Source organism: Streptomyces sp. CNT372 (assembly GCF_000377145.1).
Genome location: NZ_KB897790.1, coordinates 1 through 57671, shown reverse-complemented (window position 1 = coordinate 57671; position 57671 = coordinate 1). Strand labels below are relative to the sequence as shown.

Here is a 57671-nt window from a genome sequence, read left to right as displayed (position 1 = left end):
CCGCCGCTCGGGGGAGGACCGGTCCGTCCGGGAGGCCCCGTCCGTCCCGCCGTCCGGCGGGTCCGGGACGGGCCGGCGCGCGACGCTACGCGGGCGAGCCGGAGGAGAAGCGCCGCAGCAGCGGCGACAGCACCAGCACCGACTTGGTGCGCTCCACGAACGGCTCCCCCGCGATCCGCTCCAGCACCCGCTCGAAGTGCCGCATATCGGCGGCGAAGACCTGGACCACGGCGTCCGCGTCGCCCGTGACGGTCGACGCGGACACCACCTCCGGGTACCGCTCCAGCCCTCGCCGGATGTCGTCCGGCGAGGTGTTGTGGCGGCAGAAGATCTCGACGATGCCCTCGGTCTCCCAGCCGAGCGCGGCCGGGTCGACGCGGACGGTGAAGCCGGTGATGGCCCCCTCCGCACGCAGCCGGTCCACCCGCCGCTTGACCGCGGGCGCCGACAGGCCGACCGCCTGGCCGATGTCGGCGTAACTGCGGCGGGCGTCCTCGGCGAGGGCGTGGACGATGCGTTCGTCGAGATCGTTCAGTCGCACTGCGGGTGGATCACTTCTCTGCGGTGGCGAGTCGGGAACGGCGGAGGCCGTAACTGAAGTAGAACACGAGTCCCGCCGCCATCCAGCCGGCGAAGACCAGCCAGGTCACCCCCGGGAGGCTGAGCATCATCCAGGCGCAGAAGCCGAAGCCGAGCACCGGGGTGAGCGGAAAGAGCATCACCTTGAAGGTGCGGTTCATGTCCGGGCGGGTGTAGCGCAGGATGACGACGGCCACGTTGACCAGCGCGAACGCGAAGAGGGTGCCGATGCTGGTGGCGTTGGCCAGCTCGCCGAGCGGGATGGTGGCGGCGAGCAGTCCGCAGAACAGCGAGACGATGACCGTGTTGGCGCGCGGCGCGCCGGTCCGCCGGTCCACCCGGGCGAACACCTTGGGCACCAGGCCGTCCCGGGACATCGCGAAGAGGATGCGGGTCTGTCCGTACAGCACGGCGAAGACGACGCTGGCGATGGCGACGACCGCACCCGCGGCGAGCACCACGCTCCAGAAGCTGTGGCCGGTGACGTCCTTCATGATCTGGGCGAGCGCCGCCTCGGTGCCCTCGAAGTCCTGCCAGGGCATGGCGCCGACGGCGACGAGGGCGACCAGGCAGTAGAGCACGGTGACGATCAGCAGCGAGAGCATGATCGCCCGGGGCAGGTCGCGCTTGGGGTTCTTCGCCTCCTCACCGGCCGTGGACGCGGCGTCGAAGCCGATGTACGAGAAGAAGAGGGTCGCGGCGGCGGCGCTGATGCCGGTGATGCCGAGCGGGGCGAGGGGGGTGTAGTTGCCCGCCTTGATGCCGAGGAAGCCGATGGCGCAGAAGAGCAGCAGGGTGGCGATCTTCACCACGACCATGATCGTGTTGATGCGGGCGCTCTCCTTCGCGCCGCCCATCAGGAAGACCATGGCGAGCAGGACGACCACCAGCGCGGGCAGGTTGACGTACCCGCCCTCGCCGAGCGGCGCCGAGACCGCCTCCGGGATGGTGATGCCCACGGTGCCGTGCAGCAGTTCGTTGAGGTACTCGCCCCAGCCGACGGCGACGGCCGCGACCGAGACGCCGTACTCCAGGATCAGACACCAGCCGCAGATCCAGGCGACCAGCTCGCCCATGGTCGCGTAGGAGTACGAGTAGGAGGAGCCGGAGACCGGGATGGTCCCGGCCAGTTCCGCGTACGACAGGGCCGAGAACAGGGCGGTCAGACCGGCCAGGACGAAGGCGAGGGCCACGGCGGGGCCGGCGAGTGGGGTGGCCTCGCCGAGGACGACGAAGATGCCGGTGCCCAGGGTGGCGCCGATGCTGATCATCGTGAGCTGCCACATGGACAGCGACCGGCGCAGCGCGCCGCCCTCGCCCTGACCGCTCTCGGCGACGAGCTGTTCGACCGGCTTGCGCCGGGTCAGCCGTCCGCCGATTCCCGTCGCGGTCGGCCCCGGTGCGGGGGCCGCCGGGGAGGACGGCCGCTCGGTCGCGGTGGGCGGTGCGCCGTGCTCGGGCACGTCGGGACTCCTTCGTCGCTGCGGGTCGGAGAGGGGGACCCACGGCGGCCGCGCGGAGGCATGGGGACATGCCCGCGCTGGGAAGGGACCGCCGAGCTGACGGTCACCGCCACTCCTGGTACGGGGCCTGAGCCTACGAGGACGCAGCTCATGGCCGTAATGCACCATTATTGCTCATCCGCGAAGGATCATTGCGCACTCCGTCGGGATGCGGGGAAACATTGCGCAGGTCCGGCAGGGCGTTGCACACGCCTTTGACCAGGCACGATTCGCCCTGTGTCCGGGGCCCGGCCCCGGACACAGGTACGGCGCCCCGGATGCCGGGGCGCCGTACCTGCCGTGGGGGGGACGTGGTTCACGACCGGGCGCGGGGCGCCCGGGGCCGCGGGTCACTCCACGGCGAGCAGTCCCGCGCGCAGCCGCCCGGTGATCCGGGCGAGCAGCCGGGAGACGTGCATCTGCGAGACGCCCAGGGCCTCGCCGATCTCGGCCTGGGTCATCTCCTCCCCGAAGCGCATCCGCAGGATCCGGCGGTCGCGGTCGTCCAGCTCCTCGATCAGGGGCTTGAGGGCCTGGACGTTCTCCGCAGTCTCCAGGTCGGCGTCGAGGGCGCCGAGCCGGTCGGCGAGGGGGACGGCGGTGTGGTCGGAGGAGTCGTCCATCGGCATGTCGATGGAGCCGGCGGTGTAACCGTTGCTGGCGACGACGCCCTCGATGACCTCCTCCTCGTCGATGCCCAGGTGCTCCGCGAGTTCGGCGGTGGTCGGGGCGTGGTCGAGCTTCTGGGAGAGCTCGTCGACGGCCTTGGCCAGGTCGATGCGCAGCTCCTGGAGGCGGCGCGGCACGTGCACGGCCCAGCTGGTGTCGCGGAAGAAGCGCTTGATCTCGCCGACGATGTAGGGGACGGCGAAGGTGGCGAACTCCACCTCGCGGGTGAGCTCGAAGCGGTCGATCGCCTTGATCAGGCCGATGGTGCCGACCTGGACGATGTCCTCCATCTGTTCGGCACGGTTGCGGAAGCGTCCCGCGGCGTACTTGACCAGCGCCAGGTTGAGTTCGATGAGGGTGTTGCGGACGTACTGGTGCTCGCGGGTGCCCTCCTCCAGCTCCGCGAGGCGGGCGAAGAAGATGCGTGAGATCTCACGTGCGTCCTTCGGTGCGACCTCGCCCGGGTTCCGCACGAGCGGGAGGTCCGGCGCCGCCGCGACGGGCGCGCGCTGCTCCTCGGTCTGCGTGCCTGCGGTCGGGACCGTGCTCGCCGTGGACACTACGTCCTCCCCTGCTCCGATGCCAGTGCGAGAGCGCGCCTACCCCCGGATCGCGACCTCATGCCCGCGGGTCCCGAAGTTTTTCCGGCAGTTCCGGCGTCCGCCCGGCGACCTGCCCCAACTCCTGCCGCCCGGACGCGAACCGGCCCCCGCGCGTGCGCGCGGGGGCCGGTTCCGCGGCTGTGAGGGGGCGTCAGCTCCAGCTGGCGTGGAGCGGCTTGCCCTCCGCGTACCCGGCGGCGCTCTGCACGCCGACGATCGCGTTCTCGGCGAACTCCTCCAGGGAGCCCGCGCCCGCGTAGGTGCAGGAGGAACGGACACCGGCGATGATCGAGTCGATCAGATCCTCCACGCCCGGGCGGGCGGGGTCGAGGAACATCCGGGAATGCGAGATGCCCTCCTCGAACAGGGCCTTGCGGGCCCGGTCGTAGGCGGACTCCTCGCTGGTGCGGTTGCGCACGGCGCGGGCGGAGGCCATACCGAAGGACTCCTTGTAGAGCCGGCCGTCGGCGGCCTGCTGGAGGTCGCCCGGGGACTCGTACGTGCCGGCGAACCACGAGCCGACCATCACGTTGGAGGCGCCGGCGGCGAGCGCCATGGCGACGTCGCGCGGGTGGCGCACCCCGCCGTCCGCCCAGACGTGCTTGCCGTACTTCTTCGCCTCGGCCGCGCACTCAAGGACGGCGGAGAACTGCGGGCGGCCGACGCCGGTCATCATGCGCGTGGTGCACATGGCGCCCGGGCCGACGCCGACCTTGACGACGTCCGCGCCGGCCTCGATCAGGTCGCGCACGCCCTCGGCGGCGACGATGTTGCCCGCCACGATCGGGACCCGCGGGTCCAGCGCCCGGACCGCGCGGACCGCGCTGATCATGGACTCCTGGTGGCCGTGCGCGGTGTCCACCACGAGGGTGTCCACCCCCGCGTCCAGAAGCTGCTTGGCCTTGCCGGCCACATCGCCGTTGATGCCGACGGCGGCGGCGACGCGCAGCTTGCCGGCGGCGTCGACGGCCGGGGTGTAGAGGGTCGCGCGCAGGGCGCCCTTGCGGGTCAGCACACCCGCCAGGCGGCCTCCGGCGTCCACGGCGGGCGCGTAGCGGCGGTTGGCCGTGTCGAGCCGGTTGAACGCCTCGCGCGGGTCGATGTCCGCGTCGAGCAGGAGGAGGTCCCTGGACATGACCTCGGAGAGCTGGGTGAAGCGGTCGACCCCCGCGAGGTCGTGGTCGGTGACGATGCCGACGGGGCGCTGCTCCTCGTCGACGACGACACCGGCGCCGTGCGCCCGCTTGGGCAGCAGGGAGAGCGCGTCCGCCACCGTCTGGTGGGGGGCGAGGACGATCGGGGTGTCCAGGACGAGGTGGCGCGTCTTGACCCAGGAGATGACGTCGGTGACGACCTCGATCGGGATGTCCTGGGGGATCACGACGAGACCGCCGCGGCGGGCGACGGTCTCGGCCATCCGGCGGCCGGCGATGGCCGTCATATTGGCGACGACCAGCGGCACGGTGGTGCCGGTGCCGTCGGGCGAGGAGAGGTCGACGCCCTGGCGGGAACCCACGGCCGAACGGCTCGGCACCATGAACACATCGTCGTACGTCAGGTCGTACGGCGGCTTCTGGTCATTGAGGAAACGCACGTGCAGAACATCCCAGTCGATCGGAGTTGACCCCCCGGCGGGCACGGCCGGAGGAAAACGCACGTACTTCATTCTCCCATGCGGCGGCGGTCGTCATACCCGGGCGGAACCTCCAGTCACGGGGGCGCCGTCCATGGTGATCCTCCAAACGGGTGCGGCCCCCGGCCCGCGCGGGGCGGGGGCCGGGGGCCGTTCGTCCACCGGGGCCGGGGGCCGTTCACCGACCCGGGCCGGGGCCGTCAGTCGTCCGGGTCGGCGCGCTCCAGCGCCGGGCGGGGTCCGGGCTCGGCGGTCAGGAGCTGGTCCGCCGCGGCGGTGTCCGTGACCAGGCTGGTGACCAGCCCGGAGCGGAGCACCGCGCCGATGGCCTCCGCCTTGCGCTGCCCGCCCGCGATGGCGACCACCTCGGGGATCCGGCGCAGCCGGTCGGCCTCCACCGTGATGCAGCGCTCCCCCAGGTCCCGGCCGACCCGGCGGCCCTCCGTGTCGAAGAGGTGCGCGGACATCTCGGCGGCGACGCCGAGGGAGGCGTAGTGCGCGCGCTCCTCGTCGGAGAGCATGTCGTGCACGGTGGAGATGCCCGGCTCCCAGGAGCCGATGGACACACAGGCGACCGTGACCTTGTCGAAGTACTCGAAGGCGCGCGCGATGCCCGTCTGGTGCCGCAGGGCGGCGGCCGTCGCCGGGTCGGGCAGCAGCATCGGCGCGTAGATCGGGTGCGCCTCGCCGCCGGAGACCTGGGCCGCCCGCCGGACCGCCTCGACGGAGCCGCGCTCGGCGGTGCCGGCGTCGTAGACGCCGGTGAGCTGGACGACCGTGCAGGGCGGCAGCCGGTCCAGGGCCGCGGCCATGTGGATCGTGGAGCGCCCCCAGGCCAGGCCCAGCACATCGCCCTCGTTCACCAGCTCGCCGAGCAGGTCGGCGGCCACCTCGCCGAGGTTCTCCGGGTCGGGCGACTCGTCGGCCTCGGCGGGGGACTCGACGACGACCGCGTGGCGCAGCCCGAACCGGGCGCGCAGGGCGTCGGAGCGTTCCGCGTCGAGCTCGGCGGGGACCCGGATCTCGATGCGCACGAGGTCGCGTTCGAGGGCCGTCTCCAGCACCCGCGCGACCTTGAAGCGGCTGACGCCGAACTCCTCCGCGATCTGGATCTTGGACTTGCCCTCCAGGTAGAAACGGCGCGCCATGGCCGCCGCCTGGACGAGCTCGGCGGGTCCCATCCGCAGGGCGGACCGTCCCGCCGGCCTAGCAGTCACCGCGATCTCCTCACTGCCGTACACACGTACACACTCCCCGGACCCGCCATCCTGTCAGATCCACCGGTCCTTGATCGGTCCTGCCGGGCCAACATCCAGTGAACGGACCCGCCCGCGCCGGGCGGGCGCGCCGTCAGTGCGCGCACGCCCAGGGTGCCCGGGCGATCACCGACCCGGCCTGCTCGCGGAGCATCGCCACCGCCGCCGCCGGGTCGTCCGCGTTGTAGACGGCGGAGCCGGCGACGAAGACGTCCGCGCCGGCCTCCGCGCACTGCTCGATCGTGGCCGCGGACACCCCGCCGTCGACCTGGAGCCACAGTTCCAGGCCGTGCTTGGAGATCAGCTCCCGGGTGCGGCGGATCTTCGGCAGCATGATGTCGAGGAAGGCCTGCCCGCCGAAGCCGGGCTCAACCGTCATGACGAGGAGCATGTCCAGCTCGGGCAGCAGGTCCTCGTAGGGCTCGATCGGGGTCGCGGGCTTGAGCGCCATCGAGGCGCGGGCGCCCTTGGCGCGGATCTCCCGCGCGAGGCGCACCGGGGCGGCGGCGGCCTCCACGTGGAAGGTGACCGACCCGGCCCCGGCCTCGACGTACTGCGGTGCCCAGCGGTCCGGTTCCTCGATCATGAGGTGGCAGTCCAGCGGGGTGTCCGTCGCCTTCGCCAGCGACTCCACGACCGGCACGCCCAGCGTCAGGTTGGGCACGAAGTGGTTGTCCATCACGTCGACATGCAGCCAGTCGGCGTTGTCGACGGCCTTCGCCTCCTCGGCCAGGCGCGAGAAGTCGGCGGAGAGGATGCTCGGGTTGATCTGTGCGGCCATGTGCCAAGCCTGCCACGTTATCGGCCGCTTCCCCTCCCCGGGACGGGATCCGGTCCGGACCAAGACGCCGGGATCCGACGACAGTTCACCACAAGGCGGACCTATCGCCCCGGGTGCCGGCCCCGCCCGGCGCCGCCGGGCCGGGCGGAGCGGCACCCGGGGGTCAGGCGGTACGGCGCAGCAGCGCCAGGTACATCGCGTCGGTGCCGTGCAGATGCGGCCAGAGCTGGACGTCCGGGCCGTCGCCCAGGGCCGGGACCGAGGGCATCAGCGGGCGGGCGTCGATCCACTCGGCGGAGAGGGCCGGTCCGCCGCGGCCGCGCAGTACGTCCTCCACCACGACCCGGGTCTCGGCGAGGTGCGGGGAGCAGGTGGCGTACCCGACGACCCCGCCGACGCGCACCGCGCCCAGCGCCTGCCGGAGCAGGCCTCGCTGGAGCGGGGCGAAGCCGTCGAAGTCCTCGGGGCGGCGGCGCCAGCGGGCCTCGGGGCGGCGGCGCAGCGCGCCGAGGCCCGAGCAGGGGACGTCGACCAGGACCCGGTCGAAGGTGCCCTCGCGCCACGGCGGGCGGGTCCCGTCGGCGGCGATCACCGTGTACGGGCCGGGGTTGCCGGCCAGCGCCCGGCCGACGAGCCGGGCACGGTGCGGCTGCTTCTCCGAGGCCAGCAGGAAGGCGCCCCGCTCGGCGGCGAGCGCGCCCAGCAGGGCCGCCTTCCCGCCGGGTCCGGCGCAGCCGTCGAGCCAGCGCCGGTCGGGGCCGTCCAGCGGGGCGGCGGCCAGCGCGAGGGCGACCAGCTGGCTGCCCTCGTCCTGGACCCCGGCCCGGCCGTCGCGGACCGCCTCGATCGCGCCCGGCTCGCCGCCCTCCGCGAGCCGTACCGCGTGGGGGGACCAGCGCCCGGGGAGCGCCTGGTCCTGCCCCACCGCGTCCAGCAGTTCGGCCGCGCTGACCCGGCCCGGCCGGGCGACCAGGGTGACCTCGGGCCGCTCGTTGTCCGCCTCCAGCAGGTCCTCGATGCCCGCGCGCCCGCCGCCGAGGGCGTCCCACAGGGCCGAGACCACCCAGCGCGGGTGCGAGTGGACGACGGCGAGGTGGTCCTCCGCGTCCTCCTCGAAGGGCGGGGCGACCCGCTCCAGCCAGGTGTCCAGGTCCTCCTGGGAGATCTTGCGCAGCACCGCGTTGACGAACTTGGCCCGGCCGTCACCGAGGACCACCCGGGCCAGTTCGACGGTGGCCGAGACGGCCGCGTGGGTCGGGATCCGGGTGCCGAGGAGCTGGTGGGCGCCGAGCGCGAGGACGTCGAGGACCGGGGGGTCCACCTCGCGCAGCGGACGGTCCACGCAGGCGGCGATGATCGCGTCGTAGGTGCCCTGGCGGCGCAGGGTGCCGTAGACCAGCTCGGTCGCCAGCGCCGCGTCCCGCCCGTCGAAGTCGCCGCCCGCGCGGGCCTTCTTCAGCAGCGGCGGCAGGACGAGGTTCGCGTACGCACCCCGTTCGTCGACCGCACGCAACGCCTCGAAGGCGAGGATCCGGACCGGATCCTTCTTGGGGCGGCGGTGCGGCTTGGGGGGACGGCGACGGGCCTGCTCGCTCAAAAGGTGCTCCGCGTTCGGGGTGGGGTGGATCCCCCTCAGCCTACGTCCGCCGTGGCCAGGCGCTCACCGGGGGCGATCCGCGTCCCGCGGGCCCAGTCGGCCGCGCGCATCGGCTTCTTGCCCTGCGGCTGGACCCACAGCAGCTCCACCGCGTGCGAACCGGTGCCCGCGTAGACGTTGTTCTTGCCGGCCGCCAGCTCCCCGGGGGCGAGGGCGGCGAGGTCCGCGCGGTCGGGCAGCAGGGCGAGCTGGATCAGCTTCAGCCGCTCGCCCCGGAAAACGGTCCAGGCGCCGGGCGCCGGGGTGCAGGCGCGCACCACCCGGTCGACGCGCAGGGCCGGGGCCCGGAAGTCGACGTGCGCGTCCTCGACGGTGATCTTCGGGGCGAGGGTGACGCCGTCGGCGGGCTGCGGGACCGCGTGCAGGGTGCCGTCCTCGATGCCGTCCATGGTCGCGGCGAGCAGCCCGGCACCGGCGAAGGCGAGACGGGTGAGCAGGTCGCCGCTGGTGTCGGTGGGCCGCACGGGCTCGGTGACCACGCCGTACACCGGGCCGGAGTCGAGTCCCTCCTCGATCTGGAAGGTGGCCGCGCCGGTCATCTCGTCCCCGGCCATCACGGCGTGCTGCACGGGGGCCGCGCCGCGCCAGGCGGGCAGCAGCGAGAAGTGCAGGTTGACCCAGCCGCGGGCCGGGATCGCGAGGGCGCTCTTGGGCAGCAGGGCGCCGTAGGCGACGACGGGGCAGCAGTCCGGGGCGATCTCGCGCAGCCGCGCCAGGAAGTCCTCGTCGCGCGGCTTCACCGGCTTGAGGACCTCGATGCCGGCCTCCTCCGCGCGCTGGGCGACCGGGCTCGCGACCAGGTGCCGGCCCCGGCCCGCCGGGGCGTCGGGGCGGGTGACGACGGCGGCGATCTCGTGCCGCCCGGAGGCGATCAGGGCGTCCAGGGCGGGGACGGCGACCTCGGGGGTACCTGCGAAGACGAGCTTCATCGGTGGCTGACTGCCTCTCGGGGGCGGGAACGGGCGGAACGGGCTCGCGCGGGCGGGAACCGCCGGCGACGGCGACGGGCAGCTCACCAGTCTATGACCCGGGGCCGCGGGGGGCGTACGGGAGCACGCGCGCCCCGCGCATGTGCGCATACGCCCCGAAGCGTGACCACATCGGCGCCTGGCGCGTTGGTCAAGAGAGATTGACCGAAGCGGGCCGCCGGTACGCGGCCCGGTCCTTTCAACGCCGGTTCGAGAGGCTTGTCGATGGCCGACCACGCAACCCACGATGCCCAAGCCCGGGCCAGCCTGCACCTGTTGGTGCGGGACATCGAGCGGGTCCGGCGGCAGGTGGACGCATTGCGCACCCTCACCGCCCAGTTGGGCAATGTCTACCGCCCGCGCCGCTCCGGCCCGTCCACGGGCTTCGTCGTCTACGGCAGGGCCCCCGCCCCGACCGTGCGCCTCGCGCAGGAACTGCGGGACAGTGTCGAGACCCTGGTGACCGCGGCCGTGGACTTCGACCGCTCCCTCGGCTTCTCGTGGGACGCCGTCGGGTCGGCGCTCGGCGTCACCAAGCAGGCCGTGCACCGCCGTTACGGTTCCCGCCGGGCCGCCGCCCCGCCGCAGCCCGGGCCCGTGGACCCGGTCGAGCACGGCGCGGACACCCCGGCGGCCCGCACCCTGCCGGGCCCGCTCCCCTCGGTCCCGGCCGCCCGCTCCATGCCGGTGGACCAGCGCCCGGGCGCGTTCCCGGGCCCCCGCAACGGCTGACGGCCGGGCCCGCCCGGCTGCCGGCCCCGGAGAGCGCACGCTTCGGGGCCGGGGCGCGTCGCGGGTCCGGGGCGCACCGGTCCGCGGGCGGTCCGGGCCCTATGGCCCGGCGGCCGGGGGGCGGGGCACGGCCGCGCCCCGGTCCGGCCCCCGGGGGCGACGGCCCCGCGGGCCCGCGGGAGCACCGCACCCCGGGCTGCCGGTCGGGGCGGACGGCCGGTTCCGCACGGTCCCGCACGCGCGGCCGTCGCCGAAGCGGTGCCCGCCCGGCGGTCGGCGGCCGGTCTCGCCGGAGGGCGGGCGGGCCCGCGCGGGCCGCCAGGCCGGCAGCCGGGGCACGTTCCCGGCCGACGGCCCACCCAGATGCGGACCGGGCCCGCGCCGCCACGGGCCACGCAGGCCGCCAGGCCGGCAGCGGAGGCACCTTCCCGGCCGCCGGTCCACCCGGAGACGGACCGGGCCCGCACGCGCCGCGAGAACAACGGCGGGGGCACGTCCCCGGCCGGCGGGTTCAGCCGATGGAGAGCGGGTCCACCCGGATGCGGACCGGTTCCGCGCCGCCACGGGCCAGGCGGGCCGCCTGGGCCGTCTTCAGGGCGGCGGCCAGGGCCGCGCCACTGCCCGGCGGGACGCGCAGCAGTGCCCGGTCCCACCGCTCCCCCGGGCCGGGCCGGGTCCGTCCCCCCGGGGCTCGGCCCGGGCCGGGCGGCGGCAGCGCGACCGGGCCCAGCACCTCCGCGTCCGGCGGAAGTTCCGCGGCGGCCAGGAAGGACAGCACGGCCTCGGGCGGCCCGACGACCTCCGCCATCCGCGACACCGGTGGGAAACCCAGCTCCGCCCGCTCCGCCAGCTCCCGCAGCGCGTGGCCCACCGGGTCCCAGCGGACCAGGGCCTGCACCGGGCGCAGGGTCGGCTCGGCGACCACGACCACCCGGCCGCCCTCCTCCTGCCCCCGCACCAGCGCGGCCGCCGCGATCCAGCGGCGCAGGGCCTCCTCGCCCGCCCGCAGGTCCGGCCGCCCGAGCATCGCCCAGCCGTCGAGCAGCAGGGCCGCCGCGTAACCGCCCTCGGCGACCGGTTCCGCGCCGGGCGTCGAGACCACCAGCGCGGGCCGCCCCGGAACGGCGTCGAGGACATGGTCCCGGCCCGAGGTGCGCACCGGCACCGTCGGGAAGACCCGCCCCAGCTCCTCGGCGGTGCGCCGGGCGCCCACCACGCTCGCCCGGAGCCGGAAGCCGCCGCACTCCGCGCAGTGCCACTCCCCCTCCGCCACCCCGCACCAGCCACAGTGCAGATCCCGGGCGTCCGGCGCCTCCAGGGGCCCGGCGCAGCGCCGGCAGCGCGCCGGGGTGCGGCAGCGTTCGCAGGCGAGCCGGGGGACGTAGCCGCGCCGGGGCACCTGGACGAGGACCGGCCCGTGGCGCAGCCCCTCCCGCGCCGCCTCCCAGGCGATGCTGGGCAGCCGGGCGGCGCGGGCCGCCTCGTCCCGCGCCTGGTCCTGGTCGCCGACGGTCCGCACCAGTGGCGCGGCGGCCCGGACCCGGGCCCGGTCGGCTACGAGGGGGGCCGCCCAGCCGCTCTCCACGAGCTGCGCCGCCTCCACCGTGCAGCTCGTGGAGCCGAGCAGGAAGCCGCAGCCGTCGTGGGCGGCGCGCAGCTCCAGGACCTCCCGGACATGCGGGAAGGGCGCATTGTCGTCGCTGTGGCTGGCGTCGCCGTCGTCCCAGATCACGACCAGGCCCAGGTCCCGGACGGGGGCGAACATCGCGGCCCGGGTCCCCACGACCGCGCGGACCGACCCCCGGCGCACCGCGAGCCACTGCGCGTACCGCTTCTGCGGGCCGGACTCGGCGGTCAGCAGGGCGTGCCGGCCGGGGCCGAGGAGGCCGGTGAGGGCCTCGTCCACCCGCGCCGCCCGGCGGCCGTCCGGGACCACGACCACGGCGCCCCGGCCGGAGGCCAGGGTGGCGGCCACGGCCCGGGCCAGCTCCTCGGGCCAGTGCGGTCCGGGCAGGGCCGTCCACACGGCCCGCGGCGAGCCGCCGCCGGCCAGGGACTCCAGGAAGGCGGGCCCGCGCCCGTACCGCTCCCAGGTGCCGGGCGCGGGGGCGGGCGGGGGCGGCAGCGGCTCCGGGGAGGCGGCCGCCTCAGCCTTGCCGTTGCGCGGCGGGACGGCGAGCTGGAGGACGTCGGCGAGGCTGCCCGCGTACCGGTCGGCGACGGCGCGGGCGAGGCCCAGCATCCCGGGGCTCAGGACGGGCTCGGGCGAGACGACATGGGCGAGGGCGGCGAGCGGTCCGTTGTAGTCCGACGCGGCGAGGCGCTCGACGAGGAAGCCGTCGATCAGGCCGCCGCCCTCGCGACGCCCGTCCCGCACCTGGTGGGCGCCGGCCCCGAAGCGAACCCGCACCCGCACCCCCGGCTGCGCGGCCTCGTCCAGTTCCTCGGGCACCGCGTAGTCCCAGAGGCGGTCGAGATGGAGGGCGCCCTTGTCGACCATGACCCGGGCGACGGGCAGCTCCCCGGCCAGGGCGGCGCCCCGCCAGGTACGGGGCTTGGCCCGGGGCACCTTGGCCCGGCGCACGGTCTCCCGGATGAGCGCGAGCTGCTCCGGCCCGCCGTCGGCGGGCTCCCCGGGCTGCTGGTCGTCGCTGCTCACAGCCCCATTCCTACCAGAGCCCACCGACACCCCGGCCGGCCCGGAGTTCCTGGCCCGACGACCGCCCGGCGACGGCCAAAGGGCCCCGGACCACGCGGTCCGGGGCCCTCCGGGAGAGCGCTGGGAGACGGCGGCCCCGAGGACCGGGCGGTCCCTAGAGACCCGCCGCCGCGCGCAGCGCGTCCACCCGGTCGGTGCGCTCCCAGGTGAAGTCCGGCAGCTCACGGCCGAAGTGGCCGTACGCGGCGGTCTGGGCGTAGATCGGGCGCAGCAGGTCCAGGTCGCGGATGATCGCGGCCGGGCGCAGGTCGAAGACCTCGGTGATGGCCTGCTCGATCTTCTCCACGTCCGTGGTGGCCGTGCCGAAGGTCTCGACGAAGAGGCCGACGGGCTCGGCCTTGCCGATCGCGTAGGCGACCTGGACCTCGCAGCGCGAGGCGAGGCCGGCGGCGACGACGTTCTTCGCGACCCAGCGCATGGCGTACGCGGCGGAGCGGTCGACCTTGGACGGGTCCTTGCCCGAGAAGGCGCCGCCGCCGTGGCGGGCCATGCCGCCGTAGGTGTCGATGATGATCTTGCGGCCGGTGAGCCCGGCGTCGCCCATCGGGCCGCCGATCTCGAAGCGCCCGGTCGGGTTGACCAGCAGGCGGTAGCCCTCGGTGTCGAGCTTGATGCCGTCGTCCACGAGCTGCTTCAGGACGTGCTCGACGACGAACTCGCGGATGTCGGGGGCGAGCAGCGAGTCCAGGTCGATGTCCGAGGCGTGCTGCGAGGAGACCACCACGGTGTCGAGGCGGACGGCCTTGTCGCCGTCGTACTCGATGGTGACCTGCGTCTTGCCGTCGGGGCGCAGGTAGGGGATGGTGCCGTTCTTGCGGACCTCGGACAGCCGGCGGGAGAGCCGGTGGGCGAGGTGGATCGGGAGCGGCATGAGCTCGGGCGTCTCGTCGCACGCGTAGCCGAACATCAGCCCCTGGTCGCCCGCGCCCTGCTTGTCGAGCTCGTCCTCGTCGCCCTCGACGCGCTTCTCGTAGGCGGTGTCGACACCCTGGGCGATGTCGGGCGACTGCGAGCCGATGGACACCGAGACACCGCAGGAGGCGCCGTCGAAGCCCTTCTTCGAGGAGTCGTAGCCGATGTCGAGGATCCGGTTGCGCACCAGGGTGGGGATGTCGGCCCACGCCTTGGTGGTCACTTCGCCGGCGACGTGCACGAGGCCGGTGGTGATCAGGGTCTCGACGGCGACGCGGGAGGTCGGGTCCTCCCGGAGCAGGGCGTCGAGGATGGTGTCGCTGATCTGGTCGGCGATCTTGTCGGGGTGACCCTCGGTCACGGACTCCGAGGTGAAGAGACGGCGGGACACATCGCTCCCTGGGGTTGCAGCGGCTGCTGGCTGATCATTGACGGACCGGCAGGGGGCTGCGCCCCGCGACGTTCCGCGTATCAGTTTATCGGTCGCGTCCCGGGCTCGGACACCCGTCTCGCAGCTTGGGAGCCCGCTGACCTGTGGCGCGCGGTCGAATCGCTACGACGATAGCGCCTGCGCGGTGCACGCTTCGCGACATTCGCGGGGTTTCTCACAGCCGCCGGGCGCCCGGCACGTTCCGCACGCGAGGGCCCCGCGACCGGGGCCTCCCACGCCACCCGACGGGGGCCCGACCGAGGCCTGACCGGGGCCCCACCGCCGGGCCGGCGGCGGGTCCGTGGGCCGGTTCGCCGACGGGCCCGGCCGGGGGCCCGGTCCCGTTACGCGCCCGGTCCCGTTACGCGCCCGGCCCCGTTACGCGCCCGGCACCGGGATCCCGGTCCCGCCCGCGCCGCTCCCGAGGCGCGGGGCGACCAGGTCCCAGACCGTGTCGGCGAGTGCCTCCTTCGGGCCGTACGGGACCGGGGTCTCGGTGCCGTCCGCCGCGAGGACCACCGCCTCGTTCTCCTCCGCGCCGAAGGTGCGGCGCTCCCCCACCTCGTTCACCACCAGCAGGTCGCAGCCCTTGCGGCGGAGCTTGTCGCGGCCGTTGGCGAGGACGTCGTCGGTCTCGGCGGCGAAACCGACGACCACCTGGTCCGGGCGGGCGCGGTCGGCGGAGATCTCCGCGAGGATGTCCGGGTTGCGGACCAGGGTGATCTCGGGGGCCTCCACCCCGTCCCGCTTCTTGATCTTCCCCGTGGCGTACTCGGCGGGCCGGAAGTCGGCGACGGCGGCGGCCATCACCACCGCGTCGGCGTCGGCGGCCGCCTTCAGCACGGCCTCGCGGAGCTGGATCGCGGTGCCGACGCGGACGACGTCCACGCCCGCCGGGTCCGGCAAGCCGGTGTTGGCCTCGATCAGGGTGACCCGGGCGCCCCGCGCGGCGGCGGTCCGGGCCAGCGCGTAGCCCTGCTTGCCGGAGGAGCGGTTGCCCAGGTAGCGGACCGGGTCCAGGGGCTCACGGGTGCCGCCGGCGCTGATCACCAGATGCCGCCCGGCCAGGTCGGGCGCGGCGGCGCCGCGCGCGAGGACCCGGCGGCAGACCTCGAAGATCTCCCCCGGCTCGGGCAGCCGCCCCTTGCCGGTGTCGACACCGGTGAGCCGGCCCACGGCGGGTTCGATCACGACGGCCCCGCGCCGGCGCAGGGTGGCGACGTTCTCCCGGGTGGCGGGGTGCTCCCACATCTCGGTGTGCATCGCGGGGGCGAAGACCACCGGACAGCGCGCGGTGAGCAGGGTGTTGGTGAGCAGGTCGTCGGCGAGCCCGTGAGCCGCCCTGGCGAGCAGGTCGGCGGTGGCGGGCGCGACCACGACCAGGTCGGTGTGCTGGCCGATGCGGACGTGCGGGACCTCGTGGACGTCGTCCCAGACCTCGGTGGAGACCGGGTTCCCGGAGAGGGCGGACCAGGTGGGGGCGCCCACGAAGTGCAGCGCGGAGGCGGTGGGGACCACCCGGACCTCGTGCCCGGACTCGGTGAGCCGGCGGAGCAGTTCGCACGCCTTGTAGGCGGCGATGCCGCCGCTGACTCCCAGGACCACCTTCGGCTTGCCCACTGCGCCTCCCCGCGCTCGGATTCTCGACACCATGCTGCACCACGCCCGCCGCGCCGCCCACGGCGGACCGTCGTGCCCGGCCCGGCCCGGAACGCCCGGCCGCAAACGCCCGACCGGCCCGGAACGCCCGGCCGCAAACGCCTGACCGGACCGGCCGGAGCGGACCACCGGGCCCCGGACAGACCACAGGCCCGGCGGACGGGCCGCCGGGCCTGTGGGAAGAACGGGAACTGCGCTGCTACTGAGCCGGGCCCTCGATGGCCTCGGAGGTCAGCAGCCCCGCGTTGATCTCGCGCAGGGCGATCGAGAGCGGCTTCTCGTGGACGTGGGTGTCCACCAGGGGCCCGACGTACTCAAGGAGGCCCTCGCCGAGCTGCGAGTAGTACGCGTTGATCTGACGGGCGCGCTTGGCCGCGTAGATCACGAGGCTGTACTTCGAGTCGGTGGCCTCGAGCAGCTCGTCGATCGGCGGGTTGATGATGCCCTCGGGCGCGGTGATGGAAGAGGACACTCTCTAGCCTTCCGAAGAACTTGCAGAACGATCGGACGTACGATCAAACAACTTCCATCAAGGCTAGCAGCTCACGGGCCACGCCTTCGACGGAGGTGTTCACCAGGGTCGTGTCGAACTCGGCCTCGGCGGCCAGCTCCACCTTGGCCGCGCCGAGACGGCGCTCGATCACCTCGGCGGACTCGGTGCCCCGGCCGGTGAGCCGGCGGACCAGCTCCTCCCAGCTCGGCGGCGCGAGGAAGACCAGCTGCGACTCCGGCATGGACTCCTTGACCTGCCGGGCGCCCTGGAGGTCGATCTCCAGCAGCACCGGCTCGCCGGCCTCCAGGCGCTCCAGCACCGCGCGGCGCGGGGTGCCATAGCGGTTGCCCGCGAACTCGGCCCACTCCAGCAGCTCACCGTTGGCAACCAGCTTGTCGAACTCGTCGTCGGAGACGAAGAAGTACTGGACGCCGTGCTTCTCGCCCGGGCGGGGCTTGCGTGTCGTCGCGGACACCGAGAGCCACACATCGGGGTGGACCTTGCGCATATGCGCGACGACCGTGCTCTTACCGACCCCCGAGGGGCCGGAGAGCACGGTCAGCCGCGGACGAACCTCTGCTGCCATGCAGCGATTATCCAGGTTCCGGGGAGTGCCCGGGACCGTTCCCGGCAGGACCGGGAAACGGCCGGCGGGCATCCGGACGCCTCCTAGGCGGCGCCGCCGCCGAACTCGCGCTCCAGGGACGCGATCTGGTTGGAGCCGAGACCGCGCACGCGACGGCTCTCGGAGATGCCGAGCCGCTCCATGATCTGCTTGGCGCGGACCTTGCCGACGCCCGGCAGGGACTCCAGGAGGGCGGAGACCTTCATCTTGCCGATGACGTCGTTCTCCTGGCCCTGCTTGATGACCTCGTGGAGGGAGGCGCCGGAGTGCTTGAGTCGATTCTTGACCTCGGCCCGCTCCCGGCGAGCCGCGGCGGCCTTTTCGAGCGCGGCTGCGCGCTGTTCAGGGGTAAGGGGCGGAAGAGCCACGCCTACGTCACCTCGGATGTCGAACTGTCGGATACGGACCGGGCGCGGAACTCGGTCGCTCCGCACCAGGTGAGCGCGCGAACAGTGCGGTACAGCGGCCCTGCTCGTTCGCTCTCCGACGGAGACTAGCGGCCAACAGGGCTCCAGTCAGCGAGAACAGACGAAAAGTCCTGGTCAGCATCGGCCGACCAGGACTTTTCAGACATAATGACCGGGTTTCTGTGAAGAAACTGTCGGGGTCGCGCTCCGGGGACGCGCAGGGCCTTGGCCGGGGCCCGCTCGGCTTTCCGCCGGGGCGCGCCCTCCGGCCGAAGCCCCCAGCTCCCCAGCCGCCGGCCCCCAGCCCGAAGCCCTCAGCCCTCAGCCGCGGCCACGGCCTCGCGGACCTCGCCCGCGAACCGGTCCGCCGCCGCGCGCAGCGCCGCCGCGTCCGGGCCGTGGGCGAGGACCCCCCTGCTGACGCTGGGCACCACATTGCGCACCGCGGCCCCGAACACGGCCGGGAGGTCGGCCGCGGTCGCCCCCTGCGCGCCGATGCCGGGGGCCAGCAGCGGCCCGTTGATGTCCAGGTCCGCGCCCGCGTCCCCGAGGGTGGCCCCCACGACCGCGCCGACCGAGCCCAGTGGCGCGGCGCCCTCGTTCTCGGCCCGCATGTGGTCCAGCATCAGCTGGGCCAGGGACCGGCCGTCCGCCGCGGCGGCGCGCTGCACCTCGGCGCCCTCCGGGTTGGAGGTGAGCGCCAGCACGAAGACCCCGCTGCCGCTCAGCACGGCCTGGTCCAGCGCGGGGCGCAGCGAGCCGAAGCCGAGGTACGGGGAGAGCGTCACCGCGTCCGAGAACAGCGGCGAGTCCTTGCGCAGAAAGGCTTCGGCGTACGCGCCCATGGTGGAGCCGATGTCGCCGCGCTTGGCGTCCATCAGGACCAGGGCGCCGGCGGCCCGGGCCTCCTCGACGGCCTTCTCCAGGACGGCGAGGCCCCGGGAGCCGAAGCGCTCGAAGAAGGCGGACTGGGGCTTGAGGACGGCGACCCGGTCGGCCAGCGCCTCGACGGTGGTGCGGGTGAAGCGCTCCAGGCCGGCGATGTCGTCGTCGAGGCCCCAGGCGGTGAGCAGGGAGGCGTGCGGGTCGATGCCGACGCACAGCGGACCGCGGGTGTCCATGGCGTGGCGGAGCCGGGTGCCGAAGGGTTCCAGGGGGCTCATGCGGCGGCTGCCTTCCGGGTCTCGGCGCCGACGGCCTCGGCGAGGGTGGCGTAGGGGCTGGCCGCGAGGCGGGCGGCGAGGCCCTTGTGGATCGCGCGGGCGTAGCAGGGGCCCTCGTAGACGAAGGCGCTGTAGCCCTGGACGAGGGTGGCCCCGGCGAGGATGCGCTGCCAGGCGTCCTCGGCGGTCTCGACGCCGCCGACGCCGACCAGGGTGATCCGGTCGCCGACGCGGGCGTAGAGGCGGCGCAGCACCTCCAGGGAGCGCTCCTTGAGGGGGGCGCCGGAGAGACCGCCGGTCTCGGCGGTGAGGGCGGCCGGGGAGGCCAGGCCCTCCCGGGCGATGGTGGTGTTGGTGGCGATGATGCCGTCCAGGCCGAGTTCCACGGCGAGGTCGGCGACGGCGTCCACGTCCTCGTCCGCGAGATCGGGGGCGATCTTGACGAGGAGGGGGACGCGGCGGCCGGTGACGGTCCGGTCGGCCGCCTCGCGCACGGCGGTGAGCAGGGGGCGCAGGGACTCGGTGGCCTGGAGGTTGCGCAGCCCGGGGGTGTTGGGCGAGGAGACGTTGACCACCAGGTAGTCGGCGTGCGGGGCGAGCCGCTCGGTGGACTCCACGTAGTCGGCGGCGGCCTCGGCCTCGGGCACGACCTTGGTCTTGCCGATGTTGACGCCGACGGTCGTGCGGAAGACCTCGCGGCGGGCGGCGAGGCGGGCGGCGACCACGGCGGAGCCCTCGTTGTTGAAGCCCATCCGGTTGATCAGGGCCCGGTCCGGGACCAGCCGGAAGAGGCGCTGCTTCGGGTTGCCGGGCTGGGGCCGTGCGGTGACGGTGCCGATCTCGACGTGGTCGAAGCCGAGCATGGCCATGCCGTCGACGGCGACCGCGTTCTTGTCGAAGCCGGCGGCCAGCCCGAAGGGGCCGTGCATGCGCAGGCCGAAGGCCTCGGTGCGCAGCTCGGTGAAGCGGGGGGCGAGGGCGGCGGCGAGGAAGGTGCGCAGGACGGGGACGCGGGCCGCGAGGCGGATCCAGCGGAAGGCGAGGTGGTGGGCCCGCTCGGGGTCCATGCGGGTGAAGACGAGTCGGAAGAAGAGCTTGTACACAGCGGTGTCCTCATGGGGCATGAGGAGGGGGACACCGTTTCCGGTGTCCCCCTCGGTACTAGTCGCGGGCCGCGGTCAGGTGTTCGGCGTGTTCCTGGAGGGAGCGGACGCCGATGTCGCCGCGCCCGAGCGCCTCGATGCCCTGTACGGCGGCGGCGAGGGCCTGGACCGTCGTCAGGCACGGGACGGAGCGGGCGACGGCCGCGGTGCGGATGTCGTAGCCGTCGAGCCGGCCGCCGGTGCCGTAGGGGGTGTTGACGATGAGGTCGACCTCGCCGTCGTGGATGAGCTGGACGATCGTCTTCTCACCGTTCGGACCCTCGCCCTCGGACTGCTTGCGGACGACCGCGCAGTGCAGGCCGTTGCGCCGCAGGACCTCGGCGGTGCCGGAGGTGGCCATCAGCTCGAAGCCGTGGGCGACCAGTTCCCGCGCCGGGAAGATCATCGACCGCTTGTCCCGGTTGGCGACGGAGACGAAGGCGCGGCCCTTGGTGGGCAGCGGGCCGTAGGCGCCGGCCTGGGACTTGGCGTAGGCGGTGCCGAAGACCGAGTCGATGCCCATGACCTCGCCGGTGGAGCGCATCTCCGGGCCGAGGACGGTGTCCACGCCGCGGCCGTGCACGTCGCGGAAGCGGGTCCACGGCATCACGGCCTCCTTGACGGAGATCGGCGCGTCCATGGGGAGGGTGCCGCCGTCGCCCTGGCGCGGCAGCAGGCCCTCCGCGCGCAGTTCGGCGATGGTGGCGCCGAGCGAGATCCGGGCCGCCGCCTTGGCGAGCGGCACCGCGGTGGCCTTGGAGGTGAAGGGCACGGTCCGGGAGGCGCGGGGGTTGGCCTCCAGGACGTAGAGGATGTCGCCGGCCATCGCGAACTGGATGTTGATCAGGCCGCGGACGCCGACGCCCGCCGCGATGGCCTCGGTGGAGGCGCGCAGCCGCTTGATGTCGTGCCCGCCGAGGGTGATCGGGGGCAGGGCGCAGGCGGAGTCGCCGGAGTGGATGCCGGCCTCCTCGATGTGCTCCATGACGCCGCCGAGGTAGAGCTCGTGGCCGTCGTAGAGGGCGTCGACGTCGATCTCGATGGCGTCGTCGAGGAAGCGGTCCACCAGGACCGGGCGGGACGGGGAGATCTCGGTGGACTCGGCGATGTACGCCTCCAGCCGGGTCTCGTCGTAGACGATCTCCATGCCCCGGCCGCCGAGGACGTAGGAGGGGCGGACCAGGACCGGGTAGCCGATCTCGTCCGCGATGGCCTTGGCGCCGGCGAAGGTGGTGGCGGTGCCGTGCTTGGGCGCGGGGAGCCCGGCCTCCGCGAGCACCCGGCCGAAGGCGCCGCGGTCCTCGGCGGCGTGGATGGCCTCCGGGCTGGTGCCGACCACGGGCACGCCGTTGTCCTTCAGGGCCTGGGCGAGGCCCAGCGGGGTCTGGCCGCCGAGCTGGACCACCACACCGGCGATCGGGCCCGCCAGGGACTCGGCGTGCACGATCTCCAGGACGTCCTCCAGGGTGAGCGGCTCGAAGTAGAGCCGGTCGGAGGTGTCGTAGTCGGTGGAGACGGTCTCGGGGTTGCAGTTGACCATGACGGTCTCGTAGCCGGCGTCGTGCAGCGCGAAGGAGGCGTGGACGCAGGAGTAGTCGAACTCGATGCCCTGGCCGATGCGGTTGGGGCCCGAGCCGAGGATGATCACCGCGGGCTTCTCGCGCGGGGCGACCTCGGACTCCTCGTCGTAGGAGGAGTAGAAGTACGGGGTCCGGGCGGCGAACTCGGCGGCGCAGGTGTCGACCGTCTTGTAGACCGGGCGGACGCCGAGGGCGTGGCGGACCTCGCGGACGACGTCCTCGCGCAGGCCGCGGATGTCGGCGATCTGGGCGTCGGAGAAGCCGTGGCGCTTGGCGTCGGCGAGCAGCTCGGGGGTGAGCTTGTCGGCGGCGGCCAGCTCGTCGGCGTGCTCCTTGATCAGGAAGAGCTGGTCGACGAACCAGGGGTCGATCCGGGTCGCGTCGAAGACCTCCTCGGGGGTGGCCCCGGCGCGGATGGCCTCCATCACGAGGTTGATCCGGCCGTCGGTGGGCCGCACGGCCTCGCGCAGCAGCTCGGCCTTGTCGCCGGCCGGGCCGGTGAAGGCGAACTGGCTGCCCTTCTTCTCCAGCGACCGCAGGGCCTTCTGGAGGGCCTCGGTGAAGTTGCGGCCGATGGCCATGGCCTCGCCGACCGACTTCATGGTGGTGGTGAGGGTGGAGTCGGCCTGCGGGAACTTCTCGAAGGCGAACCGGGGGGCCTTGACGACCACGTAGTCGAGGGTCGGCTCGAAGGAGGCCGGGGTCTTCTCGGTGATGTCGTTGGGGATCTCGTCGAGGGTGTAGCCGACGGCGAGCTTGGCGGCGATCTTGGCGATCGGGAAGCCGGTGGCCTTGGAGGCGAGGGCGGAGGAGCGGGAGACGCGCGGGTTCATCTCGATGACGATGATCCGCCCGTCCGCCGGGTCGACGGCGAACTGGATGTTGCAGCCGCCGGTGTCGACGCCGACCTCGCGGATGATCGCGATACCGATGTCCCGCAGCCGCTGGTACTCGCGGTCGGTCAGGGTCATCGCGGGGGCGACGGTGATGGAGTCGCCGGTGTGGACGCCCATCGGGTCGAAGTTCTCGATGGAGCAGACGACCACGACGTTGTCGTTCTTGTCGCGCATCAGCTCCAGCTCGTACTCCTTCCAGCCGAGGATGGACTCCTCCAGGAGGACCTCGGTGGTCGGGGAGAGCGTGAGGCCCTGGCCGGCGATGCGGCGCAGTTCCTCCTCGTCGTGGGCGAAGCCGGAGCCGGCGCCGCCCATGGTGAAGGAGGGGCGCACCACGACCGGGTAGCCGCCGAGGGTGTCGACGCCGGCGAGGACGTCCTCCATGGTGTGGCAGATGACCGAGCGGGCGGACTCGCCGTGGCCGATCTTCCGCCGGACCTCCTCGACGACCTCCTTGAACAGGTCGCGGTCCTCGCCCTTGTGGATCGCCTCCACGTTGGCGCCGATCAGCTCGACGCCGTACTTCTCCAGCACCCCCTGCTCGTGCATGGAGATGGCGGTGTTGAGCGCGGTCTGCCCGCCGAGGGTGGGCAGCAGGGCGTCGGGGCGCTCCTTGGCGATGATCTTCTCGACGAACTCGGGGGTGATCGGCTCGACGTAGGTGGCGTCGGCGATCTCCGGGTCGGTCATGATCGTGGCCGGGTTGGAGTTGACCAGGATCACCCGCAGGCCCTCGGCCTTGAGGACGCGGCACGCCTGGGTGCCGGAGTAGTCGAACTCGGCGGCCTGGCCGATGACGATCGGGCCGGAGCCGATGACCAGGACGGACTGGATATCGGTGCGCTTAGGCACGCTCGGCCTCCATCTGGGTGGTGCTCATCAGAGATACGAAGCGGTCGAAGAGGTACGCGGCGTCGTGCGGGCCGGCGGCCGCCTCGGGGTGGTACTGGACGCTGAAGGCCGGGCGGTCGAGGAGCCGCAGCCCCTCCACCACGTCGTCGTTGAGGCAGACGTGGGAGACCTCGGCGCGGCCGTAGGGGGTGTCGGAGACGCGGTCGAGGGGGGCCTCGACGGCGAAGCCGTGGTTGTGGGCGGTGACCTCGACCTTGCCGGTGGTGCGGTCCTGCACGGGCTGGTTGATGCCCCGGTGGCCGTACTTGAGCTTGTAGGTGCCGAAGCCGAGGGCCCGGCCGAGGAGCTGGTTGCCGAAGCAGATCCCGAACAGCGGGGTGCCGCGCTCCAGGACGGCCTTGACCACGGTGAGGTCGGCGGTGGCGGGGTCACCGGGGCCGTTGGAGAGGAAGACGCCGTCCGGTTCGACGGCGTAGACCTCCTCGGCGGTGGCGGTGGCGGGCAGGACGTGCACCTCGATGCCGCGTTCGGCCATCCGCTGCGGGGTCATGCCCTTGATGCCGAGGTCGAGGGCGGCGACGGTGAACTTCTTCTCGCCCACGGCCGGCACCACGTACGGCTCGGTGGTGGCGACCTCGGCGGCGAGGGCGGCGCCCTTCATCGCGGGGGCCTGCCGGACCCGGTCGAGGAGGGCGGCCTCGTCGGCCAGGGCCTCGCCGGAGAAGATGCCGACGCGCATGGCGCCGCGTTCGCGCAGGTGCCGGGTGAGGGCGCGGGTGTCGATCCCGGAGATGCCGACGACGCCCTGGGCGGTCAGCTCGTCGTCCAGAGTGCGGCGGGAGCGCCAGTTGGACGGGATCCGGGCGGGGTCGCGGACGACGTATCCGGCGACCCAGATCCGCCGGGACTCGTCGTCCTCGTCGTTGTAGCCGGTGTTGCCGACGTGCGGGGCGGTCATCACGACGACCTGCCGGTGGTACGACGGGTCGGTGAGGGTCTCCTGGTAGCCGGTCATGCCGGTGCTGAAGACCGCCTCGCCGAAGGTCTCCCCCACGGCCCCGTAGGCGCGGCCGCGGAAGGTGCGGCCGTCCTCCAGGACGAGCACGGCGGGAGCGGTGGCGGCTCCCCTGGTGGAGGTGGTCATCGTGCGGTGCCTTCCGTCGTCTTGATCATGTCGTTGAGGGTGTCGGCCCAGGTGGTCTGCTCGGCGGCCCGGTCGGAGCGGAAGCCGGAGTCGATCAGCCGCTCGCCGTGCTGCCAGGTGACGATCAGCAGACCGCCCTCGGCGAGGACCTTGCCGGCGATCCCCTTGTCGAGGCGGGCCTCGCGCAGTGCCTCGGCGGGCACGAAGAAGTCCCGGGCGCCGGGGCGGACGACCGCGAGTCCGGCGTCGGTGAGGGTGAGTTCCACGCGGCTGCGGACGCCGAGGCCGTGGGCGACGATCCGGTCCAGCCACTGCCCGGCGGTGGTGGAGCCGTGGTAGCGGCCGGCCAGGGTGAGCTTCGGCTCGCCGGGCGCCTCGGGCAGGGCGGGCAGCTCGGGCAGGTCCGACTGGAGGCTGCCGCGCCACTTCCAGCCCTGGCGCATCAGCCAGTAGACGAGGACGACGAAGATCAGCAGTCCGACGGTCCACCCGATGCGCGCGGCCCAGTCGGTCACCTCCGCCGACTTCCGCTCGGCGGCGGTGTTCGCCGCGTTCAGGGCCAGATTCACAAGTGCAGGTGTCACGCCAGCTTCCCGTCCATCAGCGTCGCACGGCCCCGCAGGAAGGTGTGCGTCACGCGCCCGGGCAGCTCGCGGCCCTCGTAGGGGGTGTTGCGGCTGCGGGAGGCGAAGCCCGCGGGGTCCACGACACCACGGTAAGCCGGATCGACCAGGGTGAGGTTGGCGGGCTCACCAGCCGAGACGGGCCGTCCGTGGCCCTTGGCCCCGCCGATGCGGGCGGGCGCGAAGGACATCCGCTCGGCGACGCCCGCCCAGTCCAGGAGCCCGGTCTCCACCATGGTCTGCTGGACGACGGAGAGCGCGGTCTCCAGGCCGACCATGCCCATGGCGGCCGCGGCCCACTCGCAGTCCTTGTCCTCGTGCGGGTGGGGGGCGTGGTCGGTCGCGACGATGTCGATCGTGCCGTCGGCGAGCGCCTCGCGCAGGGCCATCACGTCCCGCTCGGTGCGCAGCGGCGGGTTGACCTTGTAGACCGGGTTGTAGCTGCGCACCAGCTCGTCGGTGAGGAGCAGGTGGTGCGGGGTGACCTCGGCGGTGACGTCGATGCCGCGGGACTTGGCCCAGCGGACGATCTCGACGGAGCCGGCGGTCGACAGGTGGCAGATGTGGACGCGGGAGCCGACGTGCTCGGCGAGGAGGACGTCCCGGGCGATGATCGACTCCTCGGCGACGGCGGGCCAGCCGCTGAGGCCGAGTTCGGCGGAGACGACGCCCTCGTTCATCTGGGCGCCCTCGGTCAGCCGGGGCTCCTGGGCGTGCTGGGCGATGACCCCGCCGAAGGCCTTCACGTACTCGAGGGCGCGGCGCATGATCACCGCGTCGTCCACGCACTTGCCGTCGTCGGAGAAGACGGTGACGCCGGCGGCGGACTCGTGCATGGCGCCCAGCTCGGCGAGTTTGCGGCCCTCCAGGCCGACGGTGACGGCGCCGATGGGCTGCACGTCGCAGTAGCCGGACTCCTTGCCGAGGCGGTAGACCTGCTCGACCACGCCGGCGGTGTCGGCGACCGGGTGGGTGTTGGCCATGGCGAAGACGGCGGTGTAGCCGCCGCTCGCGGCGGCGCGGGTGCCGGTGAGGACGGTCTCGGAGTCCTCGCGGCCGGGCTCGCGCAGATGGGTGTGGAGGTCGACCAGGCCCGGCAGGAGGATCTGCCCGGTGGCGTCGACCACCTCGGCGCCCTCGGCGGAGAGGCCGGCGCCGGTAGCGGCGATCACCGCGCCGTCGACCAGCACGTCCAGCGCCTCGCCGCCCAGCAGCTTCGCACCGCGGATCAGGATCTTGCTCATGGTCTTACTTCTCCTCGGTACGGGGGTTGGGGGCGTCGGACTCGTTGCCGCCGAGCAGCAGGTAGAGCACGGCCATCCGGATGGACACACCGTTGGCGACCTGCTCGATCACGGTGCAGCGGCCGGAGTCGGCGACCTCTGCGGTGATCTCCATGCCGCGGACCATCGGGCCGGGGTGCATCACGATCGCGTGGCCGGGCATCTTCGCCATCCGGTCGGCGTCGAGGCCGTAGCGGCGGGAGTACTCGCGCTCGGTGGGGAAGAAGGCCGCGTTCATGCGCTCGCGCTGGACGCGGAGCATCATCACGGCGTCCGACTTGGTGAGGACGCTGTCCAGGTCGTAGGAGACCTCGCAGGGCCAGCTCTCCACACCGACGGGCACCAGGGTGGGCGGGGCGACGAGGGTGACCTCGGCGCCGAGGGTGTGCAGCAGGTCGACGTTGGAGCGGGCGACCCGGCTGTGCAGGATGTCGCCGACGACCGTGATCCGGCGGCCGGCCAGGTCCTGGCCGATCCCGGCGTCCGGACCGATCAGGCGGCGGCGCATGGTGAAGGCGTCGAGCAGGGCCTGGGTGGGGTGCTGGTGGGTGCCGTCGCCCGCGTTGATGACGGGGGCGTCGATCCAGCCGGAGGTGGCGAGCCGGTAGGGCGCCCCGGAGGCGCCGTGCCGGATGACGACGGCGTCGACGCCCATGGCCTCCAGGGTCTGGGCGGTGTCCTTCAGCGACTCGCCCTTGGAGACGCTGGAGCCCTTGGCGGCGAAGTTGATGACATCGGCGGAGAGGCGCTTCTCGGCGGCCTCGAAGGAGATCCGGGTCCGGGTCGAGTCCTCGAAGAAGAGGTTGCAGACCGTGCGGCCGCGCAGGGCGGGCAGCTTCTTGATCGGCCGGTCGGCGACCCGGGCCATCTCCTCGGCGGTGTCGAGGATGCGGACGGCTTCGTCGCGGGTGAGATCGGCGGCCGAGATGAGGTGGCGCATCATCGGGGGTTTTCTCCAGGTCTGTGGAGGTTCGCGAGACGTGCGGGCGCGCGGGAGCGCGCGCCGTACGCGGGGGTGGGGCGTACGGGGTTGCTACTGCTCGCCGGCGGCGGCCGGGGCGGCCCCCCGGATTCCGAGCAGCACGGTGTCGCGGCCGTCCTCCTCGGCGAGCTGGACCTTGACCGCCTCGCGCAGCGACGTGGGGATGTTCTTGCCCACGTAGTCGGCGCGGATGGGCAGCTCGCGGTGGCCGCGGTCGACGAGGACGGCGAGCTGCACGGCGCGCGGCCGGCCGATGTCGCCGAGGGCGTCGAGGGCGGCGCGGATGGTGCGCCCGGAGAAGAGGACGTCGTCGACGAGGACGACGAGGCGGCCGTCGACGCCGTCGCCGGGGATCTCGGTGCGGGCGAGCGCGCGGGCGGGCTTGAGCCGCAGGTCGTCCCGGTACATGGTGATGTCCAGGGAGCCGACCGGGATCTTCCGGCCGGTGATGCCTTCGAGCTTGTCGGCGAGCCGGCGGGCGAGGAAGACGCCGCGGGTGGGGATGCCGAGGAGCACCACGTCGTCGGCGCCCTTGGCGCGTTCGACGATCTCGTGGGCGATGCGGGTGAGCACCCGCGCGATGTCCGGAGCCTCCAGGACGGGCCGCGGGACCTCGGGGCTGTGCTGTGCGTCCATACGAAACGGACCTCCTTCTCCGCCTCACGGGACGGTTCTTAAAGGACGTCGGAATTGCGCCGACCACATTACCAGTGCTTGATGGGTGTACTGATCCGGCTACGCCGGTCCGTGGCCGAAACCGGTCCGGACCATTCGGCTTGACTCAGCCAAGTCACGCTGCGTAACCTCACAGTGAGTTACCAGTCGCGCGGCCGAGCCGCACGTTGTCACAGCGTCCGGGGAGCTATATGTCCAGCGAATACGCAAAGCAGCTCGGGGCCAAGCTCCGCGCCATCCGCACCCAGCAGGGTCTGTCCCTCCACGGCGTGGAGGAGAAGTCCCAGGGGCGCTGGAAGGCCGTGGTGGTCGGCTCCTACGAGCGCGGCGACCGTGCGGTGACCGTGCAGCGCCTCGCCGAGCTGGCGGACTTCTACGGCGTCCCCGTGCAGGAGCTGCTGCCGGGCACCACGCCGGGCGGGGCCGCCGAGCCGCCGCCGAAGCTGGTGCTCGACCTGGAGCGCCTGGCCCACGTCCCGCAGGAGAAGGCCGGCCCGCTCCAGCGGTACGCGGCCACCATCCAGTCCCAGCGCGGCGACTACAACGGCAAGGTGCTGTCGATCCGCCAGGACGACCTGCGCACCCTGGCCGTGATCTACGACCAGTCCCCCTCGGTCCTGACCGAGCAGCTCATCAGCTGGGGTGTGCTGGACGCGGACGCCCGGCGCGCGGTCGCCCACGAGGAGAGCTGATTTCCCGACGGGATCAGCGCTGAAAAAACGTCACGCCGGAGGGCGGAAGCGGTCATCCGCTTCCGCCCTCCGCGCGTTTCCGCCCCTCGGAGGGCCGTCCGAGGGGCCCTTCCTACGGCGCTCCCACGGCGAGAACGCGCCAGGCCCGGTGCGGAGGACGTGTGTCACTCCGCACCGGGCCCGGTGCTCGCCGGCTCGCTCGCCCGCCGCCTGAGGGGCTACTGGTCGCGGCGGAGGCTCGGCTTGAGGTCCTTGAAGCGGCCCAGCAGGCCGTTCACGAACGAGGGGGACTCGTCGGTGGAGAACTCCTTGGCGAGCTGCACCGCCTCGTCGATCACCACGGCGTCCGGTGTACCGTCCACCCACACCAGCTCGTAGGCGCCGAGGCGCAGGATGTTCCGGTCGACGACGGGCATCCGGTCGAGCGTCCAGCCGACCGCGTAGGTGGCGATCAGCTCGTCGATGCGGTCGGAGTGCTGCGCATAGCCCTCGACGAGGTCCATGGTGTACTCGGCGACCGGCGGCTGACGGTCGTCGGACCGCGCGTGCCGGACCCAGTCGGCGAGGACGTCCTGCACGGACGCCCCGCGCTGGTCGGCCTCGAAGAGGATCTGGAAGGCACGCTTGCGGGCCTTGTTGCGGGCAGCCACGGTTAGCTGTTCACCCGGCCGAGGTAGTCGCCCGAACGGGTGTCGACCTTGATCTTCTCGCCGGTGGTGATGAACAGCGGGACCTGGATCTCGTAACCGGTCTCCAGGGTGGCGGGCTTGGAGCCACCGGTGGAGCGGTCGCCCTGCACGCCCGGCTCGGTGTGCTGGATCGTCAGCTCGACGGCGGCGGGGAGCTCGACGTAGAGCACCTCGCCCTCGTGCTGCGCGACGCTGGCCGTGAAGCCCTCGATGAGGAAGTTCGCGGCGTTGCCGACCGTCTTGCGGTCGATCATCAGCTGGTCGTACGTCTGCATGTCCATGAAGACGAAGTACTCGCCGTCCATGTACGAGAACTGCATGTCGCGGCGGTCGACGGTGGCCGTCTCGACCTTCACGCCTGCGTTGAAGGTCTTGTCGACGACCTTGCCGGAGAGCACGTTCTTGAGCTTGGTGCGCACGAAGGCCGGGCCCTTGCCGGGCTTGACGTGCTGGAACTCGACGACGGACCAGAGCTGGCCTCCGTCGAGCTTGAGCACCATGCCGTTCTTGAGGTCGTTCGTGGAAGCCACGGTTGCGGAATCTCCTGGACTGACGCTGGTGGACGACCGAGGTCCGCGCCCTACAGCGCGAGCAGCTCCTTGGTCGTGATGGTGAGTAGCTCGGGGCCGCCGTCCGCCTCCTGGCGCACGACGAGCGTGTCATCGATCCGGACACCGCCCCGTCCCGGGAGGTGGACCCCCGGTTCGACGGTGACCGGCACGCAAGCGTCCAGTTTACCCATGGCCGCAGGGGCGAGCTGCGGGTCCTCGCCGATTTCGAGCCCCACCCCGTGGCCGGTGCGGGGCGCGAGGTTCTCGCCGTACCCGGCGCCGTCCAGGATCTGCCGGGCCGCACGGTCGACCTCGCGGTAGGCGGCACCGGGCACCAGCGCCTCCCGTCCGGCCCGCTGAGCGGCGAAGACGAGGTCGTACAGCTCGACCTGCCAGTCCGCCGGGGAGGTGCCGATGACGAAGGTCCGGCCGATCTCGCAGCGGTAGCCGCGGTAGTTGGCGCCGAGCGAGACCGACAGGAAGTCGCCCTCCTCCACCCGCCGGTCCGAGGGCCGGTGGCCGGGGAGCCCGGCGTTGGGGCCGGCGGCGACGCAGGTGGGGAACGCGGGCCCGTCGGCGCCGTGGTCGACCAGGCGGCGCTCCAGCTCCAGGGCGAGGTGCCGTTCGGTGCGGCCGACGAGGATCGATTCGAGGAGTTCGCCGAGGGCCTGGTCGGTGATCTCGGCGGCGATGCGCAGCGCGGCGATCTCGTCCTCGTCCTTGACGACGCGCTGCTGCTCGACGGCGGTCCCCAGGTCGGTGACGGTCAGCGCGGGCGCGGCGGCGGCGAGGGCCCGGTGCCGGGCCACCGTCAGATGGTGCTCCTCCACCGCGAGGGAGCCGGCCCCGCCGGTGCGGGCGCGTTCGGCGGCGGCCACGGCGGGGTCGGCCCCGCCCGCGGGCAGCACGGCGGTGCGCAGCCCGTCGTCCAGATGTCCTTCCACCGGGTCGCCGGTGGGGGCGCGGGGGCAGAGCAGCGCGTCCTCGCCGCCGGGCCCGAGCAGCAGGACGGCGCCGGGCGGGGCGGCGCCGGCGAGATAGCGGACGTTGGCGGGGCGGGAGACCAGGACGGCGGCGGTCCCGGCCGCCGCACACCGGTCGCGCAGTCGGCCGCGCCGGTCGGCGAACACCTCGGACATTCTCCGAGCGTACGAGCCCGCCGCCGCCTCGGCCCGGTGGCGCGTCCGTCGGTGCGGCGGCGCGCTCCCGGGGAACGCCGGGCCCGGGGCGCCGGGCCCGGGGCGCCGGGCTCGGGGGCGCGCCGCCGTGCCGGGCTACCAGCTGGGCGGGCTGGCGATGGCGCGGGCGAGGACGTCGTCCAGGACGCGGGCCGTGGTCTCCACGTCGTACGTGGAGTTGTCGATGATCGGGAGGCCCGAGCCGTACCAGCCCGCCATGCGGCCGTGGATGCCGGCCACCTCCTCGTCGGAGAGGCGGCGGTTGCCCGAGCGTTCCGCGTTCCGCTCCAGGACGATCTCCAGGCCCGGGAGGAGGACCACCGGGAGGAGCCCCGGGCCCACGTGGCGCTTCCAGCCGCCGAGGCCGACCACGGGGCGGTCGGGGAAGACCGCGTCGTCGAGGATGCAGGAGATGCCGTTGGCGAGGAAGTTCCGGGCGGCGAAGCCGCAGGTGCGGCGGGCCAGGCGGTACTGGGCCTCGGAGTGGTCGTTCCAGCCGTCCTGGGGGTCGGCGAAACCGGAGCAGACCCATTCGCGCACATCGTCCAGGCTGATGTGGGCGGTGGGGACGCGCCGGGTCCGCGCCCAGTGGCGGGCGACGGTGGTCTTGCCCGCGCCGGCCGGGCCGATCAGGAGGACGGCGAGCATCGCCGTGCCGGTGCCGCCCTCCGACGGGGGCGGGGCGGGTATCGGCACGGGCTCGCCCGCGGGGAGCCGGACATGGCCGGTGGTGTCCGGGTGCCGCGGCCCGGCGGGCGGCTGCGGTCCGGAGGGGTGCCGGGCCGCGGGGCCGTGCCAGGCGTGCCCGGGGGCGCCGGGCGCGGGCGGGGCGACGGGCGGGTGACCCGGCGCCTGGCCCGGGTGGCCGGGGCCCTGGGGGGCGGGCGCGGCCAGGGGTGGCGGAGGCGGGGGCGGTCCGGCAGGGAGGCCGGGGGCCGGTCCCGGGTGATGGGCGCCGGGCGGCCGGCCCGCCGGTCCCTGCCCCGGTCCGTGGGGCGGTGGCGGCGGAGCCCCCACTGCGTGCTGCATCCGGTGCCACTCCGTCTCGTGCGACTGACGCTGAGCGGGCGGCCGTTCGGCCTCCCGCCACCGAACGGTACCTTCCCGAAGCCGTTCTGATGTGCGACCGTGACCGGTCGCTCTTCTCACAACGGCCGGATGTCTCCCGAAGTGCCCGGCATGCCGGGCCCGTTCGGCGCCACCGTGCCGGAGCGGCCGGGGCGCCGTCCCACCGTGCCGCAGGCGTCAGGCGTCAGGCGTCGGCCAGTTCCTCCGCCAGCGCCCGCAGCGCCAGCCGGTAGGAGCCGATGCCGAAGCCTGCGACGGTCCCGCTGGCGACGGCCGCGACCACGGAGGTGTGCCGGAACGCCTCGCGCGTGTACGGGTTGGAGATGTGCACCTCGATCAGCGGCGCGGTCCGCTGGGCCGCCGCGTCCCGCATGCCGTACGAGTAGTGCGTGAAGGCGCCCGGGTTGAGAACGACCGGAACCGATCCGTCGGCGGCCTCGTGGAGCCAGCGGATCATCTCCCCCTCGTCGTTGGTCTCGCGCACCTCGACGTCGAGGCCCAGTTCCTCGCCGAGGGTCCGGCAGGACTCCACCAGACCGGCGTAGGAGGTGGAGCCGTAGACGTCGGGCTCCCGCGAGCCGAGGCGGCCGAGATTGGGGCCGTTGAGCACCAGCGTCCGGCGGCTCACGCGGACACCTCGCCGTACGCGGCGAGCAGCACGGCCGGATCCGGGCCCTCCAGTACGGTCGGCCGGGCGAGGCCGTCCAGCACGATGAAGCGCAGCAGGTTGCCCCGGGACTTCTTGTCGACCCGCATGGTCTCCAGCAGCTTGGGCCACTGGTCGCCCCGGTAGGTCAGCGGCAGCCCGACGGACTCCAGGACGCTGCGGTGCCGGTCGGCCGTGGCGTCGTCCAGCCGCCCGGCGAGGCGGCCGAGTTCGGCGGCGAAGACCATGCCCACGGAGACGGCCGCACCGTGCCGCCACTTGTAGCGCTCGTTCTTCTCGATCGCGTGCGCCAGGGTGTGGCCGTAGTTGAGGATCTCGCGGAGCCCGGCCTCCTTGAGGTCGCTGGAGACGACGTCGGCCTTGACCCGGATGGAGCGCTCGATCAGCTCCGCGGTGTGCGGCCCGGCGGGGGTGCGCGCGCCCTCGGGGTCGGACTCGACCAGGTCGAGAATGACCGGGTCGGCGATGAAACCGGCCTTGATGACCTCGGCCATGCCGCTGACGTAGTCGTGCACGGGGAGGGAGCCCAGGGCGGCCAGGTCGCAGAGGACCCCGGCGGGCGGATGGAAGGCGCCGACCAGGTTCTTGCCCTCGGCGGTGTTGATGCCCGTCTTGCCGCCGACCGCCGCGTCCACCATGGCCAGCACGGTGGTCGGCACGGCGATCCAGCGGACCCCGCGCAGCCAGGTCGCCGCGACGAAGCCGGCCAGGTCGGTGGTGGCACCGCCGCCGACGCCCACGATCACGTCGCTGCGCGTGAAGCCGGTCTGGCCGAGGGCCTTCCAGCAGTAGGCGGCGACCTCGGCGGTCTTCGCCTCCTCCGCGTTGGGCACCTGGATGTTGACGGCCTCGTACCCCTGATCGGCGAGGTCGCTGCGCAGGGCCTCGCCCGTCTCGGCGAGGGCCTCGGGGTGGATGACGGCGACCCGGCGCACACCGGGGCCGATCAGTCCGCCCAGCTCGCCCAGGAGCTGCCGGCCGATCAGCACCTCGTACGGGTCGGTGCCGGCCGTACCGCCGACCTGGATACGCGTCACTGCCTGGTCGGTCACTGCTTCTCCTGCCGGGTGTCCGGGTTGTGCCGGGTCTCGGGGGACGGCCCCCCCGGGGCGCGGCCCTTCGCTTCGAGTGCGTCGAGGACGGCCTGAGCGACCTCCTCGGGGGTGCGGTCGTCGGTGGCGACGACCGCGCGGGCGACCTCGGTGTAGAGGTGGCGGCGGGCCTCCATCAGCTCGCGCCACTGGCGGCGCGGGTTGACGGCGAGCAGCGGGCGGGCGGTGTTCAGCCCGACCCGGCGCACGGCCTCCTCCACGTCCATGGAGAGGTAGACGACGGGCAGCCCGGCGAGCAGCGCCCGGGTGCCGTCGTCCAGGACGGCACCGCCGCCGAGGGAGAGGACGCCGGTGTGGTCGGTGACGGCGGCCCGTACGGCGGCGCGCTCCAGGGCCCGGAAGTGCTCCTCGCCGTCCTCGACGAAGATGTCCGAGATCTCGCGGCCCTCGGCGGCGACGATGTCGGCGTCGGTGTCCCGGTAGGGGACGCCGAGCCGGCCGGCGAGCAGCTCGCCGACCGTCGACTTGCCCGAGCCCATCGGCCCGACGAGGACGATCAGCGGGGCGGTCACCGGATGTGCAGGTTGTCGAGGTAGGACCGCACGTTGCGGCGGGTCTCGGTGACGCTGTCGCCGCCGAACTTCTCGGCGACGGCGTCCGCCAGGACCAGCGCGACCATGGCCTCGGCGACGATGCCGGCCGCCGGGACCGCGCACACGTCGGAGCGCTGGTGGTGCGCGGCGGCGGGCTCGCCGGTCTCCACGTCCACGGTCTTCAGGGCGCGCGGCACGGTGGCGATGGGCTTCATCGCGGCGCGCACGCGCAGCAGCTCGCCGGTGCTCATCCCGCCCTCGGTGCCGCCGGAGCGGCCGGAGGTGCGCCGGATGCCCTCGTCGGTGGGGACGATCTCGTCGTGCGCCTTGGAGCCGGGGACGCGGGCGAGGTCGAAGCCGTCGCCCACCTCGACGCCCTTGATCGCCTGGATGCCCATGAGCGCGGCGGCGAGCCGGGCGTCCAGGCGCCGGTCCCAGTGCACGTGCGAGCCGAGGCCGACGGGCACCCCGTACGCCAGCACCTCGACGACACCGCCGAGGGTGTCACCGTCCTTGTGGGCCTGGTCGATCTCGGCGACCATCGCCTTGCTCGCGTCGGCGTCCAGGCAGCGCACCGGGTCGGCGTCCAGCTTCTCGACGTCGGCGGGGGTCGGGTAGACGCCGTAGGGGGCCTTGGCGGCGGCGAGCTCAACGACATGGGAGACGATCTCGATGCCCGCGGTCTCCTTGAGGTAGGAGCGGGCCACCGCACCCAGCGCGACGCGGGCCGCGGTCTCCCGGGCGCTGGCGCGCTCCAGGACCGGGCGGGCCTCGTCGAGGGCGTACTTCTGCATCCCGGCGAGGTCGGCGTGGCCGGGGCGGGGACGGGTCAGGGGCGCGTTGCGGGCGAGGGCGGCCAGCTCGTCGGGGTCGACGGGGTCGGCCGCCATGACCTTCTCCCACTTGGGCCACTCGGTGTTGCCGACCATGACGGCGACCGGGGAGCCCATGGTCAGGCCGTGGCGCACCCCGCCGAGGAAGGTGACCTCGTCGCGCTCGAACTTCATCCGCGCACCGCGCCCGTAGCCGAGGCGCCGCCGGGCGAGGTGGTCCGCCACCATGTCGGTGGTGACGGGGACACCGGCGGGAAGACCCTCCAGCGTCGCCACCAGTGCGGGTCCGTGCGACTCGCCCGCGGTCAGCCAACGCAACCTGCTCAACGGTGCTCCTCATGCTCGCGCTCAGAACTGCGGCGGCGCGGCCCGGGCTCCCGGCGGGTACGGCCGGGAGCACGGCCCTGGTACGCCTGAACCGATCCTCCCATGTCCGGGAAGGCGTCCCGGACACCGTCCCATCAGGCGGACGTCCGCCGAGACAGGTACGGGGCCGCCCGGGGAAGCGGGCAGGCGGGTCAGGCGGAGGCGTGGCGGGCGGCGAGGGCCTGCTCGCCCGCGCGGCGCATCGCGGCGAGCGGCGCGGGCGTCCGGCCGGTCATCTGCTCGACCTGGAGGACGGCCTGGTGCACCAGCAGGTCCAGCCCGCCGACCACCGCTCCCCCGCGCGCCGACCAGGCGGCGGCCAGGCGGGTGGGCCAGGGCTCGTAGAGGACGTCGAAGAGGGTGCCGGGGGCCTCGGGCACGGCCGCGGCGAGGGCGTCGGTGCTGCCCTCCGGGGTGGTGGCGACGACCAGGGGCGCGCGCAGGGCCTCGGCGGCGTCCGCCCAGTCGGCGGTCCGGACGTCGACGCCCAGCCGCTCGCCCCAGCCACGCATCTCCTCGGCGCGGGCGGCGCTGCGGACATAGGCGGTGACGGGGCCGGTGCAGAGCCGGGCGAGCGCGGCCAGCGCGGAGGAGGCCGTGGCGCCGGCGCCGAGGACCGCGGCGGACTCCACCGTCGCCACGCCGCGTTCGCGCAGGGCGGCGATCATGCCGGGGATGTCGGTGTTGTCGCCGAGCCGGCGGCCGTCCCCGGTGAGGACGACGGTGTTGACCGCCTCGACGGAGGCGGCGGTGTCGCTGACGCCGTCCAGCAGCGGGATGACCGCGCGCTTGAGCGGCATGGTGAGCGAGAGACCCGCCCAGGAGGCGTCGAGTCCGGCCAGGAAGGCCGGGAGGGCGGCCTCGCCGACCTCGAAGCGGTCGTAGGACCAGTCGGTGAGGCCGAGTTCGGCGTAGGCGGCGCGGTGCAGCACCGGGGAGAGCGAGTGGGCGATGGGCGAGCCGAGCACGGCTGCCCGCCGGCCCGCATCGCTCCCCGGAGCGCAGCTAGCTGTCATTGAACTTCTTCTTCAGCTTCAGGAAGTCGTCGTGGTTCTTGGCGAACTCCGTCACCTCCATGCCGTCGGTCGCCACGAAGTACATCCAGCCGTCCTCGGTCGGGCTGAGTGCGGCGGTGATGGCCTCGTTGCCCGGGTTGCTGATCGGCCCCGGGGTCAGACCCTTCTGGGTGTAGGTGTTGTACGGGTCCTGGTTCTTGTTGATCTCCGCCTCGGAGATGTCGATGTTGCTCTGGCCCTTGAGGTAGTTGAACGCCGAGTCGAACTGGAGGAGCTGGTTGGTCTCGGTGTTGGTGGGCTTGAGGCGGTTGTAGACGACCTCGGACATCTTGCGGAAGTCGTCCTCCGTCTTGCCCTCGACCTGAACCAGGCTGGCGACGGTCAGCAGTTCCCACGGGTTCTTCAGCCCGAGCCCCTGGGCCTTGCCCTCCAGGTCGGCCTTCTCGTACTCCTGGTTGGCCCGGGCGACCATCTTCTTCAGCAGCGCCTCGGGGTCGGTGCCCTTGGGTGCCGGGTAGGCGGCCGGGAAGAGGAAGCCCTCCAGGGGGTCCTTGACGTTCTTGTGGCCCTTGGCCCAGTCGGGGAGGCCGAGGGCGCCGGCCTTCTCCTTGGCGATCTTGGCCGTGGTGCCGGGCTTCAGCTCCAGGCGCTTGTCGACCAGGTCGTAGACCTCGGCGTTGCGCCTGCCCTCGCCGAAGACCAGGTTGTTCCGGCTGGCGGGGTCGAGCATCAGCTCGACCGCGGCCTTGCCGGACATCTCCTTCTTCAGGACATAGCCGCCGTCCTGGATGCTGGTGCCCTTGGGGTTGTCGTTCTGCGCCTGGATGAAGGCGTCGACGCTCTTGACGACGCCTTCCGCCTTGAGGATCTGGCCGATCTGGGCGCCCGTGGCTCCCTTGGGGATGTCGACGACCGCCTGGCCGGATCCCGCACCCGCGAAGTCCTCGACCTTGTCCCGGTTCTGCCAGAACTGGTAACCGAAGTAGGCGGCACCACCGGCGCCGCCCACCAGGACCGCGGCGACGACCAGGCAGGCCAGGCCGTTGCGGCTCTTGCGCTTGCCCTTGCCCCGGCCGCCTCCGCCGTCGTGGCGCTCGTCCGGGTCGTCGTCCTCGTCGTCGTAGCCGTCGTCGTCCGGGTCCTCGTCGCGCCGGCGTCCGCCGCGGCGCTCGGCGGGGGCGTCCTGACCGGTGAAGAAGGGGTGGTCCTCCTCCTTCGCCGCCTCGGCGTCCCAGTCGGTGGGGGCCTCCGGCTCGGGCTGCGGCGGGGGGGCGGGGCGGCCCCGGCGCGCGGGGGGTTCGGGGGGCGGGTACGCCTCGGTGGTGCCGTAGTAGTCGGCCTCCTGGCGGCTGCCGTAGCCCGCGGGGGCTCCGCCGTAGGCGCCGGCCTGGTCGGTGCCGTAGGGCGCGGACGCCTGCTGACTCGTGTCCCATGAGGGGTCGTAGGGCTGCCCGCCCCCGTACTGCTGGTGGTGCTGCTGGTGCTGGTGGGCGTACTGGCCGGTGTCGTACTGCTGCTGGTCGCCCTGGCCGTACTCCGGCTGGGCCGGGTACTGGCCAGTCTCGTACTGCTGTCCGCCGCCCTGGGTGCCGTACTGCTGCTGGTACGGGTCCTGTCCGCCGTACTGCTGCTGAGCCTGCTGGTGGCCGTACTGCTGCTGGTCGTAACCGCCCTGATAGGGCTGCTGGTGACCGTAGGGGGTCTCGCCGCCCTGGCCCTGGGGGTACTGCTGCTGCCCGGCGTCGTAACCGTCCTGGCCCGACGCGTCCCGGCGACTCCATCCCTGGTCCCCGTAGAGAGGATCCTCGGGATGCCACGGTTCGGAGCCGGGGCCCCGGCCATACTCAGTCATCGATCCCCTAGGGCCGCGAGGCGGTGCGGACGGTCCGCCTCTTGTCTGTGCGGCGGCTGTTCGGACACGGCCGCATCGCGCGGAACGTTACCGTATCGCGATCAGACAATCGTTTCGACGCCCTCTCCTGGCGGATTGCCGGACACCCGTTCGGACTCCAGCGCGTTCTGGAGGATGACGACGGCGGCCGCCTGGTCGACCACCGAGCGGCCCTTCTTCGACTTCACACCCGAGGCGCGCAGGCCCTGGGTGGCCGTCACCGTGGTCATGCGCTCGTCGACCAGCCGCACCGGGACCGGCCTGATCCCCTGGGCCAGGGTCCGGGCGAAGGAGCGGACCTTCTTGGCCGCCGGACCCTCCCCGCCGCTCAGCGAGCGGGGCAGGCCCACGACGACCTCGATCGGCTCGTACTCCTCGACCAGCTGGCGCAACCGCCGGTGGGCGGCCGGGACGTCACGCCCCGGCACGGTCTCCACCGGGGTGGCGAGGACCCCGTCGGGGTCGCACGAGGCGACCCCGATCCGGGCGTCCCCCACGTCGATCGCGAGCCGCCGGCCCCGGCGCATCCCTGCCGGGCCGGCCTCCGCGCCGGACGTCGCACCGGTCACGCCCGTCACGCCTTCTCGGCGACGAGGCGCTCGACGGCGGCGATGGCGTCCGTCACGGCCTCCGGGTTCTGGCCGCCGCCCTGGGCGACGTCCGGCTTGCCGCCGCCTCCGCCGCCGAGGGCACCGGCGGCGGTGCGCACCAGGTCACCGGCCTTGAGACCGCGCTCGCGGGCGGCCTCGTTGGTGGCGACGACCGTGAGCGGACGCCCGTTGGTGACGGCGAACACCGCGACGACGGCCGGACGGTCGCCCGGGATGCGGCCGCGCACGTCGAGGACCAGCTTGCGCAGGTCGTCGGCGCCGGTGCCGTCCGGGACGGTGCCGGTGACCAGGGCCACCCCGCGCACGTCCTTGGCACCCTCGGCGAGACCGGCGGCGGCGCCCAGCACCTTCTCCGCGCGGAACTTCTCGATCTCCTTCTCGGCGTCCTTCAGCTTGCCGAGCATGGCGGCGATCTTCTCGGGCAGCTCCTCGGAGCGCCCCTTGACCAGCTCCTGGAGCTGGGCGACGACCGTGTGCTCCTTGGCGAGGAAGTTGTACGCGTCCACGCCCACCAGGGCCTCGACGCGGCGCACGCCGGAGCCGATGGAGGACTCGCCGAGGAGCTTCACCAGGCCGAGCTGGGCGGTGTTGTGGACGTGGGTGCCGCCGCACAGTTCCTTGGAGAAGTCGCCGATGGTGACGACGCGCACCCGCTCGCCGTACTTCTCGCCGAACTCGGCGATGGCGCCCTGCTTCTTGGCGTCGTCGATGCTCATGACCTCGGCGTGGACGTCGAGTTCACGCGAGAGGACCTCGTTGATCTTCTGCTCGACGTCGGTCAGGACCGTGCCGGGGACAGCGTTGGGCGAGCCGAAGTCGAAGCGGAAGCGGCCCGGGGAGTTCTCCGAACCGGCCTGGGCGGCCGTCGGGCCGAGGGCGTCGCGCAGCGCCTGGTGGGTGAGGTGGGTGGCGCTGTGGGCACGGGCGATGGCCCGGCGGCGGCGCACGTCGATGGCGGCGTACGCGGAGGCGCCGACGGTGACCTCGCCGACCTGGACGACGCCCTTGTGCACGCTGACGCCCGGCACCGGCTGCTGCACGTCGCGGACCTCGATGACCGCGCCGGAATCCAGCCGGATGCGGCCCTGGTCGGCGAGCTGGCCGCCGCCCTCGGCGTAGAACGGGGTGCGGTCGAGGACGATCTCGACCTCGTCGCCCTCGGAGGCGGCCGGGGAGGAGACGCCGTCGACCAGCAGGCCGACGACCGTGGACTCGCCCTCGGTCGATCCGTAGCCGGTGAACTCGGTGGTGCCGGCGGTGTCGGCGACCTCGCGATAGGCGGACAGGTCGGCGTGGCCGGTCTTCTTGGCCTTGGCGTCGGCCTTGGCGCGCTCCCGCTGCTCCTTCATCAGGCGGCGGAAGCCGTCCTCGTCCACCGAGAGGCCCTGCTCGGCGGCCATCTCCAGGGTGAGGTCGATCGGGAAGCCCCAGGTGTCGTGGAGCAGGAACGCCTTGTCGCCGGAGAGGACGGTGCCGCCGGCCGCCTTGGTCTCGGTGACGGCGGTGTCGAGGATGTTGGTGCCGCCCTTGAGGGCCTTGAGGAAGGCGGCCTCCTCGGCCAGGGCGACGGCCTCGATGCGGCCTCGGTCGGTGACCAGTTCGGGGTACTGCTGCCCCATGGTGTCGATGACGACGCCGACCAGGTCCTTGACGACCGGGCCGGTGGCGCCGAGCAGGCGCATGTTGCGGATGGCGCGGCGCATGATCCGGCGCAGCACGTAGCCGCGGCCCTCGTTGCCGGGGGTGACGCCGTCGCCGATGAGCATGGTGGAGGTGCGGATGTGGTCGGCGACCACGCGCAGGGAGACGTCCGAGCCCTGCTCGGCGCCGTAGCGGACGCCGGTCAGTCCGGTGGCCTCGTCCATGACGACGCGCAGGGTGTCGGTCTCGTACATGTTCTGCACGCCCTGCAGGATCATGGCGAGACGTTCCAGGCCGAGGCCGGTGTCGATGTTCTTGCTCGGCAGGTCCCCGAGGATCGGGAAGTCCTCCTTGCCGTCGCCGGCGCCGCGCTCGTACTGCATGAAGACCAGGTTCCAGATCTCCACGTAGCGTTCGTCGTTGACGGCCGGGCCGCCCTCCTCGCCGAACTCAGGGCCGCGGTCGTAGTTGATCTCGGAGCAGGGGCCGCAGGGGCCGGGGACGCCCATGGACCAGAAGTTGTCCTTCTTGCCCAGCCGCTGGATGCGCTCGGCCGGGACGCCGATCACATCGCGCCAGATCCGCTCGGCCTCGTCGTCGTCGAGGTAGACGGTGATCCAGAGCTTCTCCGGCTCCAGGCCGTAACCGCCCTTGTCCTGGGGGCTGGTGAGCAGCTCCCAGGCGAGCTTGATGGCACCTTCCTTGAAGTAGTCGCCGAAGGAGAAGTTGCCGCACATCTGGAAGAAGGTGCCGTGGCGGGTGGTCTTGCCGACCTCTTCGATGTCCGGGGTGCGCACGCACTTCTGCACGCTGGTGACGCGCGGGGCGGGGGGCTTGACCTCGCCGAGGAAGTACGGCTTGAAGGGGACCATGCCCGCGGGGACCAGCAGCAGAGTCGGGTCGTCCGCGATGAGCGACGCCGAAGGGACGACGGTGTGCCCGCGCTCCTCGAAGAAGCTCAGCCAGCGGCGGCGGATTTCAGCCGACTCCATCAGTGGTCCTCATTCCGGTTGTACGAGGTGCCGGGGCGGCCCCGGTCCTCGGTGGGGTTCTGCGTGGTGCGGTGGTACCCGGTGCCCGTGCCGGGCCTGCGGGGAGCCGGGCCGACGGCGGGGCGCCGGCCCGACGGCGGGAGCGCGAGCGGAGGGTCACGGTCGGGGCCGGCGTTCAGGCCCAGGGCCTCGCCGAGTTCGGCCTCGCGCTGGGCCATCTGCGCGCGGACGTCGAGGGCGAGCTCCTTGAGGCGGTGCCCCGCTTCGACGGCCTTGTCGGCCGCCTGGGCGGCCAGGCTCTCGGGCGTGAGCTGCCGGAGTTTGCGGTTGACCTTGGTGGTGGCCCACACGCCGGCGGCTGCGCCCGCGGTGAACCAGAAGGTACGGCGGAACATGGTGGTGGCTCAGCCCTTCCGCTTGCTGCGTCGTGCGCCCGGCAGGGTCCGGCCGACGACCACCGTGCGGCGGTCGCGGCGGGGCTCGGGGCCGTCCCCGCGGCCCAGCGCCCGGCGGACGCCGTAGCCGAAGGCGGCCACCTTCACCAGCGGGCCGCCGAAGGTGGAGGCGACGGTGGTGGAGAGCGCCGAGGCGTTGGAGGTGACCTCCTGGACATCGCTGGCGATCGCGTCGACCCGGTCGAGCTGGGTCTGTGCGGACCGCACGGTCGCGGAGGCCTCCGCGAGCAGGGGTACGGCCTGTTCGGACACGTCCGCCACGAGTCGGGTGGTCGCTCTGAGCGTCTGGGCCAGCCTCACCAGCACCACTGCGAGGAAGGACACCAGGATCGCCCAGAAGACGGCCACCAGAATCCCGGCAACCTCTCCACCGGTCACTGCGACACCGCTCTCTGTTCGGCTGCTCTGTTCGTCTTCTCTGTTCGGCGTCCGGGTTCGTCGTCCGGTACCGGAAGATTTCAGGTACCGACCCTATCGCGCCGGGAACCGCTCCCCGAACCGGATTACGGCCCCGGGCGCCCCCTTCCGCCGGGTCCCGGACAGGGGCGATTGTACGGAGTGCATACGCGTCGGTACGCTGCGTGCCCTATGGAGCGCTCACCCGGCCCCGGTGCCGCACCCGAACCCTCGTCCGGCCCCGCCCCCCTCCCCGGTCCGGGCCTCCTCCCCGCCGAGGTGAACCGGTTCGTCGGCCGCGAGGAGGAGGTGGCCGCCATCGGCGCGGCGCTCGGTTCCGCGCGGCTGGTCACGGTCGCCGGGGCGGGCGGGATCGGCAAGACGCGCCTCGCGCGGCGCGCCGCGGCCGGGCTGCAGAATCGGTACGCCGACGGGGTCCGCCAGGTGGAGCTGGCACCGCTGCGTGATCCCGGTCTGGTCGGGCACGCGCTGCTGGAGTCCCTCGGCGCCACCGACCACACGGACCGGCCGCCGCGCGAGGTCCTGCTCTCCCGCGTGGCCGGACTCGAACTCCTGCTGCTGGTCGACGGCTTCGAGCACCTGGTGGAGGAGTGCGCCGAACTGCTGGGCGCGATGCTGCGCCGGGCCCCCGGGCTCCGGGTGCTCGCGGCGGGGCGCCGGCCGCTGCGGCTGGCCGCCGAGTCGGTGCTGCCGCTGGGCCCGCTGCCGCCCGGGGACGCGGCGGAGCTGTTCGGTCACCGGGCGGCGGCGGTACTGCCCGGCCGGGCACCGGAGAGCGGGGACGAGGAGCGGGTGCGGGAGCTGTGCCGGCGGCTGGACGGCATCCCGCTCGCCCTGGAACTGGCCGCGGGACGGCTGCCCGCCCTGGGGCTCGCCGGGCTGCTGGACCGGCTGGACGACCGGTTCGCCCTGCTGACCGGCGGAGTGCGGGACGCCCTGCCCCGGCACCGGACCCTGCGGACCACGGTCGGCTGGAGCCATGAACTGTGCACGCCCGCCGAGCGGTTGCTGTGGGCACGGCTCTCCGTCTTCGCCGGCCCCTTCGACCTGGAGGCGGCGGAGTACGTGTGCACCGGCCCGGACCTCCCGGAGGATTCGGTCCTGGACGTGCTCGGGGAGCTGATCGCGCAGTCCGTGGTGGTGCGCGAGGACACCGAGGCCGGGGTCCGCTACCGGATGCTGGACACGGTGCGCGCGTACGGCGCCGACTGGCTCGATGCGCTCGGGGACGCCGAGCGGCTGCGCAGCCGCCATCGCGACTGGTACATGGGGCTGGCCACCTGGAGCGAGCTGGAGTGGTTCAGTCCGCGGCAGGCGGAGATCGCGGCGCTCACGGACAGCGCCCTGCCCAATCTGCGCGCGGCCCTGGAGCTGTGCCTGGAGCGCCCGGAGGAGGCGCATCTGGGCCAGCATCTGGCGGGGACCCTGTGGTTCTCCTGGGTGGGGTGCGGGCGGCTGGCCGAGGGGCGGCACTGGCTGGAGCGGGCGCTGGCGGAGGGGACGCGTTACGAGGACGCCCGGCTGAAGGCACTGTGGGTGCTCGGCTATGTCGCGGTCCTCCAGGGGGACGCGCCGGCGGCGGCCGCGGCTCTGCACGAGTGCGGCGAGAGCGCCCGGCGGACGGGGAACCGGGTCGCGGGCGCGTACGCGACGCACAGGCGGGGCTGTCTGGCGCTGCTGTCCGGTGACATGCCGCGGGCGGAGCGGCTGCTGCACCGTGCGCTGGAGGCGTACGACGAGGCGGGCGAGCTGAACAGCAACGTCCTGATGGGGCGGGTCGAGCTGGCGATGAGCCTGGTCTTCCAGGGCCGCGCCGGGGACGCGGTCGCCCTCTGCCACGAGGTGCGGGAGGTGTGCGAGTCCTTCGGGGAGCAGTGGACCCGGGCGTACGCGCTCTACGTCCTGGCGCACGCGGCCTGGGCGGGGCGGGAGCACGGGCGGGCCAGGGCGCTGCTGGTGGAGTGCGTGACGATCGACCACCGCTTCCACGACCTGGTGGGGCTGGTCCTCGCGATCGAGCTGCTGGCCCTGGTGACGGCCTCGGAGGGGGACGCGGTGGAGGCCGCGGTGCTGATGGGGGCGACGGCCCCGGTGTGGGAGTCGGTGGGGGTGGCGCGCTTCGGCTCGGCCCACTTCGGGGCGCCGCGCGCGCTGTGCGAGGAGCAGACGCGGGCGAAGCTGGGGGCGGCGCGGTACGAGGAGTGCCTGCGCACCGGCCGGGCGCTGTCGCTGGACGCGACGGTGGGCCGGGTGCTGGCCGCGCCCGGGGGCGTGCGGCCGGTACCGCCGCGGCAGCGGACGGCACCGCCTGCGGCCCGTGAGACACCTCAGCCCGCCGTCTCCCCACCGGGAACGGCGGGGAGACGGCGGGCTGAGGTGCTGCGGTGGGTACTGCGCCGGCTGGATCAGCGGGCGTAGTACTCGACGACGAGCTGCTCGTCGCAGATGACCGGAACTTCCTTGCGCTGCGGGTCGCGGTCCAGGCGGAACGCCAGGGCCTTCAGGTTGACCTGCAGGTAGCGGGGGGTCTCGCCGTCGGCGGCGAAGCCACCCTCGCGGGCCACCTGGAAGAGGGCCTTGTCACGGGAGCGCTCGCGGACCATCACGACGTCGTCGGGACGGACGCGGAAGGACGGCTTGTCGACCTTCTGGCCGTTGACCTCGATGTGGCCGTGGACGACCATCTGACGGGCCTGGTAGATGGTGCGGGCGATGCCCGAACGCAGGACCAGGGCGTCGAGGCGGCGCTCCAGCTCGATGACGAGCGCGTCACCGGTCTTGCCCTCGGCCTTCTTCGCGCGGTCGTAGGCGCGGGCCATCTGACGCTCGCTGATGTCGTACTGCGCGCGCAGACGCTGCTTCTCGAGCAGACGGACCTTGTAGTCCGAGTTCTGCTTGCGGCCACGGCCGTGCTCGCCCGGCGGGTAGGGGCGGGCCTCGAAGTACTTGACGGCCTTCGGCGTCAGCGCGATACCGAGCGCACGGGACTTCTTGACCTTGGGACGCGACTGGTTAGGCACGTTCTCCAGACCTCCGTTGTAGGTTAGGTTAGGCTTACCTTACTCAAGGAGATCGCATGTCTCGCCCTGGGAACACCAAGCGCATCACGGACAGCACGAAGAACGCCGACGCAGCGTCGGACGTCGGGGAGACGTCGTGCGTCGAGGTGACGGAGGTCCGATCAGCTCATGGTCAGCCGCGTCCCAGCGGGCTTGAAATCACCCGGATGCCGTCAGCAGCCGAGCGCACACGAACTCTCGTACAGAGTACATGCTCGGCCGTACTGCTCGTGCCCGGCGTCGAGACCGCCCTGCCCGGGGAGCTCGCTCCCCGGGCCCGTGCCGTGGGGCCCGACGGCGAGGTCTTCCTGCTCTTCCCCGCCGACTCGCCCGTCGTCCGGGCCGCCACCCACGCCCAGGACGACGAGCTGCCGGCCGTCCTGGAGATCACCGATGTGGCACCGGTCTCCGTCCCCAACCGTATCCGCGGCCGGGCCTGGGTCTGCGGCTGGCTGACCTGCGCCCCCGGCGTCGCCTCCGAGCCCGGTCTGATGATGCTCCGGCTGGAGCCGGGCGAGGCCGGCGTGGACGACCTGTGGGGCGCGGGCGGCGTCGAGCCCGAGGCCTTCGCCGCGGCGGACGTCGACCCGATCACGGCGTACGAGACCGAGCTGCTCCAGCACCTGGACGCCGGGCACTCCGACCAGGTGCAGGCCCTGTGCGGGCTGGTGGGCGACCGGCGGCTCGACGGCTCGGGCGCGGTGCGCCGGGCGGTACCGCTGGCCCTGGACCGGTTCGGGCTGCGGGTGCGGTTCACCGGCGAGCAGCCCTTCGACGCGCGCTTCGACTTTCCGGTGCCGGTCAGGGACATCACCGAGCTGCGCCGGGCGATGCACGCGCTCTTCGAGGCGGCGGCCTGCTGACGGTCCGGCCGGGTCTATCCGGCCCGCCGGCCCGGCGACTCCCCCCGGCGCCCGGCCCCGGGGCCCCCGTCGCGGGACCCCCGGATTCCTCAGGACGAGGGCGGTTTCGCCTCGCCGCGCAGCCGCTCCCGCACCTTCTCCACCACGTCCGCGTACCGGGCCTCCGCGCCGTAGCGCGTGGGCTCGTAGTACCGGCGGCCGTGGACCGCGTCCGGCGCGTACTGCTGGGCGGCGATGCCGCCGGCCACGTCGTGCGGGTAGACGTACCCCTGGGCGTGGCCCAGCTTGGCGGCGCCCTTGTAGTGGCCGTCGCGCAGATGGGCCGGGACCGGGCCCGCCATACCGCCGCGCACGTCCTTCAGGGCGGCGGAGATGGCGAGGGTCGCCGCGTTCGACTTGGGGGCGAGCGCCAGGGCGATGGTCGCGTGGCTGAGGGTGAGCGCGGCCTCCGGGAAGCCGATCATGGCCACCGCCTGGGCCGCGGCGACCGCGGTGGGCAGTGCGGTGGGGTCGGCGAGTCCGATGTCCTCGCTGGCCGAGATCATCAGCCGGCGGGCGATGAACCGCGGGTCCTCCCCCGCCTCGATCATGCGCGCGAGATAGTGCAGCGCCGCGTCCACGTCGGAGCCGCGGATGGACTTGATCAGGGCGCTGGCGACGTCGTAGTGCTGGTCCCCGTCCCGGTCGTACTTCACGGCCGCCCGGTCGACGGTCTCCTCGACGGTCGCGAGGCCGATCTCCTCCTCGCCCTTGTCGAGCGCCGCGCCCGCCGCGGCCTCCAGGGCGGTGAGCGCCCGGCGGGCGTCCCCGCCCGCGATGCGCAGCAGATGCCCGCGGGCCTCCCCGGCGAGCGCGACCCCGCCGCCGAGCCCCCGCTCCTCGGTGAGGGCGCGGTCCAGCAGGGCCGAGATGTCCTCGTCGGTGAGGGGTTCCAGAGTGAGCAGCAGGGAGCGGGAGAGCAGCGGGGAGATCACCGAGAAGTAGGGGTTCTCCGTGGTGGCCGCGATCAGGGTGACCCAGCGGTTCTCCACGGCGGGCAGCAGCGAGTCCTGCTGGGCCTTGGAGAAGCGGTGGATCTCGTCGAGGAAGAGGACGGTCTCCTTGCCGTATCCCCCGGCGGCCCGGCGCGCCCCGTCGATGACCGCCCGGACCTCCTTGACGCCCGCGGTGATCGCCGACAGCTCCACGAAACGCTTGTCCGTCGCCTTGGAGACCACATAGGCGAGGGTGGTCTTGCCGGTGCCCGGCGGCCCCCAGAGGATCACCGAGGAGGCACCCGCCCGGCTGCCGCCCGCGTCGCCGACGAGCCGGCGCAGCGGTGATCCGGGCTTGAGCAGGTGCTGCTGGCCGACGACCTCGTCCAGGACGCGGGGGCGCATACGGACGGCCAGCGGGCTGCTGGCCGGGTCCTTCTCCTGGCGGTCTTCGGCGGCGGCGGTGAACAGGTCGGGCTCCACGTCGTGAAGCCTATGCCAGGGGTCCGACAGTGCCCGCCGGGGACCGGAGGAGGTCCGCCGGCGGGCGCGGTCCGGTCATCGGAGAGCGTCGGCCGTCGGTGGGCGGTGGCCAATCAGGAGGTCCAGAAGTCCCACCAGCGGGTCAGGATCAGCATGCCGATGATCCCGATGTGCAGCACGGGCAGGACCCAGGTGAACTCCCCGAAGAAGGAACGCACCCCGGCGGGCGCCGGGAGCACCCCGCTGCGTACGTTGTGCGAGGTCACGTACCAGAACATGACGATGGTCCCGGCCCATGCCAGGCAGCACCACAGGCACAGGGCGTTGATCTCGTACAGGGACTGCTGCATCAGCCAGGTGCAGAACCCGACCCCGAAGAGGCAGCCGGCGTTCAGCCCCAGCCAGAACCACTTCCGGTACCGGGCCCCCGCGACCAGGCCCATGCCGATCGCGACGACCATCCCGTAGGTGACCAGCCCCAGCATCGGGTTGGGGAACCCGAACACCGACGCCTGCTCGCTCTTCATGATGTTCCCGCACGAGACCACCGGGTTCAGACTGCACCCCGGGGTGAACCCCGGATCCTCCAGCAGCCTGAACTTGTCCAGCGTGATCACCCACGCCGCCAGCAGACCCGCCGCCCCCGTGACCACCAGCAGCCACCCCAGCGCCCGGCTCGCCCCGACGGCGGCGGGGGGCGGGGTCCCCGGCCCGCGATGCCTGCTCCTTGCCCGGTTCTCGTGCCCGGTGGACACCGAGGGCCCCGATCCGCTCGCACCCGCCGTAATTGTCATATTGAATTCACCGCTCGTTCGACTCGATGGATTCGCCTATTGTGCCGCACCCGCCAACCGCCCAAGGCGCGAAGAATCCATTCACCTCCCCGGCCGATCGCGATAGCCCCACCGGCGCAATTCGAGCACGTTGCGGCAATCGGGTGAACCCCCGAAACCAAACCCGGCCGCGTCAGTTGATCAGGCTGCACCGCGTTCGCGCGTTCATAACGAAAAGGGACAAGTAAGTGATCAAGAAGATTCTGACGACGGCCATGGTCACCGCTTCCATGGTGGGTGCCGGCGCGGCCATGGCCCCGCAGGCGCTGGCCGTCGGCGACAACGAGGGCACCTTCTCCGCGAGCGGCAACGGTGCCTCGCAGGCCTACGGCAACGCCGCCACCCACGGCGACATGAGCCCGCAGATGAGCCTGGTCCAGGGCTCCCTGAACAAGCCCTGCATCGGCCTGCCGGCCAAGGCCAACGTGGGCTCCCTCGTCGGCCTGGTGCCGATCGCCGTCCAGGACATCCCGATCCTGTCGGCCCCGCAGAACCAGCAGTGCGTCGAGAACTCGACCCAGGCCAAGGGCGACGAGCCGCTGTCGCACATCCTCTCCGACATCCCGATCCTGTCGGAGAACGGCGCCTCCGCGCGCTGAACCCGGGCCCGCTGAGTCACGGGCCGGAAGGCACCCCCGTGCGCGCTTCGCGCACGGGGGTGCCTGTATGTCCGGAATCGAGTTCAGCCGCCATCGCACGGACCTCCCGAATCGACCGCTCCACCGAATCGTCCGACGGATTCCGCCAGCCGGTTCGAATCTTTGCCGGTGGGGCATGCGAGTGACTTTTCGAACCGCCTGCCACCAAGCGGTTTCCGAACGGGAAGCCCCTCGTTACCAGTTACGCGGGGGCGCACGCCCGCACATTCCGCCGGGAGTGCACGACACGAAAGCCGTGCCGCGCACCGCGCCCTGCTGAAAGGATCGAAATGAAGCACATGAAGGCTGCTGCCGCCGTCGTCGCCGGTCTCGCCCTGGCGTTCGGCGGTGCCGCGCCCGCCATGGCCGACGCCGACGCCCACGGTGCCGCCGTCGGCTCCCCGGGCGTGCTGTCGGGCAACCTCATCCAGGTCCCGATCCACATCCCGGTGAACGTCTGCGGCAACTCGGTCAACGTGATCGGTCTGCTGAACCCGGCGATCGGCAACACCTGCATCAACGACTGACCCCGCGCGCCCCCGGGCGCGAACGGGTGGAGCCGGGCCTTGTTCCAGGGCCCGGCTCCGTCGCGTTCCGCCGCTGTTTCGTCGGTTCAGCCCGCCGGGTGGGTGGTGACGACGCACTCGAAGGCGAGGGCGCCCTCCTGCTCGACCGACACCCGCACCAGGCCGGCGCCGCCCGCGCCGCCGGAGAGGGACACGGCCTCGACCCAGGCGGGGGCGTCCAGTTCGACGTAGCGGTGGAAGGACGATTCCATCCCCACGGCCAGCACGGGCGCGGGCCCCTGGAGGGCCTGGGCCGCCTGCCGGGCCGCCTCCAGCAGGAGCATGCCGGGGGCGTGGTCGTTCGGGTGGTCGAACACGATGGGGTGCATGGTGTCCACGCGGAGCTGCCAGTGGCCCTCCGCCGCGGTCGGCGCCAGCACCACGTCGTGGCGGCGGTCGCGACCGACCAGTTCGGGGCGCACCGGGAGCGGCAGTGCGACGGCGTCCGCCATCGCCGCTTCCGCGTCCGCGTACGCCCCGCGCAGTCTTCGGTACAGCGCCCGGCCGTGGTTGGTGAAGGAGGTGGTGGCGACGGCGAGCCGGCGGCCGTCGCGGGTGGCCGTCACCTCCATCCGCATACTGCGCATGGCCCCACCCCGGCGCTCGATGTCGGCGCAGCGGATGTGCAATTCGACGGAGGCCGGGGTCGACTCGGCGCGCAGCGCCTCCGGTTCCAGGGCGACCCGCAGGTTCTGCCATATCTGCTTGTGGTCCATCGGCGCGTCGAAGACCGTGTGGGACAGCAGCGGGACGGTCTGCCGCAGGGTCTCGCTGAACAGCAGCGGATCGTGGTACCCGGCCACCGGTCCGTAGAAGCAGTGCCCCCGGGGCCACTGCGCGGTGACCGTCCACTGGTCGGGTCCGCTCTGCCGCCAGCCGGTGAGGAACACCTCGGCGACCGCCGCGCGGTGCACGTACTCCCTCGGGACGGTCATGGTCAGGGACGGAACGGCGGGCAGTGCGGCGGCGTGTGGAGCCTGGCTGTGCGTGACTGTCATGCCGGCATGCACAGAGGTGGTCATTTGCCTCTCCCCAGGGCGAAATGGAGCACGATGCGCGAACGAGTGCAGGTCAAGTACAGGTGGAACGAGCCTCGACGCAGAGCTGCGTCGCTCGCCATAAGATACTGACTGTACGGTTTTTTTGCTAGCACCTTCCGGGAGCAGACCGGCCGTCCCGGGCGGGACATCCAGTCGGGCGCACAGCGCCCTCACCCCTTCCCACCTGGCCGTTTGCCGTGTTTTGAAGACGAGTTGACGCACCTTCAGGCCACGGACGCCAGGATCGGGCCGACCGGCAGAACCCGGCCACTTGGTCCACGATCCGAGATATGGGCCATAAATGCATGGACCATCCAATGGCCTGGGGGCCAGTATCTGGACCATCGGTCTGGTTTATCGAGAGGAACTCGCATGAGCGAGCAGCTCAGCACGCTGCGTCTGGCCGCCCTCAACATCGACGGCGTGCTCCTGAACGACACCTTCAGCCCGGTCATCCACCGGTTCGTCACCCGTCGCGGGGCGGACTACTCCGCCGGACTGGAGCGCCGGATCTTCTCGCAGCCGCAACTGGTCGCGGCCGCCGTGCTCGCGGAGGCCACCGGCATGAGAACCACCCCGGAGGAGACCATCGCGATCTACCTGGAGGAGCGGGAGCTCTACACCATCGAGCACCCGGTGCACCTCCTGGACGGCGCGGTGGACCTGCTCCTGCGGCTGCGGGCGGCGGGCCTGCGGACCGTCTGCTACGGCGGCCTGGACGTCTCGCACTTCGAGCGCCATCTCGGCCACCTCGGCGAACTCTTCGACGGTCCCGGCTATGTGTGCACCAACGACATCCGCCCGGGCATCCGCGAGATCACCGAGCTGTTCGGACTGGAGCACAGACAGGTGCTCTTCGTGGACGACGTGGCCCGGGTGGCCGAGCAGGCGCGGGAGCTGGACGTGCCCTTCGTGGGCCACCCCAGCACCTTCCCGCACGGCTTCCAGCGGCAGCTCATGACGGAGGCCGGGGTGCGCCACCTGGTCGGCTCGCTCGACGCGATCGACGGCGAACTCCTGCGCAGGATCGACACGGAGGCCGCGGCCGGCACGGTCTGGACCGCCCTGCGGAGCGGCGGTACGCGGAGCGGGCTCGCGGCATGACCGTGACGGGGGGGATACCGGTGGGGTCACCGGCAGCGGGGGTGCCGGCGGGGGGACTGCTGGCGGGGAAGGTCCTGCTGATCACGGGTGCCAGCAGCGGTATAGGCGCCGCCGCGGCCCGGGTCGGCGCGGCACACGGCGCACGGCTGGTCCTGATGGCCCGGCGGGCCGCGCAACTGGATTCTCTGGCGGTCGAGTTGCGGGACAAGGGTGCCGAAGTGGCCTGCGCGTCCGGCGACGTGACCCGCGCGGAGGAGGTGGCCCGCGCGGTGGACCTGGCCGTGGACCGCTACGGCGCGCTGCACGCGGCCTTCAACAACGCGGGCGCGGTGCGCGAGCCGCTGCCGCTGCACGAGACCCCCGACGCCGACTTCGACGCCGTGCTCGACGTCAATCTGCGCGGGGTCTGGCTGTGCATGAAGTACGAGATCCCGGCCATGCTCGCGGCCGGCGGCGGGTCGATCGTCAACAACAGCAGTGTGGCCGGGCTGCGCGCCACCTCCATGGGGGCGCCCTATGTGGCGGCGAAGCACGCGGTGCTCGGGCTGACCCGGTCGGCCGCCACGCAGTACGCGCCCGCCGGGATCCGGGTGAACGCCCTGGCCACGGGCCTGACCCGGACCGAGATGGCGGAGTCTGTCTTCGCCCGCGACCCCGGCGCCGAGGAGCGGATGCGGCGCCGCAACCCGCAGGGCAGGGCGGCGGATCCCGAGGAGGTGGCCGAGGCCGCCGCCTTTCTCTGCAGCGACCTCGCCGGGTTCGTGACCGGCACCGTCCTGGCGGTGGACGGGGGTGCGGGGGCGTGGTGACGGTGAGCAGCGGGGGTGACTGGCCGCGTCCGGGTTGATAATGTACTAGGCATCCGGTTTCTTTTTCTTTCCCGGTGGGCCGCTCGGCCGCCGGTATGTACGCACCGCTTCAGCCGAAGGGGGCGGCGTGGTGCGGTGGGAGGTCGTCAATGGCACAGCAGTTGCGCGGGATCAGGACCCGCCGAGCGATCCTGGACGCGGCGGCGGAGGTCTTCGCGCAACACGGCTACCACGGGGCGAGCATCGCCGAGATCCTGGACAGGGCCCAGGTCACCCGGGGCGCCCTGTACTTCCACTTCGCCTCCAAGGACGAACTGGTGCAGGGCATCTTCAACGAGCAGGTGGGGGGCCTGGGTTACCCGGAGCGCATGTACAAGCTCCAGGAGCTGGTGGACTCGGCGATGGCGCTCGCCTGCCGGCTGCCGCAGGAGACCATGCTGCGGGCGGGCGCCAAGCTGGCGATGGATCCGCGGCTCCAGCAACTGGCGGGCGGCGGGCCGTGGGACGCGTGGGCGGAATCCTTCGCGAAGACGGTGGCCGAGGCGAAGGAGCAGGGGGAGGTCTTCCTGCACGTCTCCCCGCACGGTCTCGGCCACTTCCTGGTGAGTTCATGGATCGGCGCCCAGGTCGTCTCCCAGGTCAAGTCCGGCTGGCAGGACCTGGAGGAGCGGATCTCGGTGATCTTCGGCTACACCCTGCCGTCGATCGCGCTGCCGGCCGTCCTCGCGCAGATCGACTTCGCCCCGGACCGCGGCACCCGCGTCCTCGCGGAGGTCCGCGCGCACGAGACCCCGGAGACCGTGCAGTGACGCCGGCGGCGGCCTGACCGGCTGCCGGCGCCGCCGCCGGTTCAGCGGGCCCGCCCGTCACCCGTTCCGAGGGGCCGGGGGCACGGCGGGTTCATCGGGCCGGGGTCACCGCCGGTTCAGCGGACCAGCGCCGACGCCCGCGTCACGAAGGCTTCGATCGCGTCCCGCGCCCGGGAGTCCAGGGAGTCCCGGGCCTCCTGGTCCTCCGCCGTCGACACGTCCCGGGTGCAGCCGTAGGCCCGCTCGGCGGCGAGGACCACGTCCGGGTCACCGGTGAGCAGCTTGACCCGGTAGAGCGCCTGCCGTGTCAGGGCCCGGAGGCGGTGTGCCTCGTCGCGGGCGGCGACGAAGGCCTCGCCGTCCGGGTCCTGCACCTTCTGGTACCAGCGGCCCGCCTGGCCGTGGCGGTAGTCCTCCACGGCCGAGGCGAACGCGGTGCAGGTGGCGATGCGCTCCTGCCGGAGCGCTTCGGCTCGGGCGAAGAGCTCACCCCGCCGTGACGCGCTGCGCTGGAACAAGTGCGTGATCACGACGCCCGTCAGCGTGCCCCCGACCGCCACCGCGCTGGTCCATATGGCTTCCACGGGCACCAGGTGATCATATGATCCGCCGTCACGTCACGGCCCTCACCCGCCGGGCCGGCGCCCTCCGCCGGTCACCCGGCATTCTCCGTCGGTCACCCCGCACCCTTCCCGGTCACCCGGCATCCTCCCCCGGTCAGGAGACCGCCGTGGTGCAGTGGCCGTCCGTGCGGAAGCTCCAGGGGTGTCCGGCCGGCGCCAGGGCGGGCAGCAGGGCCTGCCAGACCTCCGCGAGCCAGGGATCCCGGTCGCGGGTGCCGGGAGAGTCCTCGGGCCCCACGGCCTCCTGGTGGACGACCAGGGCGAGCGCCAGCTCCACGAGGGCGTCCACGGCCACTTCCGGGCTGAGGCTGCCGTCCTCGCGGGCGCGCTGCGCGGAGGCGTGCAGGGCGTCCCGCCAGACCGACCGGCAGTTGAGCGAGGACTCCGGCGCCGTCCCCCGTTCCCGGGCGAGGCGAAGTGCGGCCCGGGTGAGGAAGTCGGTGGCCAGCCGGTTGGCGACGGCGATGCTCATGTCGACGACCGTCTGCAGTCCGGGCACCTCCCGCCCGGCGAGGTCGTCGAGTTCCGCGCGCGCCCGGGAACAGGCCAGCTCCTGGACGGAGTCCGCCAGATCGGGCTTGCTGCTGAAGTGGAACGACAGGGCGCCCTTGCTCACCGCCGCCAGATCGCTGATGGCGACGAGAGAGGTGCCCTCGTAGCCCTGGCGGTCGAACTGGTGGGCGGCGGCAAGGAGCAGGGCGCTGCGGGTCTCCTCTGCTCGCGCTTGTCTCATGGGGCGGCTCATCTCGCGTTATGTGCAGTGCGCAGTTTTCGATCCGGATCAGGTTAGGAACCGTCGCTTCCGCACGTCAACGACTGTGACGGAAACATGGCGTCCCGGGAGCACGGCCGACCGGATCCCTGCGGACGGCGCACGCTCTCCCCAGAGAACCAGAACAAGGGGAATTACTCCTTCTCCCCGTCACCATCGGCCGGTAATCGGGCGGTGTTTCACCGGCTGGTAACCGCCGGGAAAAATCGACGCTTAGCCGGTGCTTGATGGGCGGTTATCGACCGCTTCCGACCGAGTCTTGACTGGTCAGACACCAGTCGAAAAGCTGTTCAGCAGACCTTTGGACCATTCCCGAGCGGTTTCCGGCCCGGCTTCCCCCGCCACCCGGTGAATTCTTCGCACCACCCGGGACGGCGCCCGCCGCACCACACGCCGCCGCGTAAAGAAGGCCCGGAATGCTCGTGACCACCCGAACGGAAAGAGGTGTGACAATGGCTGAAAAGCCCATTCCAGATCTTCTGGAACGCCTGCCCGATCTCGCCGAACTGCGCGCCGCAGGCAACGAACTGCGCACCCGTATGATTGCCGACTACATATGCCGGGAACTCGAACGTTTTCTCGATGTCCCGCCCGCGCACCGGCTGAGCACCAGCCGCCCGCTGCGCACCCAGGGCGTCGGGTCGATCACCGCGCTCAAGCTGCGCCGGATGCTCGAACTCGCCCTGCGCATCGATGTACAGGCGACCGATCTGCTGCGGGACGACACCGTCGAGGAGGTGGCCGCCCTGCTCGCCGGGCGCCTCGGCCCGGTGACCGGTCCCGGCGCGCGGCTCGCCGGGGCGGGCGTGCACCGGCCATGACCCCGTCCCTGCCACCCGCCGTCGCCGACCGGGCCGCCCCCGGCACGGCCACCATCACCGTGACGGACGGGGACCTGCACCTGTGGTCCATGCGCCAGCCGTGGACCGACGACGGCCCCGAGGCCATGGTGACCTCCGAACTCGACGAGGGCGAACAGGAGCGCGCCGCCTCCTTCGTGCAGCCCCACGACCGGCTCCTGTACCTGTCGGCGCATGTCGCCCTGCGCCGGCTGCTGGCCGCCTATGTGGGCGTGCCGCCGCGCGAGGTGCGCCTCGGCCGCGCCCCCTGTCCCGGCTGCGGCGGGCCGCACGGCCGCCCCGTCGTCCTGGACGCGCCGACGCCGCTGCACTTCTCGCTCTCGCACAGCCACGGCCTGGCCGTGTTCGGGGTGGCCACCTCGCCCGTGGGCGTGGATGTGGAGCAGGTGCCCTCCCGGGAGACGGCCGAGCTGTGCATCCCCACGCTGCACCCCGAAGAGCGCGCGGAGCTCGACGCGTTGCCCGCCGATGAGCAGCCGGTTGCCTTCGGCAGACTGTGGACCCGCAAGGAGGCGTACCTCAAGGGCATCGGCACCGGGCTGAGCCGGGACCTCGCCGCCGACTACCTCGGCGAGCGGCGGGGGCCGGGCGCGCCGGAGCGTCCGCCGGGCTGGATCGTGCGGAGCGTGCCCGGCTACCCCAGCCATGTGGCCGCGGCGGCCCTGCGCACCGACGCGGACCACTGCACCACGGCCCGCACCCTGCCGACCGCGTGCCTGTACGCCGAGGACGCCACCGATCTGCTCGCCTCCGCCAGGGAGCGCGTCTGCGCCGTGCTGCCGGCCGAGGGCACGGCGCCCGGGAACGGAACGAACGAGAACGCGGCGTACGAGAACGCGGCGACCCGTGGCGGAACGACCGGGAACGGAACGAACCAGAACGCCACGACCGGTGGCGGAACGACCGGGAACGGAACGAGGGAGGAGCACCGATGACGACCGCCGCGACACCCACCACGACGGACCGGCTGCACGAGCTGGCCGCACTCAGGGAACGGGTCCACGAGGGCCCGGACCCGCGGGCCACCGAACGCCAGCACGCCAAGGGCAAGCTGACCGCCCGGGAGCGCATCGAACTCCTCCTGGACAAGGGCAGCTTCACCGAGATCGAGGCCCTGCGCCGCCACCGGGCCAGCGGTTTCGGCCTGGAGTCCAAGAAGCCGCACACCGACGGTGTGATCACCGGGTGGGGGACGGTCGAGGGCCGGACGGTCTTCGTCTACGCGCACGACTTCCGGATCTTCGGCGGTGCGCTGGGCGAGGCCCATGCCACCAAGATCCACAAGATCATGGACATGGCCATCTCGGCCGGTGCGCCGCTGGTCTCCCTGAACGACGGCGCGGGCGCGCGTATCCAGGAGGGCGTCTCGGCCCTCGCCGGGTACGGCGGGATCTTCCAGCGCAACACCCGTGCCTCCGGGGTCATCCCGCAGATCAGCGTGATGCTCGGCCCCTGCGCGGGCGGCGCCGCGTACTCCCCGGCCCTCACGGACTTCGTGTTCATGGTCCGCGAGACCTCGCAGATGTTCATCACCGGCCCGGACGTCGTCAAGGCGGTCACCG

At 72.9% G+C, this 57671-nt stretch carries 54 protein-coding genes; 12 read left to right on the top strand and 42 right to left on the bottom strand.

The genetic code is table 11. The features are described 5' to 3' along the window. Positions 1–85 precede the first annotated feature (85 nt). The 8 genes from C593_RS0125210 to fmt all read right to left on the bottom strand — a co-directional run bounded on the left by C593_RS0125210 (position 86) and on the right by fmt (position 9608). Entirely contained in the window at positions 86–541 is a 456-nt protein-coding gene (locus C593_RS0125210) for an Lrp/AsnC family transcriptional regulator (protein WP_018850105.1), read from the bottom strand. A 10-nt stretch (positions 542–551) separates the two neighbouring features. Next, complete coding sequence (locus C593_RS0125205; protein WP_018850104.1) at positions 552–2042, bottom strand: amino acid permease; 1491 nt, start codon at positions 2040–2042, stop codon at positions 552–554. A gap of 389 nt (positions 2043–2431) precedes the next feature. Continuing rightward, entirely contained in the window at positions 2432–3310 is an 879-nt protein-coding gene (locus C593_RS0125200) for an RNA polymerase sigma factor SigF (protein WP_018850103.1), read from the bottom strand. 193 nt (positions 3311–3503) lie between these two features. Beyond that, positions 3504–4946 (bottom strand): GuaB1 family IMP dehydrogenase-related protein, encoded by a 1443-nt coding sequence (locus tag C593_RS0125195; protein ID WP_018850102.1) that lies wholly within the window; start codon positions 4944–4946, stop codon positions 3504–3506. Between the two features lie 239 nt (positions 4947–5185). Beyond that, the gene (locus C593_RS0125190; RefSeq protein ID WP_106434750.1) at positions 5186–6226 is read right to left on the bottom strand and encodes a sugar-binding transcriptional regulator; all 1041 of its coding nucleotides are present in this window, start codon (positions 6224–6226) and stop codon (positions 5186–5188) included. A gap of 109 nt (positions 6227–6335) precedes the next feature. Beyond that, the gene (rpe, locus tag C593_RS0125185; protein WP_018850100.1) at positions 6336–7022 is read right to left on the bottom strand and encodes a ribulose-phosphate 3-epimerase; all 687 of its coding nucleotides are present in this window, start codon (positions 7020–7022) and stop codon (positions 6336–6338) included. Positions 7023–7185: 163 nt separating this feature from the next. Next, positions 7186–8619, bottom strand: a complete 1434-nt coding sequence (locus C593_RS0125180) for a transcription antitermination factor NusB (protein ID WP_018850099.1) — start codon at positions 8617–8619, stop codon at positions 7186–7188. Positions 8620–8654: 35 nt separating this feature from the next. After that, positions 8655–9608 (bottom strand): methionyl-tRNA formyltransferase, encoded by a 954-nt coding sequence (gene fmt / locus C593_RS0125175; RefSeq protein WP_018850098.1) that lies wholly within the window; start codon positions 9606–9608, stop codon positions 8655–8657. 264 nt (positions 9609–9872) lie between these two features. Between fmt and C593_RS0125170 the strand changes: the two genes are divergently transcribed. Further along, positions 9873–10379 (top strand): hypothetical protein, encoded by a 507-nt coding sequence (locus C593_RS0125170; protein WP_026278059.1) that lies wholly within the window; start codon positions 9873–9875, stop codon positions 10377–10379. A 511-nt stretch (positions 10380–10890) separates the two neighbouring features. On the opposite strand, the gene C593_RS0125165 is transcribed toward C593_RS0125170, so the two are convergent. The 14 genes from C593_RS0125165 to pyrR form a co-directional block, all read right to left on the bottom strand. Next, a complete protein-coding gene (locus C593_RS0125165) occupies positions 10891–13038 on the bottom strand; it encodes a primosomal protein N' (protein ID WP_018850096.1) in 2148 nt (715 codons plus the stop codon). A 154-nt stretch (positions 13039–13192) separates the two neighbouring features. Next, positions 13193–14401 carry a methionine adenosyltransferase gene (gene metK, locus C593_RS0125160; protein ID WP_018850095.1) on the bottom strand — a complete coding sequence of 403 codons (1209 nt, stop codon included), beginning with the start codon at positions 14399–14401 and terminating at the stop codon, positions 13193–13195. A gap of 417 nt (positions 14402–14818) precedes the next feature. Continuing rightward, complete coding sequence (gene coaBC / locus C593_RS30495) at positions 14819–16060, bottom strand: bifunctional phosphopantothenoylcysteine decarboxylase/phosphopantothenate--cysteine ligase CoaBC (protein WP_018850094.1); 1242 nt, start codon at positions 16058–16060, stop codon at positions 14819–14821. Between the two features lie 238 nt (positions 16061–16298). Continuing rightward, the gene (gene rpoZ, locus C593_RS0125150; protein WP_005319902.1) at positions 16299–16571 is read right to left on the bottom strand and encodes a DNA-directed RNA polymerase subunit omega; all 273 of its coding nucleotides are present in this window, start codon (positions 16569–16571) and stop codon (positions 16299–16301) included. 43 nt (positions 16572–16614) lie between these two features. After that, positions 16615–17178 carry a guanylate kinase gene (gene gmk / locus C593_RS0125145; RefSeq protein ID WP_026278058.1) on the bottom strand — a complete coding sequence of 188 codons (564 nt, stop codon included), beginning with the start codon at positions 17176–17178 and terminating at the stop codon, positions 16615–16617. Positions 17179–17261: 83 nt separating this feature from the next. Then, entirely contained in the window at positions 17262–17585 is a 324-nt protein-coding gene (locus tag C593_RS0125140; RefSeq protein ID WP_005319887.1) for an integration host factor, read from the bottom strand. Positions 17586–17938: 353 nt separating this feature from the next. Continuing rightward, a complete protein-coding gene (gene pyrF, locus C593_RS0125135) occupies positions 17939–18787 on the bottom strand; it encodes an orotidine-5'-phosphate decarboxylase (RefSeq protein WP_018850092.1) in 849 nt (282 codons plus the stop codon). After that, positions 18784–19890: a quinone-dependent dihydroorotate dehydrogenase gene (locus C593_RS0125130; RefSeq protein WP_018850091.1), complete on the bottom strand. Its 1107-nt coding sequence runs from the start codon at positions 19888–19890 to the stop codon at positions 18784–18786. Before C593_RS0125130 ends, pyrF begins: the two co-directional genes overlap by 4 nt. Positions 19891–19948: 58 nt before the next feature. After that, a complete protein-coding gene (gene carB / locus C593_RS0125125) occupies positions 19949–23257 on the bottom strand; it encodes a carbamoyl-phosphate synthase large subunit (RefSeq protein WP_018850090.1) in 3309 nt (1102 codons plus the stop codon). Next, complete coding sequence (gene carA / locus C593_RS0125120; protein WP_018850089.1) at positions 23250–24401, bottom strand: glutamine-hydrolyzing carbamoyl-phosphate synthase small subunit; 1152 nt, start codon at positions 24399–24401, stop codon at positions 23250–23252. Before carA ends, carB begins: the two co-directional genes overlap by 8 nt. Next, positions 24398–24985, bottom strand: a complete 588-nt coding sequence (locus tag C593_RS0125115) for a PH-like domain-containing protein (RefSeq protein ID WP_486591183.1) — start codon at positions 24983–24985, stop codon at positions 24398–24400. The genes carA and C593_RS0125115 overlap by 4 nt, the downstream gene beginning before the upstream one ends. Next, complete coding sequence (locus tag C593_RS0125110; protein ID WP_018850087.1) at positions 24982–26268, bottom strand: dihydroorotase; 1287 nt, start codon at positions 26266–26268, stop codon at positions 24982–24984. The genes C593_RS0125115 and C593_RS0125110 overlap by 4 nt, the downstream gene beginning before the upstream one ends. A gap of 4 nt (positions 26269–26272) precedes the next feature. Then, positions 26273–27250, bottom strand: a complete 978-nt coding sequence (locus C593_RS0125105; RefSeq protein ID WP_018850086.1) for an aspartate carbamoyltransferase catalytic subunit — start codon at positions 27248–27250, stop codon at positions 26273–26275. Positions 27251–27340: 90 nt separating this feature from the next. Further along, positions 27341–27925, bottom strand: a complete 585-nt coding sequence (pyrR, locus tag C593_RS0125100) for a bifunctional pyr operon transcriptional regulator/uracil phosphoribosyltransferase PyrR (protein ID WP_018850085.1) — start codon at positions 27923–27925, stop codon at positions 27341–27343. 230 nt (positions 27926–28155) lie between these two features. Between pyrR and bldD the strand changes: the two genes are divergently transcribed. Next, the gene (bldD, locus tag C593_RS0125095) at positions 28156–28656 is read left to right on the top strand and encodes a transcriptional regulator BldD (RefSeq protein ID WP_005319862.1); all 501 of its coding nucleotides are present in this window, start codon (positions 28156–28158) and stop codon (positions 28654–28656) included. Positions 28657–28874: 218 nt separating this feature from the next. Here the strand turns inward: bldD and nusB are convergent, their stop codons facing one another. The 14 genes from nusB to C593_RS0125025 form a co-directional block, all read right to left on the bottom strand. Beyond that, on the bottom strand, positions 28875–29306 hold the full coding sequence (gene nusB / locus C593_RS0125090) for a transcription antitermination factor NusB (protein WP_018850084.1): 432 nt from the start codon (positions 29304–29306) through the stop codon (positions 28875–28877). A gap of 2 nt (positions 29307–29308) precedes the next feature. Further along, entirely contained in the window at positions 29309–29875 is a 567-nt protein-coding gene (gene efp, locus C593_RS0125085) for an elongation factor P (RefSeq protein ID WP_018850083.1), read from the bottom strand. 50 nt (positions 29876–29925) lie between these two features. Beyond that, positions 29926–31035 carry an aminopeptidase P family protein gene (locus C593_RS0125080; protein ID WP_018850082.1) on the bottom strand — a complete coding sequence of 370 codons (1110 nt, stop codon included), beginning with the start codon at positions 31033–31035 and terminating at the stop codon, positions 29926–29928. A gap of 135 nt (positions 31036–31170) precedes the next feature. Continuing rightward, positions 31171–32103: an AAA family ATPase gene (locus C593_RS32020; RefSeq protein WP_026278057.1), complete on the bottom strand. Its 933-nt coding sequence runs from the start codon at positions 32101–32103 to the stop codon at positions 31171–31173. A gap of 223 nt (positions 32104–32326) precedes the next feature. Beyond that, positions 32327–32770, bottom strand: coding sequence for a type II 3-dehydroquinate dehydratase (locus C593_RS0125070; RefSeq protein WP_018850080.1), 444 nt, complete (start codon positions 32768–32770; stop codon positions 32327–32329). Continuing rightward, positions 32767–33861 (bottom strand): 3-dehydroquinate synthase, encoded by a 1095-nt coding sequence (gene aroB, locus C593_RS0125065; RefSeq protein WP_018850079.1) that lies wholly within the window; start codon positions 33859–33861, stop codon positions 32767–32769. Before aroB ends, C593_RS0125070 begins: the two co-directional genes overlap by 4 nt. Then, positions 33858–34433 (bottom strand): shikimate kinase, encoded by a 576-nt coding sequence (locus C593_RS0125060; protein ID WP_018850078.1) that lies wholly within the window; start codon positions 34431–34433, stop codon positions 33858–33860. The genes aroB and C593_RS0125060 overlap by 4 nt, the downstream gene beginning before the upstream one ends. Then, positions 34430–35614 carry a chorismate synthase gene (gene aroC / locus C593_RS0125055; RefSeq protein ID WP_026278056.1) on the bottom strand — a complete coding sequence of 395 codons (1185 nt, stop codon included), beginning with the start codon at positions 35612–35614 and terminating at the stop codon, positions 34430–34432. The genes C593_RS0125060 and aroC overlap by 4 nt, the downstream gene beginning before the upstream one ends. A gap of 191 nt (positions 35615–35805) precedes the next feature. Further along, positions 35806–36669 (bottom strand): shikimate dehydrogenase, encoded by an 864-nt coding sequence (locus tag C593_RS0125050; RefSeq protein WP_037747081.1) that lies wholly within the window; start codon positions 36667–36669, stop codon positions 35806–35808. Next, positions 36659–38521, bottom strand: coding sequence for an endolytic transglycosylase MltG (gene mltG, locus C593_RS0125045; RefSeq protein ID WP_018850075.1), 1863 nt, complete (start codon positions 38519–38521; stop codon positions 36659–36661). Before mltG ends, C593_RS0125050 begins: the two co-directional genes overlap by 11 nt. A gap of 101 nt (positions 38522–38622) precedes the next feature. Next, complete coding sequence (gene ruvX, locus C593_RS0125040; protein ID WP_026278055.1) at positions 38623–39087, bottom strand: Holliday junction resolvase RuvX; 465 nt, start codon at positions 39085–39087, stop codon at positions 38623–38625. 47 nt (positions 39088–39134) lie between these two features. After that, complete coding sequence (gene alaS, locus C593_RS0125035) at positions 39135–41804, bottom strand: alanine--tRNA ligase (protein ID WP_018850073.1); 2670 nt, start codon at positions 41802–41804, stop codon at positions 39135–39137. Next, positions 41804–42199 carry a hypothetical protein gene (locus tag C593_RS33945; RefSeq protein ID WP_018850072.1) on the bottom strand — a complete coding sequence of 132 codons (396 nt, stop codon included), beginning with the start codon at positions 42197–42199 and terminating at the stop codon, positions 41804–41806. The genes alaS and C593_RS33945 overlap by 1 nt, the downstream gene beginning before the upstream one ends. Before the next feature lie 9 nt (positions 42200–42208). Further along, positions 42209–42637 carry a DUF948 domain-containing protein gene (locus C593_RS0125025; protein WP_026278054.1) on the bottom strand — a complete coding sequence of 143 codons (429 nt, stop codon included), beginning with the start codon at positions 42635–42637 and terminating at the stop codon, positions 42209–42211. A 210-nt stretch (positions 42638–42847) separates the two neighbouring features. On the opposite strand from C593_RS0125025, the gene C593_RS30485 reads away from it, so the two are divergent. Continuing rightward, positions 42848–45094, top strand: coding sequence for a winged helix-turn-helix domain-containing protein (locus C593_RS30485; RefSeq protein WP_078521883.1), 2247 nt, complete (start codon positions 42848–42850; stop codon positions 45092–45094). Here the strand turns inward: C593_RS30485 and rpsD are convergent. Further along, positions 45082–45696: a 30S ribosomal protein S4 gene (rpsD, locus tag C593_RS0125015; protein ID WP_018850070.1), complete on the bottom strand. Its 615-nt coding sequence runs from the start codon at positions 45694–45696 to the stop codon at positions 45082–45084. The genes C593_RS30485 and rpsD overlap by 13 nt on opposite strands. Before the next feature lie 206 nt (positions 45697–45902). On the opposite strand from rpsD, the gene C593_RS0125010 reads away from it, so the two are divergent. Beyond that, positions 45903–46598: a DUF2470 domain-containing protein gene (locus tag C593_RS0125010; RefSeq protein ID WP_026278053.1), complete on the top strand. Its 696-nt coding sequence runs from the start codon at positions 45903–45905 to the stop codon at positions 46596–46598. 89 nt (positions 46599–46687) lie between these two features. On the opposite strand, the gene C593_RS0125005 is transcribed toward C593_RS0125010, so the two are convergent. Both C593_RS0125005 and C593_RS0125000 read right to left on the bottom strand, forming a co-directional pair. After that, the gene (locus C593_RS0125005) at positions 46688–48055 is read right to left on the bottom strand and encodes a replication-associated recombination protein A (protein ID WP_018850068.1); all 1368 of its coding nucleotides are present in this window, start codon (positions 48053–48055) and stop codon (positions 46688–46690) included. Between the two features lie 113 nt (positions 48056–48168). Then, positions 48169–48849 (bottom strand): vitamin K epoxide reductase family protein, encoded by a 681-nt coding sequence (locus C593_RS0125000; RefSeq protein WP_486591182.1) that lies wholly within the window; start codon positions 48847–48849, stop codon positions 48169–48171. A 227-nt stretch (positions 48850–49076) separates the two neighbouring features. Between C593_RS0125000 and C593_RS0124995 the strand changes: the two genes are divergently transcribed. Beyond that, positions 49077–49487 carry a rodlin gene (locus C593_RS0124995; protein ID WP_018850066.1) on the top strand — a complete coding sequence of 137 codons (411 nt, stop codon included), beginning with the start codon at positions 49077–49079 and terminating at the stop codon, positions 49485–49487. A gap of 329 nt (positions 49488–49816) precedes the next feature. Next, entirely contained in the window at positions 49817–50053 is a 237-nt protein-coding gene (locus tag C593_RS0124990) for a chaplin (protein ID WP_018850065.1), read from the top strand. A gap of 86 nt (positions 50054–50139) precedes the next feature. Here the strand turns inward: C593_RS0124990 and C593_RS0124985 are convergent, their stop codons facing one another. Continuing rightward, on the bottom strand, positions 50140–51114 hold the full coding sequence (locus C593_RS0124985; protein WP_018850064.1) for a ScbA/BarX family gamma-butyrolactone biosynthesis protein: 975 nt from the start codon (positions 51112–51114) through the stop codon (positions 50140–50142). A gap of 390 nt (positions 51115–51504) precedes the next feature. On the opposite strand from C593_RS0124985, the gene C593_RS0124980 reads away from it, so the two are divergent. From C593_RS0124980 to C593_RS0124970, 3 genes are all read left to right on the top strand, one after another. Continuing rightward, positions 51505–52236 (top strand): HAD family hydrolase, encoded by a 732-nt coding sequence (locus C593_RS0124980; protein WP_018850063.1) that lies wholly within the window; start codon positions 51505–51507, stop codon positions 52234–52236. Further along, positions 52233–53045 (top strand): glucose 1-dehydrogenase, encoded by an 813-nt coding sequence (locus C593_RS0124975; protein ID WP_051093784.1) that lies wholly within the window; start codon positions 52233–52235, stop codon positions 53043–53045. Before C593_RS0124980 ends, C593_RS0124975 begins: the two co-directional genes overlap by 4 nt. A gap of 149 nt (positions 53046–53194) precedes the next feature. Next, positions 53195–53854 carry a ScbR family autoregulator-binding transcription factor gene (locus tag C593_RS0124970; RefSeq protein ID WP_018850061.1) on the top strand — a complete coding sequence of 220 codons (660 nt, stop codon included), beginning with the start codon at positions 53195–53197 and terminating at the stop codon, positions 53852–53854. A 116-nt stretch (positions 53855–53970) separates the two neighbouring features. Here C593_RS0124970 and C593_RS0124965 read toward each other — a convergent pair whose 3' ends face one another. Then, on the bottom strand, positions 53971–54438 hold the full coding sequence (locus tag C593_RS0124965; RefSeq protein WP_037747102.1) for a hypothetical protein: 468 nt from the start codon (positions 54436–54438) through the stop codon (positions 53971–53973). Between the two features lie 133 nt (positions 54439–54571). Continuing rightward, positions 54572–55210, bottom strand: a complete 639-nt coding sequence (locus C593_RS31100; protein ID WP_018850059.1) for a TetR/AcrR family transcriptional regulator — start codon at positions 55208–55210, stop codon at positions 54572–54574. Positions 55211–55701: 491 nt separating this feature from the next. Between C593_RS31100 and C593_RS0124955 the strand changes: the two genes are divergently transcribed. From C593_RS0124955 to C593_RS0124945, 3 genes are all read left to right on the top strand, one after another. After that, a complete protein-coding gene (locus C593_RS0124955) occupies positions 55702–56070 on the top strand; it encodes an acyl carrier protein (protein ID WP_018850058.1) in 369 nt (122 codons plus the stop codon). Beyond that, positions 56067–57044: a 4'-phosphopantetheinyl transferase superfamily protein gene (locus tag C593_RS30475; RefSeq protein ID WP_018850057.1), complete on the top strand. Its 978-nt coding sequence runs from the start codon at positions 56067–56069 to the stop codon at positions 57042–57044. The genes C593_RS0124955 and C593_RS30475 overlap by 4 nt, the downstream gene beginning before the upstream one ends. Continuing rightward, positions 57041–57671: carboxyl transferase domain-containing protein (locus C593_RS0124945; RefSeq protein WP_018850056.1), on the top strand; the 631-nt coding region annotated here is incomplete at its 3' end. The genes C593_RS30475 and C593_RS0124945, both read left to right, overlap by 4 nt.

Bases quoted from the DNA above. Each gene is read 5' to 3' on its own strand.
- rpe (WP_018850100.1), bottom strand. From the start codon at position 7,022: ATGGCCGCACAGATCAACCCGAGCATCCTCTCCGCCGACTTCTCGCGC.
- fmt (WP_018850098.1), bottom strand. From the start codon at position 9,608: ATGAAGCTCGTCTTCGCAGGTACCCCCGAGGTCGCCGTCCCCGCCCTG.
- C593_RS0125170 (WP_026278059.1), top strand. From the start codon at position 9,873: ATGGCCGACCACGCAACCCACGATGCCCAAGCCCGGGCCAGCCTGCAC.
- gmk (WP_026278058.1), bottom strand. From the start codon at position 17,178: ATGGCAGCAGAGGTTCGTCCGCGGCTGACCGTGCTCTCCGGCCCCTCG.
- pyrF (WP_018850092.1), bottom strand. From the start codon at position 18,787: ATGAGCCCCCTGGAACCCTTCGGCACCCGGCTCCGCCACGCCATGGAC.
- carA (WP_018850089.1), bottom strand. From the start codon at position 24,401: ATGACCACCTCCACCAGGGGAGCCGCCACCGCTCCCGCCGTGCTCGTC.
- C593_RS0125110 (WP_018850087.1), bottom strand. From the start codon at position 26,268: ATGAGCAAGATCCTGATCCGCGGTGCGAAGCTGCTGGGCGGCGAGGCG.
- C593_RS0125105 (WP_018850086.1), bottom strand. From the start codon at position 27,250: ATGATGCGCCACCTCATCTCGGCCGCCGATCTCACCCGCGACGAAGCC.
- pyrR (WP_018850085.1), bottom strand. From the start codon at position 27,925: ATGGACGCACAGCACAGCCCCGAGGTCCCGCGGCCCGTCCTGGAGGCT.
- bldD (WP_005319862.1), top strand. From the start codon at position 28,156: ATGTCCAGCGAATACGCAAAGCAGCTCGGGGCCAAGCTCCGCGCCATC.
- C593_RS0125080 (WP_018850082.1), bottom strand. From the start codon at position 31,035: ATGTCCGAGGTGTTCGCCGACCGGCGCGGCCGACTGCGCGACCGGTGT.
- C593_RS32020 (WP_026278057.1), bottom strand. From the start codon at position 32,103: ATGCAGCACGCAGTGGGGGCTCCGCCGCCACCGCCCCACGGACCGGGG.
- C593_RS0125050 (WP_037747081.1), bottom strand. From the start codon at position 36,669: ATGACAGCTAGCTGCGCTCCGGGGAGCGATGCGGGCCGGCGGGCAGCC.
- mltG (WP_018850075.1), bottom strand. From the start codon at position 38,521: ATGACTGAGTATGGCCGGGGCCCCGGCTCCGAACCGTGGCATCCCGAG.
- ruvX (WP_026278055.1), bottom strand. From the start codon at position 39,087: ATGCGCCGGGGCCGGCGGCTCGCGATCGACGTGGGGGACGCCCGGATC.
- alaS (WP_018850073.1), bottom strand. From the start codon at position 41,804: ATGGAGTCGGCTGAAATCCGCCGCCGCTGGCTGAGCTTCTTCGAGGAG.
- C593_RS33945 (WP_018850072.1), bottom strand. From the start codon at position 42,199: ATGTTCCGCCGTACCTTCTGGTTCACCGCGGGCGCAGCCGCCGGCGTG.
- C593_RS30485 (WP_078521883.1), top strand. From the start codon at position 42,848: ATGGAGCGCTCACCCGGCCCCGGTGCCGCACCCGAACCCTCGTCCGGC.
- C593_RS0125010 (WP_026278053.1), top strand. From the start codon at position 45,903: ATGCCGTCAGCAGCCGAGCGCACACGAACTCTCGTACAGAGTACATGC.
- C593_RS0125000 (WP_486591182.1), bottom strand. From the start codon at position 48,849: ATGACAATTACGGCGGGTGCGAGCGGATCGGGGCCCTCGGTGTCCACC.
- C593_RS0124990 (WP_018850065.1), top strand. From the start codon at position 49,817: ATGAAGCACATGAAGGCTGCTGCCGCCGTCGTCGCCGGTCTCGCCCTG.
- C593_RS0124985 (WP_018850064.1), bottom strand. From the start codon at position 51,114: ATGACCACCTCTGTGCATGCCGGCATGACAGTCACGCACAGCCAGGCT.
- C593_RS0124980 (WP_018850063.1), top strand. From the start codon at position 51,505: ATGAGCGAGCAGCTCAGCACGCTGCGTCTGGCCGCCCTCAACATCGAC.
- C593_RS0124975 (WP_051093784.1), top strand. From the start codon at position 52,233: ATGACCGTGACGGGGGGGATACCGGTGGGGTCACCGGCAGCGGGGGTG.
- C593_RS0124970 (WP_018850061.1), top strand. From the start codon at position 53,195: ATGGCACAGCAGTTGCGCGGGATCAGGACCCGCCGAGCGATCCTGGAC.
- C593_RS31100 (WP_018850059.1), bottom strand. From the start codon at position 55,210: ATGAGACAAGCGCGAGCAGAGGAGACCCGCAGCGCCCTGCTCCTTGCC.
- C593_RS0124955 (WP_018850058.1), top strand. From the start codon at position 55,702: ATGGCTGAAAAGCCCATTCCAGATCTTCTGGAACGCCTGCCCGATCTC.
- C593_RS30475 (WP_018850057.1), top strand. From the start codon at position 56,067: ATGACCCCGTCCCTGCCACCCGCCGTCGCCGACCGGGCCGCCCCCGGC.